28 protein-coding genes and 9 pseudogenes (2 of these 37 cut by a window edge) are annotated in these 57,671 nt (G+C 47.0%); 20 read left to right on the forward strand and 17 right to left on the reverse strand.

Annotated features, from left to right (window positions below; translation table 11 throughout):
• The 3 genes and pseudogenes from BCU07_RS22650 to BCU07_RS22660 form a co-directional block, all read left to right on the forward strand.
• Window positions 1–300 (forward strand): annotated as a pseudogene (locus BCU07_RS22650) (alanine/ornithine racemase family PLP-dependent enzyme) (it extends 826 nt beyond the left edge of the window).
• Window positions 257–622 (forward strand): type II secretion system pilot lipoprotein GspS-beta, encoded by a 366-nt coding sequence (gene gspS2 / locus BCU07_RS22655; protein WP_016800069.1) that lies wholly within the window; start codon window positions 257–259, stop codon window positions 620–622. The pseudogene BCU07_RS22650 and the gene gspS2 overlap by 44 nt, the downstream one beginning before the upstream one ends.
• Window positions 623–853, forward strand: a complete 231-nt coding sequence (locus BCU07_RS22660; protein ID WP_016800070.1) for a hypothetical protein — start codon at window positions 623–625, stop codon at window positions 851–853.
• A gap of 13 nt (window positions 854–866) precedes the next feature.
• Here BCU07_RS22660 and BCU07_RS22665 read toward each other — a convergent pair.
• A pseudogene (locus BCU07_RS22665) lies at window positions 867–1,226 on the reverse strand (hypothetical protein); the annotation flags it as partial.
• 945 nt (window positions 1,227–2,171) lie between these two features.
• On the opposite strand from BCU07_RS22665, the pseudogene BCU07_RS22670 reads away from it, so the two are divergent.
• Window positions 2,172–2,794 (forward strand): annotated as a pseudogene (locus BCU07_RS22670) (IS5 family transposase); the annotation flags it as partial.
• Between the two features lie 142 nt (window positions 2,795–2,936).
• Here BCU07_RS22670 and BCU07_RS22675 read toward each other — a convergent pair.
• Together BCU07_RS22675 and BCU07_RS22680 are read right to left on the reverse strand one after the other, a co-directional pair.
• Window positions 2,937–3,116 carry a hypothetical protein gene (locus BCU07_RS22675; protein WP_016800071.1) on the reverse strand — a complete coding sequence of 60 codons (180 nt, stop codon included), beginning with the start codon at window positions 3,114–3,116 and terminating at the stop codon, window positions 2,937–2,939.
• 174 nt (window positions 3,117–3,290) lie between these two features.
• The gene (locus BCU07_RS22680; protein ID WP_102428398.1) at window positions 3,291–3,779 is read right to left on the reverse strand and encodes a PadR family transcriptional regulator; all 489 of its coding nucleotides are present in this window, start codon (window positions 3,777–3,779) and stop codon (window positions 3,291–3,293) included.
• Window positions 3,780–4,273: 494 nt separating this feature from the next.
• On the opposite strand from BCU07_RS22680, the gene BCU07_RS22685 reads away from it, so the two are divergent.
• The 3 genes and pseudogenes from BCU07_RS22685 to BCU07_RS22695 all read left to right on the forward strand — a co-directional run.
• Complete coding sequence (locus BCU07_RS22685) at window positions 4,274–6,328, forward strand: hypothetical protein (RefSeq protein ID WP_017103569.1); 2,055 nt, start codon at window positions 4,274–4,276, stop codon at window positions 6,326–6,328.
• Between the two features lie 406 nt (window positions 6,329–6,734).
• Window positions 6,735–7,469, forward strand: a complete 735-nt coding sequence (locus BCU07_RS22690; RefSeq protein WP_017103568.1) for a hypothetical protein — start codon at window positions 6,735–6,737, stop codon at window positions 7,467–7,469.
• A gap of 246 nt (window positions 7,470–7,715) precedes the next feature.
• Window positions 7,716–7,831, forward strand: a pseudogene (locus BCU07_RS22695) (ISAs1 family transposase); the annotation flags it as partial.
• Between the two features lie 465 nt (window positions 7,832–8,296).
• Here BCU07_RS22695 and BCU07_RS22700 read toward each other — a convergent pair.
• A pseudogene (locus BCU07_RS22700) lies at window positions 8,297–9,217 on the reverse strand (IS5 family transposase).
• 226 nt (window positions 9,218–9,443) lie between these two features.
• Between BCU07_RS22700 and BCU07_RS22705 the strand changes: the two are divergent.
• The 5 genes and pseudogenes from BCU07_RS22705 to BCU07_RS22725 form a co-directional block, all read left to right on the forward strand.
• A pseudogene (locus BCU07_RS22705) lies at window positions 9,444–9,614 on the forward strand (virulence protein VsdF); the annotation flags it as partial.
• Between the two features lie 1,091 nt (window positions 9,615–10,705).
• Window positions 10,706–11,767 (forward strand): hypothetical protein, encoded by a 1,062-nt coding sequence (locus BCU07_RS22710; protein WP_016800079.1) that lies wholly within the window; start codon window positions 10,706–10,708, stop codon window positions 11,765–11,767.
• Window positions 11,768–11,782: 15 nt separating this feature from the next.
• Complete coding sequence (locus BCU07_RS22715) at window positions 11,783–15,625, forward strand: RHS repeat protein (RefSeq protein ID WP_102428397.1); 3,843 nt, start codon at window positions 11,783–11,785, stop codon at window positions 15,623–15,625.
• A gap of 34 nt (window positions 15,626–15,659) precedes the next feature.
• On the forward strand, window positions 15,660–16,928 hold the full coding sequence (locus BCU07_RS22720; RefSeq protein ID WP_016800081.1) for an RHS repeat-associated core domain-containing protein: 1,269 nt from the start codon (window positions 15,660–15,662) through the stop codon (window positions 16,926–16,928).
• 568 nt (window positions 16,929–17,496) lie between these two features.
• A pseudogene (locus tag BCU07_RS22725) lies at window positions 17,497–17,838 on the forward strand (recombinase family protein); the annotation flags it as partial.
• A gap of 45 nt (window positions 17,839–17,883) precedes the next feature.
• On the opposite strand, the pseudogene BCU07_RS22730 reads toward BCU07_RS22725, so the two are convergent.
• Both BCU07_RS22730 and BCU07_RS22735 read right to left on the reverse strand, forming a co-directional pair.
• Window positions 17,884–18,177: pseudogene (locus BCU07_RS22730) on the reverse strand (type II toxin-antitoxin system RelE/ParE family toxin).
• Window positions 18,177–18,437 (reverse strand): type II toxin-antitoxin system Phd/YefM family antitoxin, encoded by a 261-nt coding sequence (locus BCU07_RS22735; protein WP_017101801.1) that lies wholly within the window; start codon window positions 18,435–18,437, stop codon window positions 18,177–18,179. The pseudogene BCU07_RS22730 and the gene BCU07_RS22735 overlap by 1 nt, the downstream one beginning before the upstream one ends.
• A 210-nt stretch (window positions 18,438–18,647) precedes the next feature.
• Between BCU07_RS22735 and BCU07_RS22740 the strand changes: the two are divergent.
• From BCU07_RS22740 to BCU07_RS22750, 3 genes and pseudogenes are all read left to right on the forward strand, one after another.
• Window positions 18,648–19,094: pseudogene (locus tag BCU07_RS22740) on the forward strand (recombinase family protein).
• Between the two features lie 287 nt (window positions 19,095–19,381).
• Window positions 19,382–19,594, forward strand: a complete 213-nt coding sequence (locus BCU07_RS22745) for a cold-shock protein (protein ID WP_102258025.1) — start codon at window positions 19,382–19,384, stop codon at window positions 19,592–19,594.
• 313 nt (window positions 19,595–19,907) lie between these two features.
• Window positions 19,908–20,117 (forward strand): hypothetical protein, encoded by a 210-nt coding sequence (locus BCU07_RS22750; RefSeq protein ID WP_016800083.1) that lies wholly within the window; start codon window positions 19,908–19,910, stop codon window positions 20,115–20,117.
• 285 nt (window positions 20,118–20,402) lie between these two features.
• Here BCU07_RS22750 and BCU07_RS22755 read toward each other — a convergent pair whose 3' ends face one another.
• Window positions 20,403–20,660 carry a hypothetical protein gene (locus tag BCU07_RS22755; protein WP_016800084.1) on the reverse strand — a complete coding sequence of 86 codons (258 nt, stop codon included), beginning with the start codon at window positions 20,658–20,660 and terminating at the stop codon, window positions 20,403–20,405.
• A gap of 175 nt (window positions 20,661–20,835) precedes the next feature.
• On the opposite strand from BCU07_RS22755, the gene BCU07_RS22760 reads away from it, so the two are divergent.
• Window positions 20,836–21,471: a recombinase family protein gene (locus tag BCU07_RS22760; protein WP_017103703.1), complete on the forward strand. Its 636-nt coding sequence runs from the start codon at window positions 20,836–20,838 to the stop codon at window positions 21,469–21,471.
• Between the two features lie 135 nt (window positions 21,472–21,606).
• Here BCU07_RS22760 and BCU07_RS22765 read toward each other — a convergent pair whose 3' ends face one another.
• From BCU07_RS22765 to BCU07_RS22775, 3 genes are all read right to left on the reverse strand, one after another.
• Window positions 21,607–22,530 (reverse strand): Rpn family recombination-promoting nuclease/putative transposase, encoded by a 924-nt coding sequence (locus BCU07_RS22765; protein WP_102428396.1) that lies wholly within the window; start codon window positions 22,528–22,530, stop codon window positions 21,607–21,609.
• 566 nt (window positions 22,531–23,096) lie between these two features.
• Complete coding sequence (locus BCU07_RS22770) at window positions 23,097–23,714, reverse strand: EamA family transporter (RefSeq protein ID WP_372165043.1); 618 nt, start codon at window positions 23,712–23,714, stop codon at window positions 23,097–23,099.
• Window positions 23,711–24,310 carry a class I SAM-dependent methyltransferase gene (locus BCU07_RS22775; protein ID WP_102428395.1) on the reverse strand — a complete coding sequence of 200 codons (600 nt, stop codon included), beginning with the start codon at window positions 24,308–24,310 and terminating at the stop codon, window positions 23,711–23,713. Before BCU07_RS22775 ends, BCU07_RS22770 begins: the two co-directional genes overlap by 4 nt.
• Window positions 24,311–24,830: 520 nt before the next feature.
• On the opposite strand from BCU07_RS22775, the gene BCU07_RS22780 reads away from it, so the two are divergent.
• Together BCU07_RS22780 and BCU07_RS22785 are read left to right on the forward strand one after the other, a co-directional pair.
• A complete protein-coding gene (locus BCU07_RS22780) occupies window positions 24,831–25,616 on the forward strand; it encodes a hypothetical protein (RefSeq protein WP_017101220.1) in 786 nt (261 codons plus the stop codon).
• Between the two features lie 416 nt (window positions 25,617–26,032).
• On the forward strand, window positions 26,033–26,629 hold the full coding sequence (locus BCU07_RS22785; RefSeq protein WP_102428394.1) for a tyrosine-type recombinase/integrase: 597 nt from the start codon (window positions 26,033–26,035) through the stop codon (window positions 26,627–26,629).
• A 316-nt stretch (window positions 26,630–26,945) separates the two neighbouring features.
• Here the strand turns inward: BCU07_RS22785 and cysC are convergent, their stop codons facing one another.
• The 7 genes from cysC to BCU07_RS22820 all read right to left on the reverse strand — a co-directional run bounded on the left by cysC (window position 26,946) and on the right by BCU07_RS22820 (window position 38,179).
• Window positions 26,946–27,566: an adenylyl-sulfate kinase gene (cysC, locus tag BCU07_RS22790; RefSeq protein ID WP_102428393.1), complete on the reverse strand. Its 621-nt coding sequence runs from the start codon at window positions 27,564–27,566 to the stop codon at window positions 26,946–26,948.
• 24 nt (window positions 27,567–27,590) lie between these two features.
• Complete coding sequence (locus BCU07_RS22795; protein ID WP_102428392.1) at window positions 27,591–29,318, reverse strand: SLC13 family permease; 1,728 nt, start codon at window positions 29,316–29,318, stop codon at window positions 27,591–27,593.
• Window positions 29,319–29,323: 5 nt separating this feature from the next.
• The gene (gene cysN / locus BCU07_RS22800; RefSeq protein ID WP_102428391.1) at window positions 29,324–30,751 is read right to left on the reverse strand and encodes a sulfate adenylyltransferase subunit CysN; all 1,428 of its coding nucleotides are present in this window, start codon (window positions 30,749–30,751) and stop codon (window positions 29,324–29,326) included.
• Window positions 30,752–30,761: 10 nt separating this feature from the next.
• Complete coding sequence (cysD, locus tag BCU07_RS22805; RefSeq protein WP_102428390.1) at window positions 30,762–31,676, reverse strand: sulfate adenylyltransferase subunit CysD; 915 nt, start codon at window positions 31,674–31,676, stop codon at window positions 30,762–30,764.
• A 133-nt stretch (window positions 31,677–31,809) separates the two neighbouring features.
• Complete coding sequence (locus BCU07_RS22810; protein ID WP_102428389.1) at window positions 31,810–33,504, reverse strand: cyclic peptide export ABC transporter; 1,695 nt, start codon at window positions 33,502–33,504, stop codon at window positions 31,810–31,812.
• Complete coding sequence (locus BCU07_RS22815) at window positions 33,504–35,933, reverse strand: penicillin acylase family protein (RefSeq protein ID WP_102428388.1); 2,430 nt, start codon at window positions 35,931–35,933, stop codon at window positions 33,504–33,506. The genes BCU07_RS22810 and BCU07_RS22815 overlap by 1 nt, the downstream gene beginning before the upstream one ends.
• A 146-nt stretch (window positions 35,934–36,079) precedes the next feature.
• Window positions 36,080–38,179, reverse strand: coding sequence for a condensation domain-containing protein (locus BCU07_RS22820; RefSeq protein ID WP_102428387.1), 2,100 nt, complete (start codon window positions 38,177–38,179; stop codon window positions 36,080–36,082).
• A gap of 1,374 nt (window positions 38,180–39,553) precedes the next feature.
• Between BCU07_RS22820 and BCU07_RS22825 the strand changes: the two genes are divergently transcribed.
• Entirely contained in the window at window positions 39,554–54,973 is a 15,420-nt protein-coding gene (locus BCU07_RS22825) for a hybrid non-ribosomal peptide synthetase/type I polyketide synthase (RefSeq protein WP_102428386.1), read from the forward strand.
• Window positions 54,970–57,671 carry the 5' end (the start) of a non-ribosomal peptide synthetase gene (locus BCU07_RS22830; protein ID WP_102428385.1) on the forward strand. It continues 12,460 nt past the right edge of the window, so 2,702 of the gene's 15,162 nt are visible here — the first part of the coding sequence; it begins with the start codon at window positions 54,970–54,972; its stop codon lies beyond the right edge, outside the window. The genes BCU07_RS22825 and BCU07_RS22830 overlap by 4 nt, the downstream gene beginning before the upstream one ends.

Genomic DNA, 57,671 nt, shown 5'->3' on the forward strand with positions numbered 1-57,671 from the left:
AAGATAGAGGGGAGGTATCACAAGCTATTCTGGCATTAGGCCGCCAAGATGTTTGTGTCAGCGGGCTTAAGGCTCCGAATGGGATTAAGATCATGTCTTCAACTAGCGATCACTTTGTCCTTGAATCCTCACAGAAACCACTACTTGTAGGGGAAAAAGTCACATTCAGTTTAGATTACAGTGCGCTCTTATCTTCTATGTCTTCACGTTATATCCATAAATATTTTAAGGCACCTAAAGGGAGAAGAAGCGCATAATGCTACGAACAACAGTAATTTTCTTCGTCAGTGTCATGCTTAACGGTTGTCAGATAAGCCCAATAAAATCTAATGGGCTTGCCGATTATAGAGCGACGGTTATCTCAAGCCAACTGCCACAAGAGTTAGGCTCAATCACACTCGTAAATGCTCAGTCAGAGGGCAATAGTGTCACTCTTATTTTCGTAAAAAAGAAAACTTTGAATATGGACAGCTTAGTAGAAAAAGTCGCCGTTAGTTTTTGTGACAACATCGAAATAAGACCACTATTAGAGAGGGGGGTCTCTTATCGAATCATTACCTTAGGCAAAAATGATAACGTAGAAAGCCTTAACGTCATTTCTCTAGCTAAGTGCTCTAATTGAATGCTCAGCAGTCGAATGGATAAAAGCCAATACGAGTTGTTCAATGTACTAAATGACACTATTTTATTAAGGTTTGACCGCCTTACGCCTTGGGAAAAAAACTTTATCACGGACCTACACCACAAAGCTTTAACTAAGCAGCTCATTTCAACGAAACAAGAACAACTTGTCTTAAAAATTTCAATGAAAGCCTACAAATCAAAGAAGAAAATCGAACATTCCAACTTTTAATTTAAGCCTGTATATACTTAATCGGTTGTTGCTTTCGCATTTGGCTTGGAAAAGAAAATTGCTGGCTGTTGGAAGTCATCAAAATCCATTTCATGAGACTCTGTTGAGTTCTTGTCTTTTTCTCAAATTGAACTTCAAGGTCTGTTTTTCTCTGAATCTGCTTAACACGGCTAAATATCCTATTTTGCGAAGAGACCTCGCAACCCCGGAAGTAGAGAAAATCACTCGATCTTAGTTTGTTATCAAGAATGGCTCAGTTAAGTAACGCAAGCTACATCCAACTACTATCAATCTCTAGTTTGGTTTTGATCCGCCAAATCTCTTCAAGCCGAAAGGAAATGTCGGATAGACGGCACCTGTTACCAGGTGCCACCCTCCTCAGAACCGTGTGCAACTTTCACTGCATACGGCTCAAGCCTCCACAAAGGCACAGTGAAGCACCCAGTAATTAAATCGTTATAGGACTAGAGCGAGACCAAAAGTTGATCGCAACATTAGCTCTTCGTGTTAATTACCTTTGCGATACGCACTTGAAGCTTTAATACCTCGCCAATGAGCACTCAGTAATTGAGAGACCACGGTTCGTTGTAAGAAGATGCACTAATTTCATTCGAAATCATCATTTGCTTTTCTTCTTCAATAAAGTTCTTCAAACTCTTTCGCAACGGGAGACCAGTTAGAAGTCAGCTCGCTTTCGCGCCAGATAAAAATCTGTATCCACTTCATTACAAAGCGGCATTTGCTTTCTCTAACCTCCTTTACCTGCATACCTATCGGCCACCTTCACAGGTAGCTTTCCCATAGGGAGGTATACAGGCTTACCCTGTTCCGTATGTCGCGTAAAAATGTCAACTTAGATGCCCACAATGGTGCGGAGAGTACAATGACCACGAAAGAGCATTGTCCAATCTCTTTCCGACTCTCGTTGCCTTTTGGCTACAGCGTATTAACCACTTCCGCTGTTTCATCACATAACGCGCCTTAAATGGATTCACATTACATTCATCATATTGACTCCCTAGCACTCACCCGATTTTGAGGTTATCAGGAGGAACATCCTCTCACGATTTTGCTCCCGCACAGCCTAACGACCAAGCTTCGTTACGTTGTCAGAGCCGCTGCTTTATTCAGGCTCTTAGGGTCATCTGGTGATACAGATGGTTCACTCTGCGTGGTGAACAACGCTTCATACGACTTCAGGTCGCACGGACAATTATGAGTTAGATAAATTGCAGTACAAATAAAAAGAGGTCTCCTTTACCTGTATTAGTTCCTATTAGCTCTGATAGGTCCCGAGGCGATAAGTGGGGGGACGTAAAGCAAACAGAACCAGCGTGGTAGGTCACGTCGATTCAGTGATTTAGTTATTACTACCACTGCGTTAATGGTGAAACGAGTCTTCTCTATGCCATTGAGATCGCTGCAAGGGTCTATCGATTCAATATTTAGGCTAGCTTCATGTTCCGTTGAGCTGCCCACATAACAAAAGTATCATTCGCCATGCAAAAGAGGTAGATATCTCATCTAAAACAAAAGCAAGAGGCGCAATGCTGTGCCTAGCCATTGAGTAGAGAGGCATCAAGGTTTATGGTGAAGGTAAGTAGGAAGTAAAAACCTTGTTCAGATGGGAAGCTTAGAGTATGGCGAAAGTTACACTTAGCGGTCGATACCAAGACGCCGGAAATCCTTGCTGCTGAGTTAAGTTTATCTAATGTTACCGGTGGAGAAGTGCTCCCGAACTTACTCAAATAAACACGCCGAAGTCTCATAGAGGTATCTGGCGATGGCGCTATGACACGAGGTCTTGTTACTATGCAATTCAGATTAAACTCGCGTTTGAGCTCATCCCCCTCCCGAAATCTCGCGGCTGGTTGTCCGGAGGTGTCCGGTTCCAATAAGTATTGGAAACAGCGGTCTGGTTATCACAAACGTTTACTTTCATAAACTTAGACATGCTCAAAGCGCTGTAGAAGCTTGGGATGCCTGAAACCTGTCGTATTGATTAAAAAGCATATCAAACGGTGAAAAATGGCCTCTAAACTGAATTACGCGACAAAGCGGCCGTGCTTTATTGTCTTCTATTTCACCCATCCTTCCAAAGCGCATCAAATTCTTGGGCTTCAAGGATGTCTTCAATGCGGCGACGAACTTTGGTCTGCTGCTTTAATTTTTCTGGCACGGTTTTACTTGGATATGGTAAGGCGTGGTTGGGTTTAAGCGGTATTTCCATGCGCTGATGGGCTGGTACGGTTCTTTTGTCCATGAGGTGTTCTCCTTATTATGAATCAATCCCACTATTTTAATATTTTGGCTGATGTCGTTCTCTTCAAGTTCATTCTGGGTGCGTGCTTGACGGGGCCAGAATGAACTTGAGGTGTAATGTATTTGGCGATGTGGTCAATTTCTTTTTTAACGACTTTGCTTTGAGTGGACGTTTTCAAAACAAGGTCTTCTGGATGTCTTGGAACCAATCCAAATTCAATTGAACTTCTGCGAGTCGCTTTTTGAGGATAAGGGTTTGACGAGCGTTTAATTGCGGTTGTTTCAAGGTTCGTTCGTAATATTGACATACCGTGAGGGTGGTTTTGATGCTGAGGTCTATCTCACGGCTTAATTCTGTTGGTGCGAGAGAATGATTCATCAATTTTATACAAAACGAATCTCTATGCTGACAGGTGGCCACCGGTGTCGATAGCCAGTTAATTAGCGCTTGTTTACCAAGTTCGGTGATAGTGAAAGCGTTGCCTTTTGAAGCACAGTTCGCATGCGCTTCTATCCATCTTTCTTTGTGTAATACCTTAATCTCTCGATAAGTATGCTGTAGGACGGCGCTCCAATAATGGGATTTGTTGATTTCTTTGGTGACGCTGTAACCTGAGTGGGGGTTTTCATTTAAATACGTCAATATGACGTAACGTAGTGACATCTTTTTAGTTCCTTCAATTATTACAATGCGGTCGGCTTGAATGCGCTGAGATGTTAAGTGAAACGACTTTCATCATTATTGGGGCGATTATTAACCTGACGTCTTTATGCTTCTTCCTGTCAGCTATCGCAAGAGGTTGAAGGGTAATTAATAATTAATAATTATCCGTTTTTTGATTTTGAGTTGTTGATAGGCTTTGTGGTAACCATACCGCTCTTTCCGCTTTGCTACATATAATCTTGTTTTTGGCTAATATTGTTCTAGCTGCATTTTCAACCGCAAGCTCTTTCTCACTTAACTCAGAGTCAAAAACTCTTGGTGTGGCTCATGCTTTTTCCTTGAATTAGTAAAGATGATAACTTTTCAATATAAATAAAACATAAATTATTTAAATGTTCTTATTGATTGATTGAAATAGTCTATTGTCAGTTTTACCAATTTTTTAATTCCATCAAATTTTTCAAAAAATCATATTTTAGGCGGGGGAATGGACAATGAAGTTTAAAATAAGCACTATTGGACTATCAATCGGAGCGGTATTATTTGCCAATAGTGCTAACTCTTTCTATTTTCTTTTGGATGAGGGGGAAGCATGTAAAACTACAACTCTTGAAAAAGAGGTTGATGATTTTCAAGAGGACATCTCACCGATATCAGAAAAAGAAACTTCCATTGGCCAAAAGATTACTAATGAAGAAATTGGTGAGGTTATACCAGAATTTGAAACCGGAGCAATGGAGTTGGCAGAGAAAATTGGTGGAGCTATTGCCGTTGTAAGTGGTGGATTAGAATTGCTTGACGGCATAGAAAATAAAAATGCTGATGAAATCACTGGTGGTGCCGTTCTTTTGGGCTCCTACATAGCCCCGGAAATTGCAGGGGAAGTTATCGGCTCAATCTTCTCCGAGTCAATTGCGGAAGCTATAAACCCAGTTATAGGTGTTCTCATCGCTGAAGGGATTGCAATTTATGGTGATATAAAAATGGCTGGGGTCATCAACAAGATGGAAGAGTCCGATCGCACTTTGATGGGTGTCTACTCAAAAGCAATTGATAAAACAGACGCATCACTACTAAAGCTTAAAAAAATAATCCGAGGTGATAATGATGAGATTTATAATTATGAATATAAACATTTTGGAGAATTAACAGTTGAATTATATAAAAACAGTTTCCACAAATTAGCATATAGATTGATTAATGATAATTACTCTAATAGAGTAGATAAATATTTCAAAGATAACACAGTATCCACCCCAATAACCACGCAATTCGTTTCAAGTGAATTACCAGTAACTATTAGCCACCTAATCGGATTAAAGGAAAATTTAAAATACTGGTATTCAACCTCATTGACAGGGAAGAAATACATAAGCAGTTTCGGACATGTCCAATTAAATAATGCAAATTTCCATCCATCATATGAAGGCACAAACAGCATCCGATTTTCAAAATCGATAAAAAATGTTGCAATACCAAATATGCGTTGGTTGAATGATGTATTTTTCCCAGTTTTAGAGAGGACAGTAGATGTAATATATGACAATAGCGATCATCTTGTTGTTGAATTCAAAGATATGCTTACAGATACAAAATTTATCCATAGTCTTCAGGAGTCAATGATAGCCCCATATAATGATGTTCTAAAAAAATACTATTCTTGGTTATATTTTGGGCATCATATTTTGAAAAACCTTGATTATTCAGAGGTAAAGATTGAAGAAGGTTTTCTTATTTTTATATCGATATTTATGCCAATTGAAAGCTCAATAATTCAAGGCTCTGTCATGAATGATATTAAATCCAAGATTGATGTTGCTCCATTTGTTTTTGCCATAACAAAGTCACTAATTAGCCAAGGCGTCGATGTGACTGATGAGACCAAGTTTACAAAATTAATTAATGATGCATATTCGAAAATTGGAGAGGAACATTCCACCCTTAAAAACAAAATTATGAGTTCTTATCATGCAGCTAAAGACCTGGTTAATACTAAATTAGTAGATAAATCAGAAATTTCATTAAAGCCAATCAGTCAAGAAAAATTAAATTCGCTTATTGAGAAAATCGATAAACATGTGGCTGATGGAAGCCTAAAGAAAAAGGTAGATGTTGCATTAAATGATGCTGTTTCATTAATGAGTCTACAAGGTGGTGATAACTATGAGACATCATTACGATTCATTGATTATGCTCAAATGACTAGCTCTATTCAAAATAGTTACTTTAACGTTGTGGGCGCATTAATCGATAATTACGTGAAGAAACTACAAAAGTTAAGTGATTGGGAAAATGAAGCCGCTGCTGTAATCTTGAGCGATTTACGTGACGACCTGGTTGCGCTAAATAAAAACAGTAAACTCGTAAATTACTCTTCTCAAGAAGTACATAAATATTCAAGTGGAAACTTTGATTGGCTAGCGTTTAACTCAACTCCTTTTTTAGATGAAGATAATAATAAAATAATTAGGTACCTTGATGACACTATCAATTTATGGGTTCCTGTTTCTCAAACAGGACCACCCATGCGTCTGCATCACGCCAATTAGGTCGAATATTGTGATGGGAGCAGGGAAAAAGTATCTTAGATAAAGTTTTAAAAATGATTTTTTTGAGTTGATTAACTAAAAATCAAGACTATAGGAAGAGGCACTAGTTTAATTAAATCAAAGGATAATCCATTTTGATGTCTAACGTTCGAGCGACCTAAGGTTAAGAGCAAGCGTATTTCTCTTGCGTCATGTTATCCAGACAACATTGTAAATACTAATGTGGTTCTTAAAGGTGCAGTGCTAAACAGATAGAAGTGTGGTGAGAGATTTTAAGTCAAATAATCCGAACGTTAGGTGAATATCCGCTTTTGTAGTTTCTGATGTTATTGAGGGGAATTACAATGGGTTGGCTTCTCCTTTCCCCGGATTACCATAGACCAATTACTCCTTGAAGAGGTGAATCATGATGGGAAGAAAATATAAAATTAAATATATTATAAATACATTTTTGATATTGCTACTCTCTGCAATTTCATTTAGCTCGATGTCTGGGAGTCTTGAAATTGATGTAACTAAAATAAATCCAAGTGAATTAGACTCGATCAGGCCGAAAATAATAATTCAAAATGGGGAGGCAAGGCTTTCAAAAGTCGGTTTCTCTACTGAAAAGTTAGTTTTAGATAAACCCTTGGAACATTCAGAAGCTAGGAAAAAGCTATATGAGAATGTAAAAAGTATGCTTGAAAAGAACAAAAATATTTTGGCTGATATTGAGGAAGGTAAAATACCATTTCCAAATGAAAGTACTAAAAGTAGCGTAACAGAGGCTTTGCAGTTCAATGACGATTTTTTAGAAAGTGCCTCTGATACCTTGGGCTCAGATGTAATAGATTCTAATAAATTATACTTTTCAACTTCATATAAAGGTGAAAATGTAGTGATTAGTGAGGTTAAGGACTGGACTGCATTAGAAAAAAGAAGCATATCTCAAGTGATGTCAGACCCCGATAACATTGTTAACACTAGGCTTAATAGACCGGGAGCGGTTAAAAGAGCGAGTGTTGAAAATGGTAGGGAGATAATTCGAGATTTAAAGAAAGGCGGAGGTGAAATAAAGAAGGTTACTGCTTTTATGATCTCGGATGTTCTTGAGACTAATTATCGAAGGATGGGTTTTTCAACACCTAACTGCTTTTAGTTTAAGTGCGTTGCTCACTCTGCCAATTATCCATAATGTCGCCTGATAATCAGATATCAATCCGCCCTCGGTCACGCAATATAATTGGTTTGTCGGTAGGTGTGTTTTTTTGAAGTGTTGACGCCTGGATTGATTGTGTTTGTAAGGTATGATTATGAGAGTGAATACATCAAGGTATGATAAGAATATAGGAAAAGGCTCTCAACTCAAAAATTGGCGATTAAATGAGCGCTTCAACAAAGCCGCTCAAGAGCGACAAGAAAACTTTGGCACATTGAGAGCCAGAGTCCTGGGCGTTAGACGTTATTTTCAAAGAAGATGAGCAACGTTGTATTTATGCAGTAGGCTCGGTGCTGAAATTAGAATTCAAGGTTATTCTTTTTTAATATAATTTACATTAACTTATTAACTTATTAACTTATTAACTAATTTTTTAAATGTAATCATAATTTAAAATTAATTTCTTTTGTTTAATTTTAAGATTATTAGTAATAAAATTAGGGGTTTAATAATGAAACGAGTTATATTTGACAATCATCCTTTATTATCGCAAGAAGAATTAGAAATGTTAGCTATGGTTGTAGGTGGTCGAGGAGAGGAGGGAGGGGCAAGTCGCCCAGGTCGGATTAAAAATGATCGTGATTTAGATCGAGCTGGAAGCAGGTGGAATTTGCGGCTTCGTTAGGAATAAATTTTATAGGATAATTTTGAGGTTCTCAATTTCCAGTTAGCAATTTCTCCGTAAATCCTCGCCCGCTTTTAGGGCGAGGATAGGCTTTGTTGCGTAATTAAATTTAGAGATAGAGCTACTTCGTTTCGTGTGTTTCTTAGTTAATACGACAAGCTTTAGGCATACCTAACCCAGTAAGCTTGTTCAACGCTTTTATCATCGCGTAAGTCTCACCCACCTGCGCATTGTAATTTCTTAAGCTCAATCGTCCTCTTAGTAACTGTTTAACTCGATACATCGCTGTTTCTGAGAGTGAACGTCTGTGGTATCCATACCGCTCTTTCCAATACTTATTTGAGCCGTATAACTTCTGGCTACCCACGGCGAGATTTCGAGGATGACCACGTTCCCAGAAGGCAGCCCCTTCTCTTGGGGGAATAAGCGCAACGGCTCGCTTAATCTCAATAGCAGCGTGACATGCTCTCGTGTCGTAAGCGCCATCACCAGACACCTTAAGGATACTTCGGCGTGTTTGTTTCAATAAGTTAGGGAGGACTTCTCCATCTGTAACCGTCGATAAACTTAGCTCGGCTCCAATAATTTCATGAGTGCTTGTATCAACGGCAATATGCAGCTTTCACCAGACTCTACGCTTGCCATCTGTCCCGTGTTTTTTGACTTTCCATTCACCTTCGCCATAAACCTTTAGGCCAGTCGCATCAATGGCTAGGTGCTGTATCGCTCCTTTCGTTTTTGTCTTAAATGAGACCTCAACTTGCTTTGCTCTACGACTGATGCAGGTGTAATGCGGACAGTTTAATGGAACATGGGCCAGTCTAAATATCGAGTTGATAAATCCTTGTAACGCTCTCAGTGGCATAGAAAACACGCGTTTCACCATGAGTACTGTCGTGATAGCTAAATCACTGAATCGACGTGGCCTACCGCGCTTATTCTGTTTGCTTTGCTCCCACCCGCTAATCGCCTCTTCATCAATCCAAAAGGTCAGAGAGCCACGGTTAATGAGTGATTGGTTGTATTGCTGCCAGTTGGTTGTTTTGTAACGAGGTTTAGGCATAGAGCTACGAGTGAGAGTGGAGGTAGCTGATCAGATCGTAGGTTCTTGATTTAGTTCTATTGAATTACGCAACAAAGCCTATCGGCATAGCCTGCAGGCTTTTGAATGGCGAGGAAGTAGATATAGCCAGAGAGTTTTTCGTTACAGCTGGTACGCACAGATTTGAGTCGGTTGAAACTGTTATAGCTATAAAGCGTATAACAAAGCTCTACATTTAAAGTCTCATATGCACCGCAAGCATGGTGTCACGCTGAATCCTAAAAAGGACATCAAGCCACTACTTGCAGTTGCCAAGAAATCGCGTAAATACCAATGGTTGAAGTAATATGATTCAATCGCCTTCCAGCAATCTGTGCTTAATCTTCACCAAGGCTTTAATAACTTCTTTAATCCGAAGTAGAAAGCGAAGTAGAAACGCGACAGAGGCTCCTTCGGGGCGAGTCCAATACACGGCAGAGGGATGAGCCTAATACTTAGTGGGAGAATCTGCTAGTTCTATGCCAGAGGAAGACATAAGTCGTAATCGAGTGAGTGTTACCACCCAACCCTCAGATTTCTTCTTTTCGAATCAGGGCAGGTAAAGCTCTCTCTAAACTTGGGGCCAGTTCAATTAGCCCGCTTGGGGTTTTCCGACCTAGAATTAGGTTTAATTATGCCGAAAGGTTATGCAAAAAGGAGCGTATGATTTGCCTTTTGCCGTTGTAGAAGACTAAGAGCTATAAGGTTTATCACGTCTGACGTAGGCTAAGGTCGCCCTTTCACGAATTAAGGAGGGCGTTAAAGGGAGAGGTTCTAGGCGGGATCGGCGAAGTTAAGGTGAACACCGTAACAATCTGAGCATGTGTGAATGCCAAATCAAGTGATGTGTTCTGCTGGGGTTCTGAGCAAAATAGGAAAAAGAAAAAAACGACATATGAGATCGTTGATGGTTACTGTCATGGAAGCTGGCCGGGAGCAAATAATGAGAAAATAAAACACTGCTCTCAACGGATCTTGTGGGACTTCCCTTTCGATATCAACCTCTAATCCATCAAGTAACGAGCTTAAAACCTAAAGAACATGAGTACTGCTGAGGACATTTTTCTGTTGAGATGTAACCAGTTCCGCTATTGGCATGCAAGATTCCCAAATCGTCTACTAATTAGATGGAGGATGAATTTTTCGGGGAAATGTGTTCAATACCCCAATCAGCTGTAAATCGTAGAACGATTAACAAGGATGCCGTGTTCGGCCAACGTATAACTTAGATTGGCAGAGCTCAAAGTCGTAGAGGCATACCAGCGAACACACCAAAGAAGGAGGTTAGGGCGAAGTTTTGCCATTTGAACTCAAAGTTGGCCAGAGGGCGGGATTCGTTAAAACTCTCTTCTGTATATACATTATTACTGCGCTTTTCTAAATTTTTCATTATAAATTATAAATTAATTATTATAAAAATAAAGATTAAATATATATTTTATCATTGTGATAAAATATGGGATATAATATATGAAATTTCTAAAAACAAATTCATTTAAAAAACTATGTTTACTCGCTTTTTTATTTAATATTAATAGCGCTTTTTGCTCTTCCACTGGACCTAGAGAGGAACCTTTTTCGAGGCTTTATCTTGAAGGCACCTATGTGAATTTATCGCCAAATTCTAAAATATACGCCAATAATAGAATGCAGGCCGAAATTGAAATTTATTATCAGTTGAAATCTAATTACACGTTTGACAATGTAAGTCTCAAAAAACTCTATACGGCGGAAACGATTGACTCGCTCTCCGTCTCAGATTCTCACAGCGGGTATGTATTAGATATCAGGCTTGAGGATGGAAGTAACCGAAACAGACGAAGAGAAGGCTATAGGAGTGTTTCTAAGTTTGTTTCAGGTAACCGTGCAGATGTTTATCATCTGTGTGTCCAAGCGACGGCCACCAATAATATCACTGGTGAATCTCTTACCCAAAATACTTGTAATGGAACCACAAACAAATCTTCTGCCATCGTCGAATTGTTGACCCCAAGAACCTTTACCAGTTCAGATTTTACCTACGAAACAAGCAATAGCGGATGGAGTGATGGGGCCATTCTTCATCTCAAGAAGTATAAGCCTAACAATTTTACGCTCCAGAAAGTTTGGCAAGAAGGGGGGCTGAGATTTAATAATGACCACCATAGGTTGCTGGGGACTTATAGCAACAGCCAGTCCTCTTCCGCCTTATACTGGATATATGATACAGATGCTGGCCATATCAACATACCATTTTCAACTACCTATGACACTGGCTGGAAAGACCGGGTTGTCTATGGCGATCTCAATACAGATGAGGCCATTATATTCGTCAGCTCATTTGGGCGCGGTATTTACAGCAGCAACTCTGCTAACATCTCTAAAGCATTTCCTCCCTATGACTGGAACCAAAGTATTAGTCCTGATGGAAAAATAGTGTATTTCGAAGATAAATTTGGCAATAGAGGATACTTTAGTTTTTCAAGAACTAGCTACAATGATTATTTCGAGGAAGGGTACTATTTAAGAAGAATACATAGTGAACATAATTAATAGGTGATTAATAAAATGTCTTTTTTATCGAATGCACATAACTTCTCAATTATTAATAATTCAGGTGTCGATCCTAGGACTGGGGCTTATATATGTTCAATAAGGCTCGCTGATTTTATATCACATAAAACCGTAGGTTCTCCCATTTCCTTGGTATTAAACTATCGTGCCGAAAGTGTTCGAGATGAAGGGTTTGGGAGAGGCTGGCTTCTTTCTTTCAGTCGTTTTGACAAAGAAGATAGTATTATTTACCTGAGCTCAGGACAAAATTATAAAGCGATTTATAATCATCAGACTAATGAATATAAACTCCCATACAGAAAAATTAAAGATATTAAGTTACTCTATTCTCTCAGTAATAATGAAATTAATGTTATCTATAAAAGTGGGATTGTAGAATCGATAGACTATGAAACGGGAGCCTTGAAAAAGATCACCTCCATCCAAGGCTTGGAAACAACATTCCACTATAGAGAGAGTGACCAAACTAGCAAATTGTGGAAAATAACGGATGGCTCAGGAAGAGAATTACGGATAGATTATTGGTCTGAAGACTTAAAAACAACGGTCACACAGGTTGTAGGTGGAGAAACCTATCAAACACTGGTTGTTGATAAAGAAAGCAATGGTATTTATAAAAGATTAACAACGCTTCATTTACCTGATGACGAGTCGAATATCACTTTTGAGTACGAATACCTGAGTAATATTAACTATGATCTCCTGACAGTCTTTTCTCATCCCAGTGGCCTGAAAGAAATCCTCACTTACCAAAATGAAGGGCACAGCTTTCCGAGCGGTGGGCCGGTCAGTAAAGTCCCTTATGTGACTATGCATCGATTTGTCGCTGGGAATAATCAACCTGACCGAGTAACAAACTATACTTATTCAGATAAAAACTATCTCGGTTTTGCTAGTGAAGCCGCGTTCGTCAATGGAGAAGATACTCTATTCAAATCTAGGAGTGACTATGAGTATAGTAGTGTCGAGAAAATAAATAGCACGCAATCCATAACACGGTCTTATAATAAATATCATTTACAAAAATCTATAGAATATCGCCACAATGAGGTTCTTTACAGAAAAGAAGAGTACGTTTATTACGCGGAGATAAATACCAGTATTGAGCATCAACCAGCCAATTACTCATTTCTGAAGGAAAAACATGAAACTCACTATGAAGATTCTGATTCTAGAACGTTTGTCCATAAGTATCAGTACGATGATTATGGGAATCAAACCTTAATTCGAGAGGTAAATGGTGATCAAACGAAGCGAGTCTATTACACCTCTTCAGGAGAGGGTCAAGCATGCCCTCCAGAGCCTAATGGGTTTGTTGCCTTCCTGCAGGAAGAAACTTTCCAGCCAGCTTCCTCTATTACTAGTCATGAACAAGAGAGGAAAAGTGTCTTCACCTACCAATCCTTACCCCGCATCGGAGGAGGCAACTTTGTCGTCCTTAAACATGAAGAGAGCTCTCTGAGTCGTGTAGATTATGTTTACTTTAACAATGTTGAAGAGCTTACTCATGGTCAATTACAAAAAACCTCTACTTTTATCAATGATTTTGTTTCACGAAAGGACTTGTCGTACCGTTATACCGACCAAGATGTTGAAATTACAAGCGCACTAACAACACATGATAATTTAGTCGTTACCACCCAAGTCAAGCATGATTTAAAGAGTGGTGAAGCCGTTCAGTGGGTCGATAGTGAAGGAGTTATCTCAAGTTGTCGATACGATCTTCTTGGTAGGCGGACTCGAGAGATAAAGGCGGAAGGGACGGATTATGAAGCGGTAGTGAAGTATGTCTATCGTGTTGGTGATGGGCTCAATCAATTGAAGAGCATAGAGCCTACCGGTATCCAAAGCGTCGAAGACTACAACAATGCAGGCAAGGTCATTAAGACAAAACGAAGTGATCTTAATGGTCAACTCATCGTGTTGAGTGAACTCAGCTATAACAGCCTGGGTCAATTGATTGAGCAGCAAGAATTTGATAACTTTTCGACCAGTTCTTCAATGGTAACTAACTACGAATACGATGCCAGAGGCAACCTTAGTAAAATCACCCACCCAGAGGGAAGGATAGAAGTCATCAAGCAAAACCCCGTCAAGATGACTATAAACTATTCGATACAAGGTTTGCTTTCAGAAATTCGTTCTTTTGATTTAATGGGTAACTTATTAACAAAGGAGCTGCTCAACAGTCATGGGAAACGGTTAGCGTTTTTCCAGAATACTTATGATGCCTTAGGCAACTTGGTGTCGAGCACAGACCAGAAAAGTCATACTGTTGAATACACCTATGATACCGCAGACCGAGTTGTTTCAACACGTCAAATCTACGATGGTGAAACGCTTGAAATATCAAAAAAATACGTCCGTTACAGCCATGATCTTTTGCCTGTTGAAACCAGTGTTAATAATAAAACCATTGGGATTAGGGTGTATGACGGGCTATCTCGCATGGTATCTGAAGTGTCGAGTTCTGGAACTGAAAAACAGTCTTTTAGCGGGGCTTCTCCAATTCCCACGAGGGTTGTTATGGCGGATGGTAATGAACTCGAGATAACGTACAATAAGTATTTGAAGAAAGCCACGGCCTATAATGTTTCAGGCAACGAAGCGTTGAATGTCACCTATCACTACGACGCAAAATCTGGTCATCTAGTACGTGCAGAGAATAAAAATCTCATCAGTGCTTATGTGTACTTTAAAGATGGGATGACGAGAGAGGAGATGGCGTTTTTCCCCAATACGTCTGTTAGACTTTTTAGCTTTGAACAATATCACCTTTCAGGCAGGCTGGATTTTAAGCACGATTATTTTGGTAACGTCGTTAGATACAGCTATGACCGCTACGGAAGAATGTTTTATATCGAATATATTAAGCAAGATTCGAATAATGAGAGTGTCCATACATTCAGCACTTTAAATTATGATCACTATAGTCGCTTGGTCGGATGTGATACTTATAGGGGAAATGATCACCTTCAAATTAAACTAGAATTAAACGATGTCGGACTAGAAACGAAAAGAAGTGTTCATCTAAACTCTCAATTACAGTTTTCTTTGCAACAAGTTTATAACGATGAACTTCAAATCAGCCTAAAGACACTCGAAAGAGACAACAAAACAACGGTTGAAAAAATGTCATACGATGATTTCCATCGACTAGTTGATTATCAGTGTGATGGCTTTGAACACCCCAAAGATACATTTGGCAACAAAATCATTCGACAGCAATATAGTTATGACTTGTACGGCAATATAACCAAACTTATCACGTTTTTTTCAGACGGTACCGACAATATTTGTACATATACTTATGATACTGATGACGTGGTGCGTCTTACGTCAATCTCTAATACCCACATTAGCTACTCTGAATCGGCTAACTTAACTTATGACACATCAGGAAACATAACTAAAGATGAGCGGGGGGCGCTTTATCATTATGACGCTCTTGGTCAATTGAATTCAACTTCTCTGCCTATTAACAACAAGTCTTATCAATTCGAATACGACGCTCAAGGGCGTGTAGTGGCGCAAATTGGGCAAGACGAACCCAAGATGGAGCTTTATTATCAAGGTGACCAGATAGTCAACGAATTATACGATGGATGGCACACTTGTTACCATAACGTGGGTGGTTTATGGACGGACCGTACTATTTCTTCGTACCTCAAGTTTAATATCAGCCCTTCAAATTATGATACCTCGGTGCATCTTGCTGAACATCAATACTTACTAGGAAACGCCCAACATAGTGCTATCGCTACTCTAACCTCACACCATGGCGATGATACTATTTCGACAGAATACAAAATGTACACCCCCTATGGACAAGGTTGAGGTGAAGGCGTGATTTATAGAGGAAATGTTTATCATGAATAAGAATTATGGTTCATCCGGTGTTAATCAAAGATATATAGATCTATCAAAAAGAACTTTTATCAAGTATTCCACCTCATTGGCTGCTTTATCCCCGTTTATTTACTTTACTCCAAGATTTCTCTTAGCTGGCGAAGCCTTTAAATCAAAATTTGAATCTTCAGGGTTAATTGTGCCTGTTAAATTTTCTCAGAGTCGGTTAGGTTTTAATGGCGAACGTGAGATTAGCGACATTGGTTCAGGGCTATATCATTTAGGCAATGGTTTTCGGATTTATAGTTCAGGTTTGACTCGCTTCCATTCTGCAGATGTGTTGAGTCCTTTTGGAGAGGGAGGGAGTAACTCCTATAGCTATTGTTTTGGCGATCCTGTGAATTTGCGTGATCCCAGCGGAAAGTTTGCGATATCCAGTTTAATTATAGGGGCGATTGTAGGGGCAATTCTAGGGGCGGGCATCTCCGCAACTGCAGAAGGAATTCGTGCGATAGTGACGGATACGCATTTTGAATGGGAACAAGTTGGGATTGGGGCCGCACTTGGCTTTATCTCAGGAGGATTTGGCGCGGCAGCAACGGGAGCAAAAACCAGTGTACAAGTGGGCCTCGCGATTGCTGATGCTTCTGTGTCAAGTGCAGTTAGCTTTGGTCTTGAATTGGCGACTGGCTCAAGTGCCAAAGATGCCGCTTTAAATGCGGGAATTGGGGCGGTAATAGGCCTTGTAACGTTTGGGGCAGGAAGAGGGATCGGGGTGGCTCGTAGCAGAAGAGCATTGATGGCTACACGACGCCAAGCGATGGAGATGGTTGAGTTAAGACATTGGTCCCCTCTTGAAGATCTCACGACCATAACAAGGCAGCGCTCACCAGGTTATCAAAGAACAGCAGCTATCTACAGGAGCGCCGACGATTATGTCTACAGCCATGGGGGGATTGGGTTAACCATGACGCCAGATGGTTTTAAAACAGCTGGACGGCTTGCGGAGTATCTACCAGAGGGCGCGCGAAGCGTTCAGAGGTTTAATTTGCAAACCTGTTTCGGGGCGACCGGAGGAAGCATGTTTTCTCAAGGGCAGGCTTTAGCCAATCATCTAAATACTAGAGTGGTTGCTTGGCCAGGTAACTACGTCCGCAACCTACCCGCAACTTCAGGGAGAGTGTTCAGACCTCAAGCCCCTGCATTAGCCAGGGTGACCAATAGCTTCAATACCGCGGCTGGTAACCTGAATAAACTCGTCATTTATGGTAGGAATCCGTCTTGGTTATGATAGTTAGAATGACAGTAATTTTTAACTAATGTGCTTTTTTACAAAAAATCTAGAGGTAAGTTGGTGGGGATAGGGGTTGTTGCCAAATTTGGGTAAAAGTAAAAAACTTCTGTCTGGCCTTTTGCCGAGTCCCGTCCTATGGCTAACTTTTATTTCAAATGGAAACATAATATTCTCCCAGTTTGGTTGTTTATTTCATTATTGTAGCGGATTACTACAGGTGGATGCCGGCATTGCAACTGAGCTTGAAGCAGCAGCGAGTGAGAGCGTCCGGTTATTGGTTCTTTATCATCGAGGGGGAATTCACGCTCAAGCGATAATGTAACACTCTTCTTGTCTGGGCCTTCATTAGTATTAGAAGTGCTTATCTCACTGGCATATGACACTTTTAACATTGAAGGTTGCAACCCGATCGCTGTCGCATTCGCAATGAGCAACCTAGGCTCGGTATCACCTTGTTGAACAAAACCAGCAGAACGGGCTGGTAGGAGTAACTCTAACTCGAGGGGCGAGTCGTTGGGGATGATGCTTAAAATCGGTGTGCTTGGCTGCCCACTTTGGCTTGATAGGCAAGATAAAATGGCGACCACTTAAGTTAGGTGTGTTAGTAGAGGGGATGACGAGCGGAGATTGCATTGTGTTTGCTGAAGTCAGTCGAATTGCACGTTCAACGTTACAAGTACTAGAGGTACTCGAAGTGTGCATGAAAAAGAAAATTAATGTCTATATTGCAAAGGAAAACTTACAGTTATATGGCTCGAGGCAATCTCATATCACCGCTAAGGTGCTAGGAATTGCGGCAGAAATCGAGCGTGAGTTGATCTCGCTGAGAACGAAGGAAGCGCTCGCCGCCAGAAAGAAAAACGGAATGATTCTCGGAAGACTGAAGGGCCAAGCCGAGAGGGTGAAGCGCCGAGTACGCTGCGTGACTATATGAAGCTAAGGGTTAAGAGAGTTATGAAAAGTGTTTGGCGGGAGACATGTGCTTACCAAAAACGGCTGCAATAATGAGGAGCTCTTGTTTTCGAATGTAGTAAATCACATGGTGCTTCGAAGGAAAGCGGAAGTAGTCTTGGCCCAACTCTGAAACTTCTATGCCGATCAACTTATTGCTAGCCAGTAATTCCATTGATTACTTTAGTTCTGAAAAGTAAGTGGTCCATTGTGTTTGCCCCCATCGCTCTAATGTATAGCGACGAATATCAATGAGATCAGACTGCGCTGCATAAGAAAGCTTATATTGCGTCATTAATCAAATTTACCTTGGTCAAGTGCATTCATGAAATCGTCACCGTCGACTAGGTTATCTGATAGAAAATCGGCCTCTGCTTGTTCGAAGCGCGATTTCACCACCATCAATTTCAGGGCTTCAAGTTGCTCATATTCTTCACAAGACATCATCACCGCAACCGGTGAACCGTTCTTATTGATTTGTACGGGTTCACGTTGAGCCTTCATTAGTAAATCGCCAAATTTAGTTTTAGCTGTATTAGCAGTAAGTGATTGCATAATATTCTCCTTTTCGTTCATTATAAACGAATCTAACGCTTTAACTGATTTGTATGATTTTAGTTATACGGTTAATCCAATGGCGTGTCCATAAAGGTGTAATTTAGTGGATACGACTTGTTACCCCTCTCAGAACTGTCCAGTTAGTCTTTTAAATGTATATGTACACTTAATTAAAACTATCTTAATGTTCACTTTAGGGTTCATTTCATGAAAATTGGCTATGTCCGTGTCAGTATTCAAGACCAAACGCTCGACGTTCAACTTGAACAGGTTAAAGCTATAGGTTATGAAAAATTCACCAAGAGCAAGCGAGGGGGGGAATCCCCAGAGAGAGAACTGCTTAACCTGTTGCTGGACTTTGCGAGGGAAGGGGATGTTATTCACGTTACTAAAGTCGACCGTATTTTGATCGTAATACCATTGATGCTTTGCAAATTGCTGAGCAGCTAGCGAGAAAGAAAGCCGGTTTGGTCTTTCATTACTTGGGCGATTTGGATATTAACAGTGATGTGGGCAGAGCGCGCGCTCAGAAGGGAGGCACCTCTAAGACGCTCACCAACTCATTCAAGAGATTGCAAACCAAGGCATGAATAAACTGCGCTCAGTAAAGAGTTAGGGTGTAGTCGGACGACTGTTTATAAGGTCTCGGGATAAAAGTGTAGGTGAATTTGTAAAAAATCGTATTTTGCAGGGCAGCAGGAAGATATATGTTAACTTCAAATTAAACCTTTACAAAAACGAGATAATGGATAATAATGTTATCGCTCTGTTGTTCAGAGTTATTAAATGAAACATCAAGTTGTAAAAGTAAAACCCTCAGAATTCCTCGTTATTGTTGTTTTCCTCAGTGTTTCCCTTAGCTTCATAGATACATTAAATAATTCCAGCTCTCAGCGCATCGCATTTTGCGATTAATTTTTATCTTATATAAGGGACACAATATGTCTAACAAAACAAATGGCGTAGTAAAATGGTTTAACGAAGAGAAAGGTTTTGGTTTTCTAACTCAAGACAACGGCGGTGCTGACGTATTCGTTCACTTCCGTGCTATCGCATCTGAAGGTTTCAAGACTCTTAAAGAAGGCCAACAAGTGTCTTTCGAAGTAGAGCAAGGCCAAAAAGGTCTTCAAGCTGCAAACGTTGTAGCTGCATAAGATTTTAAGTAGGCGCGAGCGGAGATACCGCTTGCGTCACTTCCCCCATCTTAGAGTACTTATTTATAACTCCCCACGAAAATATCCAATATTCTCCCAATACTTTTTGTATTTGTCGTTACGTTTCTTATTTACTTCGTTTTTATAAATAAAATTATTAATATATCTCAATAGTAGTATCTCTAAAAGACTGCTAGCTTCGTTATATCTAACGAAAATAAATAAGGATCAACCATGTCTCGAACAACAGGCCGTAAACTTTTTTGGTTTCAACAACAAAAGAAAAAAACGATAAATAATAAATAGGAATAGTATGAAGATCACATTTAATTTATTTAAAGATAATCTCTCTTGGGGTGGGATTATTCACCAACTTAATGGTGATGTTTTAAGGCGCCACGTGTTAGTGAGCGGAAACGTGGATGATATGAATATTAAATTTTCATACTGCGAAACGACTTTAACAGGCAGCATTACTGATCAACATGATTGTGTACTTGGTGATTTTAGTATTTTGGCTTAAATCTAAAGCACAGGCTTGTAATTAAGCTTACTAATAATTGATTACACAGTTGTCCGACTGAACCCTAACTCTTTGTTGATTGTGTGCTTGATATCTTGCTCCGTAGGCTATTGACTACTTTGGTAAAGCGGCTTGTTAGGAAATCGGTCGACATGCATTCCTCGGCTCGTAATCGCCCCCTGATTTCATTGTAATACAGCAAGATGCGCTTCTTCATATTTCAGCGGAGGCGGAAATTGTGGTGTAAATGACTCTATATGCACCTCTATTTATAAACCCTAGCCCTTAAAGTGCTTTATCAAATACTTCGGGCGTAATGTTAATATACCAATCTAAATTTACTTTCTTGCGCCTGATTAGCCCTCGCTCCTCAATAATTTCACAAGATACGCGGAAGTTGTTTGGAGGGACCTCTCTCCTAAGAAGTTGGTTAATAGCATGGTTGACCACCGTAGACTTACCTTCTTTGACTCCCTTCACGAATCCCTTTGCCAAACAACTTAATATCTCTTTTTGGATTTGGCTGAGTCTTTGATTTCTCATTTCATATTTTTATTATTCCTTGTAGCAATGATTAAACTTTAAATTTGAGAAGGAGGGTATGTTGTTTGGGTATACCTTATTGTCACTAGTTGAAAATTGCACCTAACCATTAAATGTCATAATATAAATGACATACCTATTTAGATCATAACCTAAAAGTCACTTAATCAAAATTATGTACATATTTGGATACTTAAGAGCATCAACTATCGAACAAGATGCAGAAAGAGCAAAAAAGACCTTATCAGAATTTGTTGAACAAAAAGGACTTCGTATTGCTGCTTGGTATGTTGAGCAAGAATCTGGCGCTTCGTTGCAAAGACCTAAATTACTGCAATTATTAAGTGATGCTAAAAAAGGGGACTTGATCATGATTGAGCAGATTGATCGACTCTCTCGTCTAAATGAATCTAGTTGGTCTAAATTGAAAGAAATGCTGTACGAGAAGGAATTGAAAGTCATTAGCTTGGATTTACCAACTAGTCACATCGCCATGGCTCCTGAAATATCCGATGAGTTCACGAATTCGATGATTAAAGCGATCAATAACATGATGATGGATATGCTCGCGGCGATTTCTCGTAAAGATTACGAAGATCGACGTCGACGCCAAAAGGAAGGCATAGATAAAGCTAAGACAATGGGCAAGTATCGAGGAAGAAGGCCCGATTTAGAGTTGCACGAACAAATCTACAAACTTCGAGTTCTTAAGGAGATGAGCATCAATGAAACAGCTAAGTTTGTGGGAGTGTCACCACGAACGGTCGTTCGTGTCGTCAAAAGAATGAGAGTTGAGCGTAACGAGAGCTAGGCATGTCTCACATCAAGTTGGGCCGGAATCGAGCAATTTTATAGCAGAAAGCGAAGTGATAGCGCTATTCGTGAGGGTTGTCTTCGTAAAGCAGGAGCCTCGCCCTTAAACTAGCAAGGCTTTATACTTTCTCGGCTAATGAGAAAGTTGTGCTAGTTCGTCTTTATTCAATCCTGTGACATCCATAATGGCTTCCTGATCTAGACCATTAAGCATCATCTTGCGCGCCATCTCCTTGAGGGCTTCTTGGCGTCCTTCTTGGCGTCCTTCTTGACGTCCTTCTTGGCGGCCACGTTGCTCGCCTTGTTGGCGCAATTGTTCTGCAATAGTCATAAGTGTGTCCTCGTGTTTCGGTACTGATGAGGCTAGTGACGTAATTAACGCCTCTAGGTTGTTCGTTTCACCCACTTGGAGTAAGTAGCTCATCAATGACTGTACTTGCTTATCTGTAGTGTAATCGGTTAAGAGCAATGTGACCAGAGGCTCAAAGAAATCCATGATATCCCGATGCCTTGCGTGCTTTTGGACAAGCTCAAGCAATGCGATGCGGCGATGCTGCATTATCTCATCATCGGAGATGACCGTGACATCGACTAATGGAAAATCTTGAGTATAGAGCGCTTTAGCTATAAGAGGGTTAACGAACCCTTTTAACCAATTCATCTCATACGGGTAGGGCGAGACCTTACCATGGTAAAACTGCAACGGGATCACCAGAGGTAAACGCTCATAGCCAGCTTCAATATGTTGCTGCATGGCGGCGATAGCGTAACGCATTAGTCTGAATGCCATGTGTTTATCTGGTCGACTCTGGTGCTCGATTAACGCGTAGACGTAACCTTCCCCCTGAGACGTTGTAAGAGAATAAAGGACATCCGAATAGTAAGGCCGTAAACTTTCTTCAATAAAGCTGCCTGATTCGAGTTTTAGGGTCGTCAAATCACAGATTTCACGCAGCTCAGCAGGCAGGTGAATATCCAATAAGTCCTTAGCGGTTTCTGGATGAGTGAGAAACTGCTTAAAGAGGGCATCATGTGGGGTTGGCGTGGTCTTTTTCATTTTATTATCGTAACACCAAATGAGTTAAATCAGTATCACGATAGGGATTCTGCGCTAGCTTAATTTCTGCTCACGCATCAATTTAGATTATTTAATGTGATTCCCAAGGGAGGTTGACGGGGGAGTGTAAAATGAGAGCAGAGTGCAACAATAGTTAGCCACGCCTAACATTAAGTAGGCTTTCTAACAAAACTCTATTAATCGATTAGGTTTGTAGTAGAAAGCCCCTCTCAATTAGGCCTTTTTCTACAGCGAGATTTATATGCTATAAACGCTGTAACAACAATGGTTAATTGACTAACATGTATCGCTCGGGGATGTTTTAAAATCATCAAATTTTAAGATTAGGTTTTTTGGTGAAGTTTGTGTTTTGGGGAGTCACACTTGGAGTTCTGTAAATAAGTGTACGTTATGAAGCCAAAGTCAAAATACCAAGGGTAGCGATTAAACAAGAGACTATTTTCGTTTTAAGGTTCGTGCGCTCTTTTAAAAAGAAGTAACCAAAAAGAATATCGAGGATGAAGGCTCCTTGGAATAAAACCATGACTAAACTAAAAGCGCTAGTGTTAAGCACTTTTAAGAGAAAATAGTAGAGGCGTCAAAAAAGCGGTTCCAGAAAAACCGATAAAAAGGATAACGCTAGTAGGTAAGTACAACGTAAGTACTTTATCAAAACCAATGGCTAGAGTGAGAAAGATTGGCGCGAGCCACGCGTGTAGATTGTTTGAAAAAAGAAGATTCATGTTGTTACTTGTGCTGATGAGTAGTGAAGCGACAAGTATCAGTATAACGCCAGTCATTTGAAGGAAAGTCAGTGTCTCATTTAAAAAGCTAACCCCGAACAGAGCACTCCAAATGATCTTTGTTTTAGAGATTATCGAGACAGAGCCTAATTCAATTGAAGCACGAGCCCTAAAGGTTGAGTACGCAAACCCAAGCCATGAGAAAACACTGAATATACTTAAAAGCAACAGCTCCCAAAATTCACTTGTATTGTCGAATTTTGTAGGGATTTGTTCGATTTCGAAGATAACAAACAGAGCAGCTAGTAAACTGCATGTGATTTGATAGGCTAGTAAATATTCATTACATAAAGGATTTTTCTTAAGAAAGACTCGTGAAATCCATTTGTCTAATGAACTTAAAGTCATAGCTAGAGCTAATATAGTGTAGGAACTTATCATTGTTTCTCAATGTGAATCGAGGTCTTGCATTTTATGAGTTCAAATAGTTTTCGGTTATTGGGGCGACTCTCTTCTCCTTTAGTAATAGCAACGTGATTATAATCAGTTTCAATTTTAGCTATGACATTTGGAATGACGATTTGAAGCATGAGTAATTCGAAAATAAACTTACTTAAAGGAGTTCCGGGAAATAACTCTTTCTTTTGAAACTCGCCCGGCCAGTGCGCCCACCCCCAATCTTTTATGACGTATATCCCACATGACTTTAGATAAGGGAATGATGTCAAAAAAGTGGCTTTTGTTGGTTCATATAAATGGCTGCAATCATCAATAATCAGGTCTACATTTTTTTGGGGGAAGTGTGATTCTAATATTTGAATGATCTTGTCGGTATGCTCTTGCTTGACTCCACAATAAGGCTCTATTACAGAGAGTGCTGAAGGCCCCTTTCGGTATTGACTTAAGGCTGGATGTTCTCGACGTTTGTCTATGCCTATGATGGATTCAGGGGTGTAAATCTTATCGAGTAAAACGAGACTCGCCCCGTGATATACCCCAAACTCAATAATGTTTTTTGGACTCCCCCAAGAAACCAAATGAAATTCAACTTCGTCATCAATGGAGAAGTGTTCTTCATTATGCCAGCGTATTTTATCTCAAGGGTCATTATAACTATTCATACTTAGTATAGGCCTGATAATTTCCATAGCCTGCAATGCTACTGTATGTAAAGATTTGATATTAATAAATTATTACTTAATTATTAATATAGTTGATATTTTTAGTTTATTCTCCTTAGATCGTTTTACTTTATTTAACGCTTCTTTCGAAAATTCAAAGATAGAGGGAACATAATGGATAAGTCCGAGCTAATATTAAAGACCACTAAGGAATTAAAAGACATAGCTGAATCAGGGGCTAATAAAATTGCATTGGCCATGCAAGAAGCAAAAAAAGCTAATTACATAATTTAATCATTAAGGTCGCCTATATCACCGTAGTGACCGATAATTAATTTAAATAATTAGTGGTGGTAATTATTTCCTATTGTTAGTATCGGGTTTATTCTTTTTAAAACATTTAATGACTTAACGCTCAATAGCGACCGAGGGATTCATGAAAAAGACTAAAAGAAATTTAACTCTCGCTTCTATTGTGATCGTAATTATAATTATGCACAGCCAAAGAAATACGAAACCAAATTTTACTTTCCCGGAGTGCGAAGAAGAAAGAAGCGTTAATTCCAATGTCACCTTTTATATTGATAATCAGATTGGTAACAAGGAAGAGTTAAAAGGCAGATTGCAAGAAGCGGTAAAGATGTCTAATACGATACTGTCTAACTCATGCATCCCTATAACTCGTGTGTTCAAGGATAGCCATTCTGTATCAATATCTCATGACAGTATGTCTATCTCCTCTGTGCATTCAGACCTAAAACAAGCAATCAGTTCTTCGAAGGTAAACTCGTTTTTAGACGCTCCAAAAGAGCAGTACGTTTTGGTTTTAAGTGATAATCATCCATTGGTCATCGAAGAGGAGATTAATGGGATGACAATGGTTAACTTGAACGACAGCTTTGTACTGCTTGCGGAGGACTTCCCGATTACCGTGCTAGAACATGAGCTAGGACATTTAGGGTGGGCAATGCATGAACGGCCTAACTCTGAAAGTGGAGACTTTTGGATCATGGAACAGGTCTTTGCTGCAAATAGAAGTAAAGTAAAACCTTATTCTGGAGCTTTTCATTGTTCTAACTACGGGACAGTCATGAGTTATTCTGAAAAGGTTGTCCCTGCTTATTCAAGCCCTCTGATCAGCAACAACGGTGAACCATGTGGTAATGAAGAGTACGCGGACAATGCCAGAGTTATGCGCGAGTATGCGAAAACTTTGCAGTGAAGTGTCCACCTCTTCATCGTTAGAGCAGAGGTTGTTGACTGCTCCCCTAGTAAATGCACTGTATCAATATATTTTTTGTTCTGTAGTGGCTAAGTGAATTTGACCACTATTAGGGGTTTTGCTGTACCTAAAGTAATCCGTTAAATGCTAATTTAACAATACATATAACACGGAATTGTCCAATTGTCCTACTAGTTTGACCTCAGACACCTAGCACGTTTCCGCCCCTTTCTGTGCATATTGCGGCGTTACCCCATATAAACGTTGATCTGAAAACTGAGCATTCGATAAATAACCGAACAAACATATGTCCACGGCTGTTTCAGTACACCCTGACAGACTGTTTTCGCGGCTGGAACAGTTCTAGTTGATAGCCAAACTTTATGTTGACCATTAGCACCTAAGAGGAGGTCAACATGAGAAAGTTATCTTCAGGAAAATGTAGCGGTATAAAAAGACCATTTAAGCTTGAAGAAATCTGGCGAATCAGGACTAGGCTTGAGCTTGAGAACGACTTGATGCGGCTTGCTCTGCTAAACCTAGCCATTGATAGTAAGTTGAGAGCGAGTGATTTACTAAAACTGCACGTATACGATGTTTCATCACAAGGAGTGATTTACGAAAGGGTTCAATGCATCCAGCAAAAAACGGGCACTGATGTACACTATGAAATCACTCCTCGAACACAGCAAAGCATCAGTCGATGGATTTACTCTGCATCCCTAGAATCAAGCAGTTTTTTGTTTCCAAGCTGTCGTCGCAAAGGTCAACCTATCAGTTACTCATTTTATCGTTCGATTATCAGGTGTTGGGCTATAAAATTGGGGTTGAATACAGATTATTATGGGACTCATTCAATGCGTCGTACCAAAGCTACTTTGATCTATGCTAGAACCAAAAACATCAGGGCGGTACAGATTTTACTTGGGCACTCGAAGCTAGATAATACGATTCGTTACCTTGGCGTTGAATTGGAAGACGCTTTGAGGCTTTCAGAGCAAACTGACTGCTAGAGGCATTGATACAGGCTTTTCGAGAATGTTGAAAAGCCTGTGCCCCTTTACGCGCTAGACCTTTTACTTATTCATATGCTGTGAATATGCGTTTACCCTACTACAAGTTATCCATTATTCTGATGCGGTTCGCTGTGAATTCCCATGATGTATCACGGGGGTCAATTCGACTTGCCAACAACCATTTACCTTCCTGCTCTACTTCTTGATGGGATTGATCCAAACCCTCATTATCGGTTCGAAAGTGGCGAGGCACTGACCATTATTGCGCTGCGCGAGACGCGTGTCAGTAGCCCAACGTCAGTGTCTTATTTTGCTAAAGCAAGATCCGGTTGTGTTTTAAATGGTGTAGACACGCAAGGCACAGCGTTTCGATGGTGTTGTCTGCTGCGTTGAGGTGGATCTCGGGTGCCAGAGGGGGCTGATACTCGGCGTCGATGCCGGTGAACTGTTGAATGTTTCCTGCCCGGGCTTTTTTATACAAACCTTTAGGATCCCGCTCTTCGCACACGTGCAATGGGGTATCGACAAAGATTTCAATAAATTCGCCATCTTCCAACTGTTGACGAACGAATTGACGGTCGTCGCGATAGGGAGAGATGGATGCAGTGAGCACTATCAGACCGGCATCGACCAACAGTTTTGCGACTTCACCAAGGCGGCGAACATTCTCCCAGCGATCGTCGTGGGAAAAACCGAGATCCCCACATAAACCGTGGCGTATGTTGTCACCATCGAGGCAATAGGTGTGTGCGTCCAACTTGGCTAACTGGGCTTCTAAGGCACTGGCGATCGTTGATTTGCCGGCTCCGGACAAACCAGTAAACCACAGCACACAGGGGCGCTGCTTTTTCTGTGTCGCGCGAAATACTTTATCAATACCATGGTTGTGCCAAGTGACATTGTTGCTGAGTGGTGTTTCGATGGAGTCTGTCATGATTAGGGTTCCGTTATCGTTCAATTAAAAAGGAAAGAGTTGGGGAATTAAGGTGAGCACCAGCGCTGAATAGACCAGTGACACGGGCAGGCCTAGCCGTAAATAATCGCGCAGTTGATAGTGACAGACGCGATAGACCAGCAAATTCGTTTGATAGCCGTAGGGAGAAATAAAACTGGCACTGGCCCCAAACAAGACGGCCATAATGAAGGGCATGGGATCCGCCTCATAGCCCAACGCCAGGCTGTAGCTCAGTGGGAACGCCAGGGCCGCAGCCGCATTGTTGGTGATCAGTTCGGTTAACAACATGGTCAGCAGATAGATAGCGATCAAGGCACCGTAAAGGCCCCAGCCATCAAACGAGGCAATAAACATTCCCCCCAGCATGTCGGAGAGACCACTTGAAACCATCAGTTGGGCGAGAGACAACGCAGAGCCGACGGTCACGATGAGATCGGTGGGGAAGCGGTGGCGGAGTTCATTCAGCGTCACAACACCGCACGCCAGTAAGCTCAACAGATAACCAGCTAATCCCTTGATTAAGGGGAGTTGTTCAAGCAGCGCGGCTAGGATCACCGCGCCAAACCCGATGAGTACCGCCAGACTCTTGCGGCGGTCTAATCGGGCGCTGGAGTCGAGATCATTGACCTGCACAAATTCACGATCCAATGGCTTCGACTTATGGTGAAAGGTTTTACCTGGTACCAGCACTAAGGTATCGCCCGCGTGCAGTTCAATATTGCCTAGGCCACCGGCCAAACGTTCATGACCGCGCCGAATAGCGACGACAACAGCATCAAAGTGTTCACGAAATTGGGCTTCTTTTAGCGTCTTGCCCCGTATTTGAGCAGAATGACTGACGATGACTTCTAACAAGGCTTGGCCGTTCAGGTGATGTTGACCAAACAGTTGCAGCCCTTGAATTTCCTGTAGGGTCGCCACGCTCTCGACATCGCCGCAAAACAGCAAAACATCGCCGGCTCTCAGCTCGGTGTCCGGCCATATCGGCGCAATGGTTTGCCCTTCTCGAATCAGCTCAGCCAGGAAGAGCCGGCGCAAGCCTCTTAAGGCATTTTGTGCGACGGTTTTGCCGACTAACTTAGAGTTGGGCTCAACGCGGGCCTCGAGAAAGTAGGGCAACTCCTTTTGCGTCTGCGTGTCGTGGTTGGGCAACCAATGGCTGAGTGGTACCAGAACCATCATACCCCCGATGAGTACGGCTAGACCGATCACAGTGGGAGCGAAAAAGCTTAAGCTGGGCAGTCCGGCATCTTCGACGAAACTGTTGATGATCAAGTTGGTGGAAGAGCCGATCAATGTTAGCGTACCACCCATGATGGCCGCATAGGAAAGTGGTAGGAGCAAACGAGATGGCGCGTGGCGTTGATTACGTTTGACTGCGCCGATGAGTGACACTACGACCGCTGTGTTGTTGGTGAAAGAGGAGAGAAACGCTGCTGAGAAGCCAAGTTTCATGACGACGGACGCTTGTTCTCCTTGAGACACTTGCTGTACGACCCAACTGATCAGGCGAGTTTTCTCCAAGGCGCAAGCCGTCAGGAGTAACAAGATCAAGGTCAACAATGAGGAATTGGTAAAGCTCCCAGAAAGGGTGGCTAGGTCAAGCAATCCTGTTTGGAAGGCGACAAAGGTCGCGCCAGCGAACAGGAAAGCGGGCTTAATACGTGTGAGCATGAGGCAAGCCACTAGCACCAATAGGGTGGCAAGCACCATTTTTTGTTCCCAGTTCATGTCACTTAACCTAGCTGCTGGCTCAGATCTTTCGCATTCCAATGAGGGAAGTGTTTGCGGATCAGGGCGTTTAGTTCAAGTTCAAAGGTGCTTACGTTGCTTGCTACTGGCTGGGGGGCGGCTAAGGCTTGACGGATCATGCCCGCCCCCACGGTGAAATTGGTCAAGGGGTCAATTAGAATCAAGCCTCCAATCGTGGGGCAGTGTTGATAGTGGTCAAACGGTATCGACTCGGTCAGGCTCATCTCACATTGGCCGATCCCATTGAGCGGCAGTGTGTCTGTGGGTGAGGTTTCGAGGGTATTGATGTTGACTTGGTGACGGATCGCCTCAATCGAGCCTAGGGTGGTCTTACCGGCAATTTTGACGTTGTACTGACGACCCGGTACCAGGGGTTGCTCAGCCATCCAGACAATATCTGCCACGAGGCGAGGGCTAGATGAGAGCGGATGGTGCGATGACACAATGACATCACCGCGGCTGATGTCAATTTCATCGCTGAGAGTGACGGTGACGGCTTGGCCTGCAACGGCCTGAGGCAAATCCCCTTCAAAGGTGACAATGCGCGCGATCTGACTGGTTTTCCCTGATGGCAGGGTGCGGACTTGATCGCCGACTTTCATGATCCCCGAGGCTAAGGTCCCTGAAAAGCCCCGAAAATCGAGGTTGGGGCGATTCACGTATTGGATCGGGAAGCAAAACTCGTCGTGTTGGCGTGCGGGTTCGAGGTCAATGTGTTCCAACAACGACAGCAGCGTCGGTCCGTGATACCAGGGGGTGTTTTCACTCACCTCGACCACGTTGTCTCCTGCGCGGGCAGAGAGAGGGATCAAGTGGATGTGACTGTGGGGGTTGAGTTTGTCGGCAAAGCGCACGTAGTCCTCGCGGATAGACTCAAAGCAGCGTTGGTCGTAGTCAACCAGATCCATTTTGTTTACGGCGACAATGACATGCTCAATACCGAGCAAATTGGCGATATAAGAATGACGGCGCGTCTGGTCTAACAGGCCTTTTCGGGCGTCAATTAGGATCACCGCGACGTCACAATTAGAGGCGCCAGTGGCCATGTTGCGGGTATATTGTTCATGACCGGGAGTATCCGCGATAATGAATTTTCGGGTCTGAGTGGAGAAATAGCGGTAAGCGACGTCAATAGTAATGCCTTGCTCTCGCTCCGCTTGAAGACCGTCTACCAAGAGCGCGAGATCGGGTTCATTGCCCAAGGTACCGAGCTTGTGGCTATCGGCCTGAAGGGCGGCCAACTGGTCGGTATAGATTTGGCGGGAGTCGTGCAGCAGGCGACCGATCAAGGTACTTTTGCCATCGTCGACGGAGCCGCAGGTCAGAAACCGAAGTAGGGTTTTGTGTTGATGCTGCTCTAAGTAGGTGTCGATACCTAGATCAGCGATGTGTTGTTCAATGATGCCGTTCATTCTGTTCTCCTTAGAAGTAACCTTGACGTTTTTTCAATTCCATTGAGCCAGACTTATCGTGGTCAATGGCCCGTCCCTGACGTTCACTCGATGTCGCAACCAGCATTTCCGCGATGATCTCGGGTAACGTCGTGGCGTCAGACTCCATGGCGCCGGTGAGTGGGTAGCACCCCAAGGTGCGAAAGCGGACCGGTTTGTGTTCGACACGCTCGCCTGGATGGAGCGTCATGCGGTCATCATCGACCATGAGCAACATGCCCTCGCGTTCGACGACGGGCCGGACTTGAGAACGATACAAAGGGACAATGTCAATGTTTTCCAAATAGATGTAATGCCAGATGTCTAACTCAGTCCAGTTGGATAGTGGGAAGACTCGAATGCTTTCTCCTCTATTGATTTGGCCGTTATAGGTGTTCCACAGTTCCGGGCGTTGATTTTTCGGATCCCAGGTGTGGTTTTTGTCTCGGAAGGAATAGATGCGTTCTTTTGCACGTGAGGCCTCTTCATCACGACGAGCCCCGCCGAAGGCGGCATCAAAGCGGTAGTGATCGAGTGCTTGCTTGAGCGCTTGCGTTTTCATGATATCGGTGTGTGTTGACGCGCCGTGTTGGAAAGGGTTGATCCCCATTGCGACGCCTTCTGGGTTCTGGTACACGCGAAGGTCGAGCTGGTATTTGTTGGCTATCCGTTCGCGAAACGCGATCATGTCGCGAAACTTCCATCCTGTGTCGACATGCAGCAATGGGAAGGGGATCCGGCCTGGGTAGAAGGCTTTGCGGGCCAAGTGCAATAGCACTGACGAGTCCTTGCCTATGGAGTACATCATTACCGGGTTATCGAACTCCGCGACCACTTCACGGAGGATATGAATACTTTCCGCTTCGAGCTGTTTGAGGCTGTTTAAATTGTTTGGGTATAGGTGCATAGTCATCACTTACTGTTTAGCGGTATAAAAATCATCAAAAACGGCGTGCCGATCTGGCAGACAGAACCTTGTCTCGCGCATTGATCGGCACGCGGCCAAAGGGTTGGAGCCCCTTGTTGAAACGGGGCTTGACTCAGCCAGGGAGTCTGACCAGCTCGCACTCGGTCGCTGGTCCTTTTTCTATCTTCTGTACGGTGCCGTTTTCCATAAACACCAAGTTATCGGCCACGTCAAAATAGCGGTCATCATGAGAGATCACGATGATGATTTTGTTTTGCTTTCGGAGCATGGGCAGTATTTTCCGATAGAAGATCTCTTTAAAACGGGGATCCTGATCGGCCGCCCATTCGTCGAACACGATGATGGGGCGGTCTTCCAGCAAGGTCACCAGCAAGGCGACGCGGCGCCGTTGGCCTGCCGATAGCGAAAGGGTTGAAAATTCGCCCTGGGTCAAACTGACCTTCTCATCCAGTTCGAGCAGGCGCAGGTAATGTTGGATAGTGGCGTCTTGATCCGCCTCTATTGGAAAATAGAGGTTGGAAAACAGGTAGAAATCGGCATAGATGACGGAGATCTGCTCACGTACTGACGGCAGATTGTCACTGCTTATGACTTGATTTCCCAATAAGATTTGCCCTTGGTCCGGGTTAAAGTGGGTTGATAAACACTTACAAAGCGTGGTTTTACCCGAGCCATTCCCGCCGACAATAAAACTCACTTCGCCTCGGGAAAAACACAGATTGATATCGCGAATACCAAATTTGTCGTTGCCCGGATAACGAAAAGCCACGTCTCGCACTTGGAGCTGGTGCCAATTGGGGTCGAGGTGACCGGTGCCCGTTTCTTCCGGCGTCGCCAGTTCGGCATAGAATGCTTCGATTTTCTGGAGGGACACTTTACCTTGCTTGATGCTGCCTGTGGTGGACAAAATGGTGCGGATCGGGCCAGACAGATACAGGAGGGCGGCGACGATACTGAACAGTTCTTTAAGACTTAACAAATTGGTGTAACTGAGATGAAACACCACCAGACCGATGATCAGAAACGACAGCATTTGTCCATAACTGCCGCCGAGAATGATGGTGACCAGACCTTTGAGACCGTTTGCTAGCGCAACTTTTTCTGGTTCGGCCAGTGCGGCACGATAATAATTGTCGCAGCGTTGCTTGTTTAGCCGCAATTCCTTCGCACCATAAATGAGGCCTTTAACGCCTTCCTGAATGGTGTCATACGCTTCTCTTTCGCGACGCATAAAGTGGGAAGCGACCAGCATGGGGATCTGATAGCTGACAATCGCGATGGCGAGGGCGGTCAGGACGAAGAAGAAGATATCGGGGTGGAGGTAGAGCAAAAACAGCATGACGCCAACAATAATAATGGCGTTGATCCAAATCAGCGGCAGATTGACCGAGGCATCGGCAATGACCTTAATGTCGTGACTGAGTAAGTTGATGATGCGGGAAGGCCCTACCCTGTCGAGTTCCATTTGGCGCATGGACTTGATTTGCTGGTACAGGCTCAACCGGTACTGATACGTGGCCTTGAATCCTATGTAGGTGGACAAGGACTGAGAGATGGTGCGGATCAGGATAATGAAGCCGCATAACAACAGGTAATACACCGCCAGTTCTTGGGTGGGGGAATGAAAGTAGGAGTAGTTGGTCACCTCCAGACTGACATCGGCGCCGAAGTCGGCACTGAGGGCGTACATAATGAAGGGGATCAAGAGCGCGTACGCTAAGCCAGTGAACACCGAAGTCATTAGGGAGACAAAAAATAACCAGGGTGACACTTGGTAAAACAGATCGCTAAGTCGGTGCAAACGCATCACAGATTTCCTCCGTCTGAGCGTTGATGGTGTAACGCCTTGGACTCTAACATTGGGATGTAATCCCCATTCTGATGTTTGGTGATCATATCGTCGTAGTGCGGACTGAAGGCGTTACCGGATTGGCCAGTGGTGTTGATAAAGGCATCCTGGGTGTCGTCACCAAAATCAATCACTTGACGGTAACTGGTGCCATAAAAGGGCATAAACCAAGCGTCAGTACGGAAGCTGGACGGGGAGACATTGAGGGTTTGTTCACCGCCGCTTGCAGCGATACTGCGATGGAAAAACGTGCTCAGCATACCGTTAAAATAGCTGATCCCAGTCGCGGACCTTTCGGGCTTACTGAACGGGAAGTGCGGGTACTGGGCTTGATGAACGGCGCCCCAGCGCCAGTTGTCGGGATCGTTACCATAGCGGGCAGAGAGCGCGTTGATGGCGTGGTCAAACGCGCTATTGACGAGCGCGTTACAAGATTGGGTGGGTTCGATCATGACAAAGTCACACCACTGAGAGGTGGTGTTGTTTAAGGTGTTGCTGACGAACGCCAAGTCCAGTTTCTGAGTTAAGACGTTCAAATATTGCCGTTCATTCGCTGGGATTGGGGCACGGGTTAAATCATCGGCCACCATCAGTCGGTTCATTTGATACAACCAGGCGGTGTAAATGGTCGCGGCGACACTCTCTCGCGCCATTTCGCCGTTCCAATTGGCGAGCCGAGCAAGGAGATCGGGGGAGGCTTGGCCTGGCGTTAATTGGTTGAGTAGCAGTGCTACATTGTTGACGGCGCCTGGGCTAGAGACATCGTTTTGCCATTGTTTCATGTCGTTGATGTCTACGCCATCGGGCGATTGCAGGGCACGCATGAGTTTGGTCTCAATGGTCTGAGCACGAAAATCATCGGACCAGTCTCCGGTAATGAAATAGGGGTACTCTGGGTCGATAAACTGGTTATTGGCCGTGATAATGTAACCCTGCTCCGGGTTCAATTGTTGAGGGAGGGCATCAAACTCAATCCAGTCTGGCCATTGTGTCTCGGCGCGCCAACCTTGTTTGGGTAGCATGCCGTCGTAGGGCTTACGCTTGGGGATCATGCCCGGCACCAGGTAGCCGATATTGCCGTCACGATCGGCATACAGAAAATTTTGAACTGGGGCAACATAGTCACGCAGGGCTTGTTTGAACTCGGGCCAGTTTTTGGCGTAGTTGAGTCGATTAAAGCTTGCAAAGGTGCCGCCGTTTTGCACGTCGGCGGTCCATTTGAGGCTAAAAGAGACGCCTTTTAGACGCGGATCCAAATCGCTGAGTATGACGCCGTTGCGTGTCCGCCTCACTTGTAAGGTGATCGGATCTTCTTGGGGCTTTAACGGCTCGGTTTTGACGTCGATTTTTTCTTCTGACAAGGTCATGTCGTACCAAGCGCTGTCGTAGAAATACTGGTTTCGATTATTGGGGTTGATGCGCTCAAAATAAATGTCTTGTGTATCGGCCATCATATTGGTGATGCCCCAAGCAATGTTTGGATTACGCCCGATCACGACAAACGGGAGACCGGGGAAGGTCGCGCCGGAGACTTCGAGGTTGCCGCCCTTCATTCGCGCCAGATACCAAATGGACGGAATCGAATTCGGCAAATGCAGGTCGTTCGCTAAGAGCGGTTGACCGGACGCGGTGTATTGGCCAGAAATAACCCAGCCATTGCTGCCGGTGGCCTCGCGGTTAAAGAAGTAAGGCCCCAATCGGCTGCTGTCCATGGCCGCCGTCAAATTGCTCACGCCGTCTAAGACCAGAGGCTTCATGACTTCATTGGTTTTGTCCAATCCAAAGTTTTTCAGCAAGGCAGAGCGGGTGATTTCAGACTCCATATTGGACGCAAGATCCCAGGTCATCAATTGCATCAATAACATGGAATCGATGGGTTGCCAGGGTTGGGGAGTCAGGTCAAAAATAGTGAACTCGATCGGCAAGGTGGTCAGTTGTGCCGTCGCGTAATTGATGCCTTGAGTATACGCGTCAAGGAGTTGCTTTTGATCATTAGGCAGTTGTTGCCACATGCGTTGGGCGTTTTGTTTTAGGCCGAGCGTTCGCATTAGCTGGTCGGATTTCAAGGTTGATTTGCCCATCACGGCGCTCAGTGTTCCGGCGGCGCGGCGACGATTGACCTCCATTTGCCACAGGCGATCTTGCGCGTGCATGGCCCCTAACCCAAAGTAGACGGCCAGCTCGGTGTTCGCCTGGATGTCAGGGATCGAATACCCATCTCTGTGCACCGTGATGGTCTGTTGGCCATACTGCAATTGGCTGGTGTGGTTGGCTTGAGGCAGATCCCAGCGAAACGTGACATAGAGGAAGGCTGCCACGAGAATGGCGGGAACCAAGAGTATCAACACAAAATACACAGAGGTAGAGGGCTTATCCAACCTTTTCATTGATGAATCCTTAATAAATCCTTGATGCGGTGATGTTTTCCCTGTCCGAAAAACACCCAGATAAACACGAGTGAAGGCGCGACGGTTGAGGCGCCTTACGTCAATGATTTGTTATCGATGGCCTGTAGACTTTGAGCCAATGACACTCAATCGCTTGTCCTAGCCAGGCGCGCTTTGTTGTCCGTTGACACGTCGTTGATGACTTGGGCGAGCTCTTGAAGGGTGGGCGTGTCATAAACATTGTCGAGTGCCAACTCGCAGTTGAACTGTGAGCGAATTTTGGCGATCAGACGAACGACGAGCAAAGAGTGACCGCCCAGTGCGAAGAAATCGTCGTCAGGGCTGAGGTCTGAAACCGGGCGTTTGAGCAATTCGGCCCAGATCATGACCAACCTCTGTTGAAGTGCAGCGTCAACGGCTGGTGTCGTGTCGGAGAGGGGGACATCAGTCTGGCCTGCCCAAGGGTGGAGCTGCGGCGGGATCAGATAATCTGGCAGATGGGCTTTGAGATAGGCTTGGATCGCCGGTCGCTGGTCATCGTACGTCTCGACGTTCGCGCGCAGGGTGCGTTGGCCGTTTTCGTCATCAGTGAGGCTCACCTTGGCTCGGGCGATCTGTGGGCAAGCGTCGAGGACATGTTGAATGCGATCGAGTTGGATGGGGTAGCCATTCACTTTGACGGGGCGAATCGCGGAGGTGAGCTGAGAAATGGCGTCGATATCGACCAATTGTGCGACGCTTTGCTGCTCGTCGGCTACCAGGCGGTGGAGCAACTGATGGTAGGCCTGGAGTAAGCCTTGGATCGTCTGGGGAAGAAACAAGTCGGTGTCGTAGTCGAAACGCAGGCGCAGTTGTCCGTTTACGCGAGTGGCGTAGGCTTCCAAATCGCATTTCACCGTTTTCTGGCCACCGATTTGGTGATCGGGTAAGGCGTTTAAGACGCCGGTTTGTGGGATCGCTTTGTGGTCTTCCTCTTGGAAGGTAAATAACAACTGTATGAGCGGAGCATGACTTAAAGAGCGTTGAGGTTGCAGTTCTTCGACTAATAAATCAAAAGGTACCGCCTGGTGTTCAAAGGCGTCGAGGAGCGTGAGTTTGTTGCGTTGCAGTAGCTCGCAAAAACGTTCGTGTGGTTTGACCTGCGTTCTCAACACCAAGGTATTGCTAAAGCAGCCAATTAACGCTTCGCTCTCTCGGCTGAGGCGGCCCGCGACAGGCGTACCGATCACAACGTCGGCGTCTTGACTGATCGCCGAGTAGAGTGTGGTCAATGCTGTTTCCAGAAGCATAAACAGGGTGACGCTGTGGCTGTGACAGAGGGCCTCTAGACGTTGAGTCAGGGTTTCATCCAACACCAACAATTCGCTGGCGCCCGAAAACGCCTGCACAGGACGTCGAGGGTTATCTGTCGGAATGCTGTGCAGTGGCGGTAGATCGTGGAGTTGTGCGCGCCAGTACGCGCACTGGCGTTCCCATGGTGCTTGGTGGATCTGCTGCCGCTGGTGATGGGCGATGTGCTTGTATTGTTGCTCTAAGGGTGGGAGCGTCGCGTGGTGACCGCTAAGCTGAGAGCGGTAGAAATGGTTGAGCTCTGACAACAAGATCGCCATTGACCAGCCATCAAACGCAATGTGGTGGGCTTTGAAGATCAGATAATAACGGTTTGATGCGACTCGAACGACGGTGAGGCGTAACAGGACATCGCCGTTCAGATCAAACGGTTGACGGAGAAAAGGGTGGATCACTTCATCGATGCGCGCCTGAGGTAAAGCGTCACTCAGAGGGGAAGCATCGATGACATCGAAAGGGGGCGTGAAATCGGACATGACCTCTTGAACCAGCGCCTCGCCCTGCATAAACACTTTTGAGCGTAAGATCTGGTGGCGCTCGATAACGCACTTTAGTGACTGCTCTAACTTGGGTAAGTCTAAATCACCGACAAATTCGAAACCGAATGGAATATGATAATTCTGGATGTCCGGTTGCAGTGCTTCGACATACCAAATCCGTTGTTGGGAATAGGAAACAGGGTGGCAGAGGGCCTCGTGCGTGCTGCTGTGCGGGTTTTCAGGTGACGCAGCAGCTTGAAAAAACGCAATGATCTGGGGCTCCAAGCGGCTGATTTGTTGTTTCAACTCATCTGTCAATGTATGGGGAGCGCCAAAACACTCCAATTTTCCGTCAGAAAGCGCAATTTCAATGTCGAGAGAATCGAGAGTGTTGAGTAGGTCTGTTACCGAAGACATGAAACGTCCTTTTAATAATTTCGCTGAGCATCGTGCGTCAATCAATTTGATTCGAAATGATTTCGAGCGCGCGCTAAGTTTATTCGCACTGAGCGGCTATGTATTAATAACGCTGTGGGAGGGTATCAAGAATTAAGAAATATAAAAATAAATTTATATTTCTTAATCATTAATAATAGTTAAAAAACAGTAGTGTTGATAAATGTGTCATTTTTAAATAGTCGAAAATAACGTGTTATTTTTTAGTTTTATCATTTTAAATGAGTAAATGAAACCGATTTAATTTGATGTAATTATCATTTTTAGCGATCGGTTGAAAGGGAATTTATTTGATAGAAGTGTCATTTTTAGTGTGATATTTGTTCAATAAATAATTAACAAAAATGTTACTTAAATAAATGTTACTTAAATAAATGTTAAATTAGTTGCGCATGGTGTTGATTTTTCGAAAATAATGAATATATTTATCTCGTTTTGATAACAAGCCCAGATATTCGATTACGGCCTGAACGGGATATTTTCCGTGCCGAAATGGGCGAACCCTGTGAAGCGTAATATGAAGGCGTAGTTGGCTAGAGACGCTTGTTTAAAGGGGCGCATTAGAACGAGATTTGCTGGCATATTGATGACAGTCGAACGCCCCCCCATCAACAACAAGGTCTGGAGAAGAATTATAAAAATTCTTAAAAAACAAATTGTTGATTTTGGATAGCTGTGGATGCCGTTTTCTGCCTGGTCAGTGAAAGAAGAGGAAGTGCCGCTCGTGTTAAGGTGCCTCATGAGGTTGCCAATTGGAACGCGTTTAGTGCGAGCAAACAAAACGAACGCTGCAAGGGAAATAAAGTATTAAAGACGGTCTCCCAATGGGTCAACTTAATAGAAGGAAATAAAGCGTCATAAATATTTAATATAAGTTACCTCTCATGGTCGACGCTTTTTATTGTTATATAACCCATTGGTTATATATTTCTCAGGCCTAATCATTGCCATTAAAATGCTCGTTTCTGTCATTAAAAATAAATGAAATTTTACTCTGGTTTTAATCAACCATTAATAAGCAGAGTAATCGATTTATTTGACGATGTGATACGACGCGTTGCGTTACTTCTTTACTGCAGATGGTCGTCAATATCTCCCGCCATGATGGATAACTCGATCGACCGCGATCACGATGATGAAGTTGGGCTGCCAATATTTTTATTAACGAAATAAGTTAACTTAATGCCCGCATAAAAAACAAGCCTATTAGTGTGGTGTAAATAAGCTTAGTCACCATTAGAAATACCTGCAAATCCAGCCAGACACTGCTGGGATGCACCGTGTGTGCGATTTGAATATGGATTACCACGATAATTAGAAGGATTGCTCGATCTCATGAACAGCAGCTCTCAAAGCAAAACGCTTTTGCAACACCTGGAACTCAACGCCGCTCAAAAACCGCAAGAGACGGCTTTTATTTTTCTGGAAGGCAAAGCACTGACGGAAGCCAAGATCAGTCATCGCGAATTAGTCAATGACGCGAAACGTCTCGCCGCCACCTTAGTTGCCGAAGTGCCTCGAGGTGAGAGAGTGATGTTATTGTTCCCCCCTGGTTTGGAGTACATTCGTGCCTTAATGGCGTGTTTTTACGCGGGGGTCGTGGCCGTTCCGCTATTTCCGCCGAGGGTGCGTGAAAAAAACAGCCGCTTGGCCAATGTGTTGGCGGATTGTGATCCGCGTCTTGTCCTATCGTGCTTATCTGTCAAACCGGCGCTTGATCGCCTGTTATCCAAGCAACGAGCAGCATGCTTATTTGACGTGATGTACACCGATACTCTGCCACTGAATGCCCTTGGTGAAGCGGCGGTAGAGCAGGCGTTAGCTGACCGGTCGTGCCCATCGGCTGACGACGTCGCCTTCCTTCAGTACACTTCCGGCTCCACTGGCGACCCTAAAGGAGTGATGGTCACCCATGGGAATGTGATCGCCAACCTGCAAGCGTTGGAGTCAACGACGGGTTGTCACGAAGACGACATTTTTGTTAACTGGTTGCCTTTTTTTCATGATCTTGGATTGGTAAACACCATTTTCCTACCGATTTACTTGGGGACGCAGTCGGTGTTAATGGCGCCTGGCACGTTTGTGCAGTCGCCGGCGTGTTGGTTTGAGGCCATCAGTCGTTATCGAGGAACCGTTTGTGGAGCACCGAACTTTGCTTATGAGTTGTGCGTCCAGCGGATCAGTGACGCGCTGGAGGCCGATTTGTCGTCTTGGCGCTTGGCTTTTAACGCGGCGGAGCCGATTAAACTCGAGACCTTGGAGCAGTTCGCGCAAAAATTCGCCGGGTTGGGTTTTGATCGTCGTGCGATTTACCCAAGCTATGGTATGGCGGAAGCCACGGTGTTTCTCTGTGGTGGCGTGCCTCAACGTTTCCCTGGGACGCATTCCTTGCCGAGCAAGCGCAGCAAACTTGTCAGTTGTGGGGCCATCGCTGAGCACCATCAGCTGATCATTGTCAATCCTGACTCAAAACAGGTATTGGGCGAGGAACAGGAAGGTGAGATTTGGGTGCGAGGCCCGAGTATTGCGCGAGGTTACTGGGGAAGAGAAGCGGCGACGGCGGACGTCTTTCACGCGGTGCCATTGAATGGCGAACAACACTATTTGCGTACCGGGGATCTGGGCGTCTTATCTCAAGGACAGTTGTATGTCACGGGTCGGATCAAAGAGCTGATCATAGTGAATGGTCAAAACTATTACCCGAACGACTTGGAACATACGGCGCAGCGGGCTCATGACGATTTGGTGCTGGGTAAAGGGGCGGCGTTGAGTGTCAATGACAAGGGTGTCGAAAAGCTGGTGTTGGTGCAGGAGCTCAAGCGCACAGCGATTCGCCGAGCAAACGATCAGGCGATTTTTGACACGGTCAGTCAGGCCATCGGTGACGAACATCAATTGGCGTTGCACACGCTTATTCTCATTAAGCAGGGGTCGTTGCCGCTGACCTCGAGTGGCAAGATCCAGCGAGTGTCGGTGTCCGAGCAGTATTTGCGAAATGGCTTTGCTGAGGTGACGATTTTTGGTTGCCAGGCCGATGAGGTCGCGCCGATTGCCTTGGAGACGATGTCAGCCACCGAGCACCAGTTATGCCAGATGATCGAAACAGTGTGCAAGAGACGGGTCGTTTCGCTAGAGCAGAATTTCTACCAAATGGGACTGGACTCGCTGCAACAGTCAACACTGCTGTCTCAGATCAATCTTAAACACAACTTGCAGTTGAGCTTGGTCGAGGTGGCCGAAAACAATATGGTTTCGGCGCTCGCTCAGATCATCGACAAGGCGGGCACGTCGGCGGGGTTGGGGGCGTTACCTGTGGTGAGGAAATGTCCAACACGTGACGCGGGCCTTTCTCCGATGCAGACGCAACTTTACCGTCTGTGGAAAGCGGGGGTGGGTCATCATGCCTACACCGAAAGCAAAGTGTTCGCCTTGCCTTATCAGATCGAAAAGGACGCGTTACATGAGGCAATAATGGCCTTGATTGACAAACACGCATTACTTGCGGCACGGGTCGATGATCGGGAGCCGCCATTGTTGGTGTGCGATCAGGATGTGAACGCCCTTATTTCGTATCGTGATTTCGACAGTCAAGAGCAGGCAGAACAAGCCATAGCGAAAGAAAGAGTGCATGAGTTTGACCTAATCACTGGCCCGCTGTGTCGTATTACCTTCATCACAACACCAGAGCAGCTATTTTTCCAATTTACGTTGCACCACATGATCACCGATGGTTGGTCGATGGCGATTCTGATCGAGGACCTCAATGCCTTGTATCGTGCGCGTTCGTTGGTGGCCGATGACGCGCACCTAGGCGAGTCAGAGTTAGGGGGAGACCTTGGCGCTGAGTTTGACTACCAAGATTATGTCAGTTGGTTACAACGGGCCAGCCAGGATAACGGCATGGCCGAGCAAATTCGTTACTGGCAGACGCGTTTGGCGGATCTGCCCCTGGTGCATCAGTTACCTTTAGATCACGCCAGGCCGGCGACTCAGAGTTATGATGGGGTCAATTACTTTGGCGAACTGTCGCCGTTATTGAGCAGTAAAATCGATGCGTTTTGTCGCGATCAAGGCGTGACGCCGTCTGCTTTTATGCAAGCCGGCTTTGCGCTGCTATTGAGTTATCTAAGCGGTGAAACAGATATTGTAATGGGCACCATTAGCGCAGGGCGGCGACAAGCACAATGGCAGCGGATCGTGGGTCTGTTCACCAATACCTTGGTGTCTCGGATCACCGTGGATCCGACACAGACTTTTCTGCAGTTGCTGCGCGATCATCAGGCCAACAGTGTGCGCGATTTCGATCATCAAGAATTGCCTTTTGAGGCGGTGCTCAAGGCGTTAAAGCCCGCTCGCAGCCCGGCGTATCATCCGTTGTTTCAGGTTTGGTTCGTCATGCAAAATGTCGAACAGGCGTCCCTTGATCTGGATGGTCCCGCTCCCTTGATAGAGTCCCAGTCGCTTGCAACGGCTGCCAAGTACGAGCTGGCGTTGTACATCACGCCAAAAGCAGGAAAACACAAGCAATACACGTGTCAGTGGCAGGCCAATACCGCGCTGTTTAGTGGCGAAACACTGGCGTACTTTGCGCTTCAGTATGTGTCGTTACTTGAGGCGTGCTTGGACGCCCCGCAGCAACAGTGCTCGGACTACCCGATATTGCAAGTCAAACACCGGTTTTCAAACCGCCTGGGATCGCAACCATTAACCCCCGCTCATGAACGTCAAGGTTTACTGACGAGATGGGACGACATGGTCGCACAGTATGGGGAAGCGTTGGCGGTAACCGACGGTGAGTTCGCCCTGACGTATCGTGAGTTGGCGCAGCGCAGTGAGGCCTTAGCGGGGCAGATCTTGTCGCAGAGCCGCGGTCAGCAAGTGGGTTTGTTGTTGGGCCAACAGGTGTCAATGGCGGTGGCCATATTGGCGGCGCTCAAAGCGGGCAAAACCTACGTCCCACTGGATCCCCAATTACCGCTCCCGCGTTTGCACGACATTTGCGAGGATGCACAAATCAGTATGCTGCTGTGTCATGAGGAGTTGCAGTCGGTGGCTGATGAGCTGGTGACGCTGAACCCGGTGCCGGTGTTGACTGTGACTGAGAGTACGGGTGGGGAGGTTGAGTCACAACTTGCGCGCGTTGAGCGCCCGGCCGATTCCGTCACATACATTTTGTATACATCAGGTTCTACCGGTAAGCCAAAGGGGGTATACCAGTCGGATGCCAATGTGGGCTACTTTGCTCAGCGCTACAGTGAGAGTGTGGCCATCGGCCCTAGGCAGCAGGTACTGCAGTTAGCGTCGTTCAGTTTCGATGCCTCAGTGATGGACTTCTATGGCGCGCTGTTGAGCGGGGCCACTTTGCATATCAAAGACATCAAACGCACTTCGTTGAGCGATCTTCAACGCTACATGAAGGAGGCGCACATTTCGCTCTTTCATGCCACTCCGACGGTATTCAAATACCTGTTCCGCGAGTTTGAGAGTCACGCTGAGCTGCAAGCGGTGGTCTTGGGCGGAGAAGCGGTGGATGCTGACACGCTGAATATTTTCCAACGCAGCTGCAAAGCGCACTGCTTATTGATTAATGGCTATGGGCCGACAGAGTCGACCTTGGTCGCGCAGCGCGCCATACCACACGACGCGAACTTGGTCGATGTCGAGCGTGCTGGCCGTTTGGCGAATATTGGCCAGACGGTACCAGGGACGGATCTGATCTTACGCAATGAAATCGGTAAGACGTGTCGCGTTTACGAGGTTGGCGAAATTCATGTTGTGAGTCCACATGTGGCGTTGGGCTATTGGAACGATCCGGCGCTCACACACGCCAAATTTACCGATCTGGGGGATGGGACCAGGCAATACGCGACGGGCGATTTGGCCCGCTATTTACCGGATGGTAGCGTGGAATATTTGGCGCGCAAAGACAGTCAAATCAAGCTTAACGGTATTCGCATTGAGCTGTCAGACATTAAATATCATTTGTCGCGATTACCGGGTGTACAGCAGACCGCTGTGCAACTCAAAGCCTTGCCAGGCTTAGGGTGGCGCTTGGTGGCTTATGTGCAAATGGCGGGCGAGGAGCACGGTGCGACGCACGCTCAGGTTCAGAAATGGAAAGCGCAGCTGGCGGCGGCGTTACCCGATTACATGGTGCCGTCGTTTTTCGTGCCATTGGCGGATTTTCCTCGAACGGCCACAGGCAAGGTGGATCACGCACGTTTGCCGCTGCCTGAATCAACGGCAGAAGACGTACTGCCGTTCACTGAGGGTGGGGAAGCGGTCGATAACGTGATCCAGCCGATCCAATCTGTCTGGCAGGCACTGTTGAATCAAGTCCCGGTCAATCTGCAGGATAACTTTTTTGATTTAGGGGGCAACTCGCTGCTGATGATGCAACTACAACAGGCATTGAACACGCAGTTTGGGGTTGATATCAAGTTGACGGAGTTGTTTGCGTTACCCACGATCAGTGCCCAGGCTCAACGTGTGCGTACCTTATTGGGGCAAGCGGAGTTGGAGAGCGTGTTGGATGAGGCTCGCGAAACGACGAGGCATGGCCGCGTGCCCTCTGGTGGTCGCGATATCGCCATCATCGGAATGTCGGGTCAGTTCCCTGGCGCATCGGATGTGGAGGAGTACTGGCAGAACATTCGTGATGAGGTGGAGTCGATACGCCACTTTGATCAAGCTACGCTGCGAGAGGCGGGCATTGACGAGGCGATGCTGAACCATCCGGATCATGTTGCGTCTGGCGCCCCTTTGGCAGCGTTAGAGCAGTTTGACGCGGGCTACTTCGCGATGTCGCCTAAAGAGGCGAGCCTGACCTGTCCACAGCAACGTTTGCTGTTGGAAAATGCGGTGAGCGCACTGGAACATGGCGGTTACGGTGATTTTGACCAATCCCAGGATGTTGGGGTCTTTGTCGGCACTGGCCACAGTATGTATATGCTGGAGAACTTGTTACCGCAGACGGAGCTGGTCGCCTCTCTTGGGCCTATGACCGTGCTCAACGCGAATTCTCGAGCGGCTATGCGCATTTCGTACAAGCTCAATTTGTCGGGCCCGTCGGTGAATGTCGATACCGCGTGTTCGACTTCGGCGGTTGCCGTGGCTCAGGCGTGTGACAGTTTGGTCAACCACCAGTGCCAAATGGCGCTGGCAGGCGGAGCCTCGGTGACGGCGTTGTCGCCAACGGGATACATTTACGAAACCGGTGGCATCAAATCACAGGATGGTCATTGCCGAGTGTTTGATCAAGCGGCTACGGGCACGGTGTTTGGTAGCGGCAGTGGATTACTGCTATTGAAACGGTTGGAAGATGCCGTGAGCGACGGTGATCTGATCCATGCGGTGATCAAAGGTTGGGCTGTGAACAATGATGGCAATGACAAGATGGGGTATACGGCGCCGTCTGCCGCAGGACAGACAAAGGTCATACGCCAGGCGCTCGCGAATGCGGGGGTGTCGAGTCGCGACATCGGTTACGTTGAAACGCATGGTACGGGCACCAAGATGGGCGATCCGATTGAGATTGCGGCGTTGTCTGATGCGTTTGCATCCCCAGGGGATGAGGGTCAACGCTGTGCGCTAGGTGCGGTGAAAGCGAATATTGGTCACCTGGACGCGGCGGCGGGTGTGGTGGGGATTATTAAAACCGTGCAAGCGCTGAAGCATCGAACCTTGCCGGGTAATCTGCATGTCAATCAGTTGAATGCCAACATAAATTTAGCGGGTGGACCGTTTCGTATTCATTCTGGCACACAACCTTGGGTGTCTGAGAGCCCGCGAACGGCGGGGGTCAGTTCGTTTGGCATTGGCGGCACCAATGCGCACCTGATCTTACAAGAGGCGCCGGCCCAACAACCCCAGCCTACGCCCGTGGCGCCACACTTATTCCCGGTTTCGGGTAAATCGGAATCGGCTTTGAAGGCGAACTTAGGGCATTTACAGGCGTATTTGGCTGACCACCCAGAGGTGGATCTGCAGGCGGTGGCTTGGACATTGCAGCATGGACGTCAACAGCAGGCCTGGCGCCAAGTGGTGGTTGGCCATGAAACGGCGGAGCTACAACGTCAGTTATTGACGGCGGCCAAGGCGGGGACCGCGCCAGTTTCTGGATCCGCGAATGTTGTGTTTATGTTTGCCGGACAAGGCACGCAAACGTGGGATATGGGCCGAGATCTGTACGACAGCCATCCGGTGTTTGCTGACGCGATTCGCGAGTGTGCGGCTATTTTCCAGCAGAAGATGCAATTGGACGTCATTGAGTTGTTGTTCCCGAGCCAGCCTTATGCGCAAGATCCATCGCGGTTTGAGCGTCGCTTTGCTGATACGGCGAACGCGCAACCGGCGCTGTTCGTCATCGAATACGCGCTTGCTCAGCTTTGGCTGGAGGCGGGCCTTCAGCCGAGCGCGATGCTCGGTCATAGTTTGGGTGAATACGTCGCGGCCTGCCTCAGTGGCGTGATGTCGCTGGAAGACGCTTGTTATTTGGTGGCGGTTCGCAGTCAGTTGATGGCGCAAAGTCCGGATGGTGCCATGGTGGCGGTGATCGCCACGCAAGAAGTGGTGGCCTCACTGTGTGGGCACTTTGAGGTGTCGGTTGCGGTGGTCAATGGACCGACACGATTTGTCCTGGCCGGGACCATTGCGGCCGTGGAGGCTCTGCAAGCTCACCTGAATGAACGTGCGATTAACTGCTTGCGCCTCAATGTGGGTAAAGCGTTCCACTCACCCTTGATGGAGGCGGTGTTACCTGCGTTTGCTGATGCGTTTTCAGAGGTGAGTTTGCACGAGCCTCGCGTGCCGTTGGTGTCGAATGTGACGGGGGTGTTTGTTGAGCCTGGTCAAGTGACTCAGCGTCAATACTGGTGTGATCACTTGCGCCAACCCGTGGCGTTTTCTGCCGGCATCGCGCATTTGCTGGCGCATTACGCTGACGCTTGTGGGCCAACGATCTTTATTGAAATCGGTCCGGGTGGCGCTTTGGGGGCCTTAGTCAAAGGGCGACGTCATGCCGATGGGCAGCCAGCGATCGAGGTCGTGGCTTCACTGCCTGATCTTACCCAAGGTGACGGGCAGGGTAGCGAGCAGGACTACCTGTTACGCAGCCTGGGCGCGGTGTGGCGCCGAGGGGGATCGGTGCGCTGGCCGACGCCGGCGGATCAAGGGCGAAGACTGGCCTTACCGACGTATGCGTTTCAGAAACAGCGTCATTGGATAGAGGCGCCAAAACAGGCACAAAAAGCGGCGACATCGTTCCGAACACAGCCCTACTACGCGCAACAATGGCGCAAGGCTGACTGTGCCGAGCAGGCCCCAGAGAGGGGCGCTGACGCCAGTCATTGGCTGATCTTCTCTGATGGTGCGGGTTTTGGTGCAGTGCTCGCGCATCTATTGGAAGAGCGCGGCGCGTCGGTGGTGTGCGTAGAGCAAGGGATCGCGTTCAGTCAGAATGGCGCTTATCAGTTTACCGTCAAAGCGGGCGCGAGCGACGATATCGACCGTGTGCTGAGTACATTGAAGCGTCAGAACTGGTTCCCAGATCACCTGGCGTATATGTGGCCATTGGATCAGCAAGCCGCGAGCGACTGTTCATCTCAGCTTGAATGGTGTGAACCGGAACAGCATGCATTGATGGACATTTATCAGGCGATCACCCGCCTTGGGCGCGCCCAGTTGGTGGATTGTTATCTGCTGACGCATCGGGGCGCTATCGCCAGTGATGCGGCGTTGGGGCATGGGTCGCAGGTAGCGCTGTCGGCGCTGTGTCAGGTCATCGCACAAGAGGATCCGTTGTTCCAGATCCACCAGATTGATCTGGACCAGCCGAGTTTGGATGACGTGGCGATGTCGCTGTTACTCGACGATCTGTACGCAAAAGAAAAGCCGCCTCGTGTGGCGTATCGTGACGGCGTCAGAATGGTCCCTGAGCTTGTGCGTTTACCGACGGACACGAGGCCCTTCTCTTTGAGTTCGGGTACCTATGTGATCACCGGTGGACTGGGTCGAATTGGTTTGAGTTTGGCGGCGCAACTGGCGATGGCGTGTCCTTGTCATCTGGTGCTGTTAACGCGTCAGGATTTTCCCGAGAAAGCCACTTGGTCGGCGTGGAGGCAAGCCACGGATCTGTCAGATGAAATGAAAGTAACGTTGCGTCAGTTGCAAGCTCTCGAGCGAGAAGGGGTGACGGTGTCCGTATTGCAATCGGATGTGACGGATTTGGCGCAACTGCGGGGCACACTCGACGCGGTGACACAAGAATTTGGTGCGATCAAAGGCATCATCCACTGTGCGGGGCAGGTTGAGGGCTTAAGCCAATCTGCGACCCAGATCACGGCGGCCGATTTGGCGGCGCAGGCTTTACCTAAAATGGTGGGCGCGCGCAACCTTCAAACGGTTTGCCAAGATGTGCACGTGGAGTTTGTGGTGCTTATGTCGTCGATTTCCACGGTGTTGGGAGGATTGGGTTACAGTGCCTATGCGGCGGCGAATGCGTGGATGGACAGCTTGGCCTTTAGTGAGCGCCATAACGAGGTGACGCGTTGGCGCACCATCAACTGGGACACTTGGCTGTTTGACTCTTCTCAAGGGGTTCAGCATGGCAACGGAATACCAGGCATGGATCCGAGCGAGGGTTTGGCGGTCATTGAAGCGGCGCTGAATCAGTCCGAGCCGCAGCTGATTTACGCGGCCGGTGACGTTGAGGCGAGACTGGCAAAATGGGTACATCGTCAGAGCGCACGAGAAGCGCAAAGCGTGGGAACGGTCGCCGCGTCAAGTACTGAGGCGTCGTCATTGCCGCGGGCTCATGAAGCATCCTTGCGAGACATTTGGCATGAGTTGTTGGGGGTAGAGCACATTGGTCCTGAGGATACGTTTTTTGATTTGGGTGGGGATTCCCTCTTAGCGACCCGTTTGGTGAGCTTGATCCGCCAGCGTTGTGGTGTGGAAGTGTCAATCGAGCAAATCTATCAATCCGCGGACTTTGCCGGATTGGCGACCTTGTTGGAGGCCGGCTCAGATCATGTGATGCTACCGGCCATTGCCGCGGTGCCAAGAGACGGCCAGTTGCCGCTCTCATTTGCTCAGCAACGCCTTTGGTTCATTGATCAGTTGGCTGCGGAGCAGTCTCATTATGTGATCCCGAGTGATTTTGAGCTCAACGGAGAGGTCGACGTTGAGAAATTGCACCAGGTGTTCAGCGCAATTATCGCGCGTCATGAAGTGTTGAGGACGCATTTTAGCCAACACGAGCAAAGCGTCACTCAGCATATCTGCAAGGATTTCGAGCTGCCGTTTACGCTGCATGATCTCTCGGACCGCAGTGGTGCTGAACAAGAAGCCATCGTGGCTCAGCTGTTTGACGAAGAGGCCTCGACACCATTTGATTTGATGCGTGACATTTTGTTTAGAGCGACGTTGATCAAATTGGCCAGCGATCGTCATCGGTTACTCATTACGATGCACCATATTGCGTCGGATGGTTGGTCACGACAGATCTTCATCGAGGAATTTACCCAGTTGTATCTGTCGTCGTCAGTTGACGCCGCCCAGTTGCCAGCGTTGCCTATCCAGTATGCCGATTACGCGCACTGGCAACGTGACACCTTGGCGCACCCGGTGATGGTGGGACAGCTGGAGTATTGGCGCAAGCTATTGGCTGAGGCACCGGCTTTACACAGTTTCCCGTTGGACAGAGAAAGACCGGAAAAGCAAAGCGTTGAAGGGCATATTCTCCACTTTGATGTGCCAGCAGACATCGTCACGCCACTGAGACAGGCATGTGAGCAGCACAAGGTGACCTTGTTTGCCTATCTGCAAACGGTGTTTGCCATCTTGATCTCGCGCTACAGTCACAATCGCGATGTGGTGATGGGGACGGCCGTCTCCGGGCGCAGCCATGCTGAGCTGTCGGATCTGATCGGCTTTTTCGTCAACACTTTGGTCCTGCGCAGTGACTTTACGGGCGCGTTAAGTTTTGCGCAAGCCCTGTCCGAGAACAACGACATGATTGCGGCCGCGTTCTCCAATCAGCACGTGCCGTTTGATCAAGTGGTGGAGGACCTAAATCCGGAGCGAAGTGTGGCGTATAACGCGCTGTTCCAGATCATGTTCTCGATGCAGACCGCGCCGAAAAGCGGTGCGGACTTAGGGGATCTCGAGGTGATTGCGCGGGACATCAATAACACGCAAGCCAAGTTTGATATAGAGCTGGACGTCACAGACTTGGAGGACGTGTTACGGTTGCGTTGGCGTTACAGTACGGCGCTGTTTGACGAGGCCACGATGACACGCGTCGCCAAGAACTTCTTGACGCTTTTGGTCTCGAGTCTCGAGCAGCCTAACACTGACATTATGGCGTTGCCGATGGTGAGCCGTGCGGAGTTGGCTCGGATCGAGGATGAGTGGAACAATGTCGGCGCAGAGTATCCGTTGGAGCTCAGTGTCAATGCGTTGTTTGAAGCCCAGGCACAAAGGGTGCCGGAGCAGACAGCAGTGATCTATGACGGAGAGGAGTTGAGCTATCGTGAACTAGACGCTAGAGCCAACCAACTGGCCCAGTATTTATTGGCGCAGGGCGTGCGTAGCAATCAACTGGTGGGGATTTACATGGAACGTTCCATCGACATGCTGGTGGCGATGTTTGGGATCCTCAAGGCGGGAGCCGGGTATTTGCCATTGGATGTGACGTACCCCTTAGCGCGTTTGCAGTACATGCTGAGTGACTCCGGTACATCGTTGCTCCTGACGCAGATGAAGCATCAGGCCATGCTCAAGGACGTTGAGGTTGAGGTGATCACCCAAGATGCACCAGAGACGGTAGGTGTGCTTGCGCAGATGCACACCTGTCAACCGCAATTACCGGTACTGTTACCGACGCATGAACGTTTGGCGTATGTGATCTATACCTCTGGCTCAACCGGGATGCCTAAAGGGGTAAAAGTCCATCATCGCAGTGTGACTAACTTTCTGTGCTTCAGTAAGCAGCACTTTATGCTGCCACACATTGATGGTGCAGTGGTGAGTTCTCCGTTGACGTTTGATGCAACGGTGGGCTCGATTTTGGTGCCATTGGTGGCGGGCGGCTACGTCGAGCTGTTGCCTGAAAATGACATGATTTTAGAGGTCTTGGCCGACTATCTACTGGATGATGACGAAGCCCTGTTATTTAAGATCACCCCGGCGCACTTGGAGGCGTTATCGGGTCAAGGGATCCTGCGAGATAACCCTGAGGCTCAGCACGTGGTTGTGGTGGCGGGTGAAGCGTTGCGTGAAAACGTGATCCAGCCATGGCGAAAAGCGCAGCCCAACACCCTCTTTATCAATGAGTACGGGCCAACAGAAGCGACCGTGGGCAGCACGATCTTCAAGTTCCCGACGAACAGTTTAGAGAAAACATGGGGCTTCACGGTGCCGATTGGTGCTCCGATTGAAAACAGTCGCTTGTATGTGATGAACGAGCATTTGGTCCAGCAACCGATTGGCGTTGTGGGTGAACTCTACATTGCGGGGGAAGGCTTGGCGGCCGGTTATCTCAACCGTGATGAGCTCAACGCTGAACGTTTTGTGTCATTGACATTGGCGAGTGGTCAGGCTGTACGAGCCTATCGAACGGGCGATCTGGTGCGTTGGAACGACACCGGTAATCTGGAATTTTTTGGTCGTACGGATCATCAGGTCAAACTCAGAGGGTTCCGGGTGGAGCTGGATGAGATCCAGAGTAAGTTGCTCACCAGTGAACGCATCCAGGCTTGTTTGGTCACCGATTATCAAGCGCCGGATGACAGCAAAAAGTTGGCGGCGTATATCGCCCTCGATAAGGCGCAGTTTAGACAGATCTCGGCAGCAAAAGGTGAAGAAATTGTCGACAGTTGGCAAGAAGTTCACGACGAGTTCTACGACAAGGACGATCACAATCTGGGCGTTGAAGCCAACTTCAGTGGTTGGAATAGCAGCTATACCGGTGAGCCGATCGTGGTTGAGCAGATGCTGGAATGGTTGGATCTCACCATGTCGAGGATCTTAGCGCTGGCGCCTCAAAATCTGTTGGAAATCGGCAGTGGGGGTGGTTTGTTGTTGTATCGCTATGCGGACAAGTGTGACACTGTCACAGCGCTCGATATTTCGCATCAAGCGATTGCGATGATGCAGAAGAACTTGGACGACAAACAATGGGATCATGTTGCTTTGTATCACGATGATGCCACCGGGATCGCGCGTTTTTCAGCCGGTCAGTTTGACACGATCGTCTTGAACTCTGTTGTGCAGTATTTCCCGAATGAAGACTACCTGACTCAGTTATTGGAGCAAGCGGTCAGCAAATTGGAAGACGGTGGTCACGTCTTTATTGGTGACGTGCGCAACTTGGATTTGTTTGAGCCGCACCTCGCTACGGTCGAGGCGTACCGCTTAGGCAGCTCTGAGTGTCAAGTGAGCACCTTTGCACAGCGGATTCAGCGTGCCAGATTGCAAGAGCATGAGCTGTTGATCAGTCCCGCTTACTTCAAGCAGCTTGGTGACAAATTGGCGCGCGTTAGCGACGTGGACATCCAAGTGAAACTCGCTGACGGCGACAATGAGTTAATGCGTTATCGCTATGACGTGGTGATCCGAGTGGGTGGATCCGCTCAACACCGATCCGTTACCCAATGGCATCAGTGGGAGGACTCGCACGACTTAGCGCAGCGTTTCTTGAACGATAACACGGGACTGTTTGGGCTTCATTCCGTACCTCACGGGCGGGTCGAAGGGGCGGTGGATTTGGTGAGAGAGCTGAAACACTGGCCTGGAAGCAAAAAACTGGACAGCCGTGTCTTGCAGGACTACATCCGCTGTGATGCGTCACTGATGCGTGACATTGAGACCAAGGCAAACGCGGCGGGTTATCAGGTGGCCGCGACTTGGTCCCAAACGCATGCCCAACATTTGGATTTTGTGTTCTGGCAAGGGGAGTCTCCGGTGATCCAAGCTCAGGCGGAGTATCGTCAGACTCACTTCACCAACTTGACCAATATCAGCAAACTCAGCGTGGGGCTATCAACGGAGCTCAATCAATACTTAGCGGAGTACCTACCTGAGTTCATGTTGCCCGACATTTACGTGTTTATGGAGCAATTCCCGTTGACACCGAACGGTAAAGTCGATCGTAAGGCGTTACCGACACCGGACGAGACGGACTTGCTTAAGGAGCAATACCAAGCGCCAGAGACACGCATTCAGACACAAATCTGTCAACTGTGGGAAGAGCTGCTGCAGGTGAGTGAGATTGGGATCAACGACAACTTTTTCTCGTTGGGAGGGGATTCCGTGACCTCCATTCAGATGGTGTCCAAAGCGAAAACGCTGGGTTTGCCACTGAAGGTGAGGGACCTATTTGAACATCAAACGGTGGTGGCGTTGGCGCAAAAAGTGGAGCAAAACCTTGGAGATGAGGCTGATGAGGCATCGTCGCTAGACTGGGTCAACCAAGTCCTGCATGCCCAAGGTGTGGCCACGTTGACAGGGGAGACACAAATCACGCTGACGGCCTTGCCGGAGGCGAGTTCGGTGTCAGAGGTTGAAGCCCGGCTTGCACAGCTGGTGGAGCAGCAGCCCCTGCTTGCCGCGACCTACCAGAAGGCATCAGAGTCGCTTAGCGTCTTGCTGCCGTCTACCGATCAACCGGCTGTTGCGCGAATGTTCTCTCATGTCGAGTTGGCGGCGTTGCCGGAGGCTAAGGACTTGGCGCGACGGATGACAGAACGCACCGCGGGCCAGGATCAGTCGTTATTTCGACTGGTGTTCCTCAGTATCGCATTCGGGGGCGATTATTTGCTGACGGTTAGCCATCGTCATTTTATGAATGTGGCCGCACTTCAGCAGTGGCTGGCGAGACTCACGCAACCCCTGGCGATAGGTGCGGATGCCCTGTCCGCAGATAGGGTCAAACGAGAGCCGCCGATGCATCAGTTAAGCCGAGTCGGACGAGCCGTGAAGATGCACATTCCTGAAGGGGGGAGTCACCGCACAGTGAAGGCTCAGCAGGACACCGTTGGCTGTTTAGCGATGCGGATGTCGACAGAGCAAACGGCGCTGCTGCTGGGGGAAGCCAATGACGCCTACCAGACTCATGCCTCGGAGCTGTTGATGGCCGCGGTTCATCAGGCGTTGTGCCAACTCCCTGAGGGCCAGGCTTGGCAATTGAACGTTAATCGCAACGTTTTGACGTTAAACATCGATCAGCCAGCGCCGGATAGTGAGCTATTTCGCTTACCTGTGGTGACCCGTTTCAACGACTCGACCGGATCTGAAGTGTCGACGACAGAGCCAGGCGCGTTGATCAAGCGGGTGAAAGAGAGGAACCGTCAACAGATGGCGCAGGGCTATCAACTGTTGTCAGAGGTGACACCGGCTCTGCAGGCCTGGCAAGTCAACTTCCATTATGTCAACCACATGACGGTCGGTGATGATCTAGCGGTGGGCATGGCTTCGCCGCTCTTGGCCGAGGTGGAGGCTGCGCTGGGTGAAGAACGGGATCGCCACCTTATTGACATTGAGTATTGGACCGAACAACAGCAACTGTCCCTGCGGATACACGCTTCAGAGCAGGCTCTGGCGGGGGCAGCCATGACCGAGTTTTCAACCTTATTACCGCAATCATTGGCCGCAATATTAGCGCACTGTCAGTTAGTGAACTCAGTGAAGCTAAAGGCAATGTTAGAAAAGAACAACCCACCAGGTGTGGACGAAGGAGAGACGCTTTACCTATGAGTATTTTTGAGCTTGTAAGTCGTATTCGCTTAACAGGACTGGAGTTGGCACTGGAGGCTGGGCAGCTGAAGGTCACCAAACGTGAAGGTGCCGTGTTAGACGAGGGGATGATTGACGAGATAAAAGCGCATCGCGATCACATCATCGAATTCTTGTCGGCTGAGCAGTCTCTGGCGCAGGAAATGGCGCAAGGAGGGGGAACGTTATCGGCTTCTGATCACGAGTTTAGTGAGCTGAGTGATGGCGATCTTGCCCGCCTTCAGCAGGCGCATCCGAATGCGGTGGCGGTTTATCAGGCGACCGCGATGCAGGAAGGGATGGTGTTTCACGGCATGTTTGAGGAGACGCGTTCAACGTATCTGACTCACATGGGCTGTTATCTTGAGGGGGACGTCTGCCCGCAAGCATTCGAGGAAAGTTGGGCGACCTTGGTGGCGCGTCACGACATGTTCCGTACTTGTTTTTTTGAGTCGGAAATGGGCAAACTGCACCAGGTGGTGTTGGCTGAGGCGGAGCTGAGCGTCACATTCGAGGATTGCTCTCAAGCGGATGACGCTCAGAAAGCGGCGCAGATAGACCGATTGCAGCATCAGCCATTGTCGGATTTACAGGGGGCTCCGCTGATGGCGTTAACGCTGCTGAAGCTGGCCGAGGGACACTACTATTTCCACTGGTGTTATCACCATCTGTTGATGGATGGATGGTGTCAACCGGTGTTGCTGTCCGAGGTGATGCAGTGTTATCAGGCCAAAGTGAAGGGTCAACCGGTAACGCTCAATGCGGTGCGACCGTATAAAGACTACATTCGCTGGCTAAACGATCAAACGCCGGGTGAAGCGCAAGCTTTCTGGGAGACATATCTGGCGGGGGTGAGCAGTCCAACGCAAATGGCGATTGATAAATTGCCGATGGTGGCCGGCGCGGTGGCCGAGGTACGCGACCACATCACCATCCCTCCAGAGTTGATGACGCCGTTACGAGCCCTGGCTCGACGCTGTCATACCACCGTCAGTGTGGTGTTTCAGGCCGCCTGGTTAGTGTTGCTGTCTCGTTATTCTGGAGAGCAGGATATCGTGACCGGCACGACGATTTCTGGGCGCCCGGCGGATTTGCCGGGGGCGGAGACCATGATTGGCCTGTTTATTAATACGATTCCCTTACGAGTGACAGTGGATGATGAGGCGGATCTGAGTCACCTGTTACAAAACGTGCATCAGAGCGTGATAAGCAGAGACGAGCACAGTTATCTGCCCCTGACGCATATCCAGGCACAGTGTGATGTGCCGAACAACATGCCTTTATTTGACCACTTATTGGTGATAGACAACTATGATCTGCGAGGGGCAGTCACGGGCGAAGGGGAAGAATTCGCGGGGATCCGAGTGGGGGACAGTCTGACCCAAAATGCCACTCATTATCCGTTGACGATGCACATTACCCTGGCCAATGTTGCGAAGATCACGGCCGACTATCATACTGATAAGATCCCGGGTACGGCGATTGAGCGCCTGTTGGAACAGTTCCATTGTCTGCTTGAGGACATGGCGGCTTGCGATGTGCCGCGTAAAGTCGGCGATCTGACGTGGCTACCTTGCCGTCAACAGCGACAGTTGGACGCGTTTTGCGACGTTGAGGACGAGAAGGTGATGCCCGTGGCAGCGTGGGTTGACCAGCAAGCCTTGTGTCAGGGTGACAAAGTGGCGGTGGTCGCGGGTGAGCAAGCGTTGAGTTATCGCGAACTGCACACCAAGGTTACGGCGCTGGCGAGCCATTTGAAAACGCAAGGTGTATCGGTAGGCACAAAGGTAGTGGTGTATCTGGAGCGAGATACCGATCTGCTGGTGGCGTTGTTAGCGGTGTTGAGAGTCGGGGCGACGTATGTGCCTGTTGATCCGGGGTACCCCACTCAGCGCAACAATGACATTTTGACAGACAGTGGTGCCACTTTCATCCTCTCTCATCAAGGGTGTTTGGACGGTCTTCAACGTCAGCAGCAATCGGTGATTTTACTGGATGACGCGAGCGTTTGGCAGCCGAGTTCGGACGCCGATCTGGATTTCTATCCGGTTGAGGAGACCACGGCGGCCTACATCATTTATACCTCGGGTTCGACGGGGCAGCCCAAAGGTGTGGTGATCAGTCATGGTGCGTTAAGCCAGGCGTTGAGCGCGTTCCAGCACAGTTTTGCCTTTACCCAAGACGATGTCTTACCGTGTTTGGCTTCTCAATCGTTTGACATTTCCCTCGTTGAAATGCTGTTGCCTCTGATCTCTGGGGGCCAAGTACTGTTATTGACCAAAGCGCAAGTGACGGATCCCGATCGCTTGGTGGCGGCGACGCAAGGCGCGACCGTTTTGCATGCTGTGCCGAGTTTGATGCGACTTTGGTTAAATCACCTGCAAGAGACGCATCAGTTAGGGGCTTACCCTCAATTGCGTACTCTGTTGGTGGGCGGAGAGGCGGTGCCACCGGAGCTGGTCTCTGATCTGGGTCAAGCCTTACCAGAATGCCAGTTGATTCAATTGTATGGCCCGACAGAAAACACGGTATTGAGCAGCTATAAAAAGGTGCATTGGGATGAGCAACCGATCCCGTTTGATTTAGGCTGTCGTTTCTCTCATGTGGCGATGCAGGTGCGTGATACGGCGGGACGCGAGTGTCCGGTTGGCGTGCCAGGCGAGCTCTATCTGGGCGGTTC

It is taken from the genome of Vibrio sp. 10N.261.54.E10 (assembly GCF_002877735.2).
In the GTDB taxonomy this organism is placed as follows: domain Bacteria; phylum Pseudomonadota; class Gammaproteobacteria; order Enterobacterales; family Vibrionaceae; genus Vibrio; species Vibrio crassostreae_C.

Bases quoted from the DNA above. Each gene is read 5' to 3' on its own strand.
- BCU07_RS22675 (WP_016800071.1), bottom strand. From the start codon at position 3,116: ATGGACAAAAGAACCGTACCAGCCCATCAGCGCATGGAAATACCGCTT.
- BCU07_RS22785 (WP_102428394.1), top strand. From the start codon at position 26,033: ATGAGAAAGTTATCTTCAGGAAAATGTAGCGGTATAAAAAGACCATTT.
- BCU07_RS22715 (WP_102428397.1), top strand. From the start codon at position 11,783: ATGTCTTTTTTATCGAATGCACATAACTTCTCAATTATTAATAATTCA.
- BCU07_RS22755 (WP_016800084.1), bottom strand. From the start codon at position 20,660: ATGAGAAATCAAAGACTCAGCCAAATCCAAAAAGAGATATTAAGTTGT.
- BCU07_RS22825 (WP_102428386.1), top strand. From the start codon at position 39,554: ATGAACAGCAGCTCTCAAAGCAAAACGCTTTTGCAACACCTGGAACTC.
- BCU07_RS22795 (WP_102428392.1), bottom strand. From the start codon at position 29,318: ATGAACTGGGAACAAAAAATGGTGCTTGCCACCCTATTGGTGCTAGTG.
- BCU07_RS22690 (WP_017103568.1), top strand. From the start codon at position 6,735: ATGATGGGAAGAAAATATAAAATTAAATATATTATAAATACATTTTTG.
- BCU07_RS22820 (WP_102428387.1), bottom strand. From the start codon at position 38,179: ATGTCTTCGGTAACAGACCTACTCAACACTCTCGATTCTCTCGACATT.
- BCU07_RS22815 (WP_102428388.1), bottom strand. From the start codon at position 35,933: ATGAAAAGGTTGGATAAGCCCTCTACCTCTGTGTATTTTGTGTTGATA.
- BCU07_RS22710 (WP_016800079.1), top strand. From the start codon at position 10,706: ATGAAATTTCTAAAAACAAATTCATTTAAAAAACTATGTTTACTCGCT.
- cysN (WP_102428391.1), bottom strand. From the start codon at position 30,751: ATGAACGGCATCATTGAACAACACATCGCTGATCTAGGTATCGACACC.
- BCU07_RS22810 (WP_102428389.1), bottom strand. From the start codon at position 33,504: ATGCGTTTGCACCGACTTAGCGATCTGTTTTACCAAGTGTCACCCTGG.
- cysD (WP_102428390.1), bottom strand. From the start codon at position 31,676: ATGCACCTATACCCAAACAATTTAAACAGCCTCAAACAGCTCGAAGCG.
- cysC (WP_102428393.1), bottom strand. From the start codon at position 27,566: ATGACAGACTCCATCGAAACACCACTCAGCAACAATGTCACTTGGCAC.
- BCU07_RS22750 (WP_016800083.1), top strand. From the start codon at position 19,908: ATGAAGATCACATTTAATTTATTTAAAGATAATCTCTCTTGGGGTGGG.
- BCU07_RS22720 (WP_016800081.1), top strand. From the start codon at position 15,660: ATGAATAAGAATTATGGTTCATCCGGTGTTAATCAAAGATATATAGAT.
- gspS2 (WP_016800069.1), top strand. From the start codon at position 257: ATGCTACGAACAACAGTAATTTTCTTCGTCAGTGTCATGCTTAACGGT.
- BCU07_RS22745 (WP_102258025.1), top strand. From the start codon at position 19,382: ATGTCTAACAAAACAAATGGCGTAGTAAAATGGTTTAACGAAGAGAAA.
- BCU07_RS22760 (WP_017103703.1), top strand. From the start codon at position 20,836: ATGTACATATTTGGATACTTAAGAGCATCAACTATCGAACAAGATGCA.
- BCU07_RS22770 (WP_372165043.1), bottom strand. From the start codon at position 23,714: ATGATAAGTTCCTACACTATATTAGCTCTAGCTATGACTTTAAGTTCA.
- BCU07_RS22735 (WP_017101801.1), bottom strand. From the start codon at position 18,437: ATGCAATCACTTACTGCTAATACAGCTAAAACTAAATTTGGCGATTTA.
- BCU07_RS22765 (WP_102428396.1), bottom strand. From the start codon at position 22,530: ATGAAAAAGACCACGCCAACCCCACATGATGCCCTCTTTAAGCAGTTT.
- BCU07_RS22680 (WP_102428398.1), bottom strand. From the start codon at position 3,779: ATGTCACTACGTTACGTCATATTGACGTATTTAAATGAAAACCCCCAC.
- BCU07_RS22780 (WP_017101220.1), top strand. From the start codon at position 24,831: ATGAAAAAGACTAAAAGAAATTTAACTCTCGCTTCTATTGTGATCGTA.
- BCU07_RS22685 (WP_017103569.1), top strand. From the start codon at position 4,274: ATGAAGTTTAAAATAAGCACTATTGGACTATCAATCGGAGCGGTATTA.
- BCU07_RS22660 (WP_016800070.1), top strand. From the start codon at position 623: ATGCTCAGCAGTCGAATGGATAAAAGCCAATACGAGTTGTTCAATGTA.